This window comes from Catenulispora pinisilvae, assembly GCF_015356865.1.
Lineage (GTDB): Bacteria > Actinomycetota > Actinomycetes > Streptomycetales > Catenulisporaceae > Catenulispora > Catenulispora pinisilvae.
Genome location: NZ_JAAFZA010000024.1, coordinates 1 through 56,085 on the forward strand (window position 1 = coordinate 1; position 56,085 = coordinate 56,085).

Consider the following 56,085-nt stretch of genomic DNA (forward strand, 5'->3'; position numbering starts at 1 on the left):
GCGTCCCGGCGGCGGCCGAGCGGCGCCGGTGGCGCCGGGCGTGGGCCAGCGCCCCCGCGTGCAGTACGGCGGAGGCCGGTGCCTCGAAGGAGAAGGCAGTCTCGCGGAAAGCCGCGGCGATGCCGTCCGGTTGATCGTGGTCGATGTCCTCGAAGTGATCGGTGGACATGGGAGTACACCTCTTTCGTGTCAGGTCTGAGAGTGATCGGGGACCGGGCCGGTCCGGACGCGCCCGGGAAGTGCTCAGAAACGCGCCAGGTCGGCGAAGTCGCCGCCCAGCAGCTCGCGAACCCGCGCCAGCGCACGGGAACAGCGCGAGCGGACGGCCGTGTCGGACAGGTTCAGCCGGGCCGCCGTCTCGGCCACGCTCAGGTCCTCCCAGAACCTGAGCACCAGCACCGCACGGTCGACCGGCGGCAGCGACCGCAACGCCTCCAGCAACGCCACCCGCAGCACGACGTCCTCGCCGCGAGCCGGTTGGTCCGCCACACCGCCGAGCCCGGCGCCGCCGGCCGGGCGCTCGCTATTGCTCCGTTTACGCCGCGCCGACACGAATCGGTTGATCAGGGTGGTCTGCGCGTAACCGACCGGGTTGTCCAGCCCGCCCACCCGCTGCCACCGCCGGTACAGCAACCCGAAGGTCTCCTGAACCAGGTCCTCGGCGGCATGGGTGTCCCCGCCGGTGAGCAGGCAGGCGGAACGGAACAACCGCGGCCCGCTGGCCGCGACGAACGCCTGGAAGTCCAGGGCCGCGCCGTCGGCTTCTGTCGCGCCGCGACTCCCGCGCTGTATGAGCCTCATATCCGATCAACGCCGCGAAGATGGTGAACTGTGGCACGCGATTTTTCGGCCGGGGCCGTACCGAGGTCTGGAAGTCAGACAAACTGGCCGACCGGCCGCGTCACACCCATAGGGATTAACCGGGACACTCGACAGAGTGTCCGCATCCCGATCCCGTCCGAAAAGCGATCAGGCCCGGTTCCCCGAGACTGTCGTCCTCGGAACCGAGCCTTATCGTCGACTACCTACAAGTGCGCGAGGGGGGAGTTGAACCCCCACACCCTTTCGGGCACACGGACCTGAACCGTGCGCGTCTGCCTATTCCGCCACTCGCGCTCGCTCTTGCTGCACAAACATTAGCACGCGGTAGAGGTGCCTCTGGCCAATATCGCGGCGGGCCGGAAGGTAGCGATCGTCACATCCGGGTACCGGTGCCGATCGCCCGTTTCGCCGAGCCGGAATCGATGGGAACCGGTCGGGGGTGTCGCACGTCCTTGTGTCGAGAGGGTGTTCACCTCCCTCCTTCCGTACCTGCTCGCGGCGCCGCTTTCGGGCGGGCCGCTGAGCTGCGTGGGCACGGCCGTGCGGCTGATCTCGCGGCGATGTGGGTACGCAGCGGGGGATGGGGTGGTTACGATCTCATCCGTAACAGGCACACGGACCGGACGTCGCAGGCGGCGGACGGTGCGGGTGACCGTGGGTCCGACGACGACGGCGTCCCGATGTGGGTCGCTGGACGACAGAATGGTCTGCGAGGCCGGTCAACGCTAGGCTGGCGCGCCGGAAGGGGGTGTCCGTGGGAGTCCTACAGCGGTTCGAGCGACGCATCGAAGGGTTGGTCAACGGCGCCTTCGCCAAGGCATTCAAGTCCGAGGTCCAGCCGGTGGAGATCGCCTCCGCGCTACAGCGCGAGTGCGACGACCGGGCGGCCATAGTCAGCCAGGGACGGACCATGGTGCCCAACGACTTCACAGTCGAGTTGGGCGGCGTGGACTACGAGCGGTTGGCGACCTACGCCGGCCCCCTGGGCGCCGAACTCGCCGAACTCGTCCGTGAGTACGGTGCGGAGCAGCGCTATATGTTCGTCGGACCTGTCGAGGTGAAGTTCGCGCGCGCGGCCGATCTCGACACGGGGATGTTCCGGATCCAAAGTCAGGCGTTGGCAGGAGTGGTGCCCGTGTCTCAGATGCAAGGCGAGCCCCAGGGCTACGACCCCTACGGCCAGCCTCCCCCATACCAGGGCGGACCCCAGGGTCCGCAGGGCCCCGGTGGACCCCAGGGCCCGGGCGGACCGCAGGGGCCCGGCGGGCTCCAGCCGGTGCCGCCGCCGAACCCGGTGCCGCAGCCCGCGCCGTGGGGCAGCCCCCCGCCGCCCCCGCAGGGGCAGGGCGGGCCGCAGCCCGGCTGGGGTGCGCCGCCGCCCGGCCAGGGCGGCTATGACCAGCCGGGTCAGGGTGGTTACGACCAGCAGGGCCAAGGCGGGTACGACCAGCAGGGCCAGGGCGGGTACGACCCGTACGGCCAGCCGCCGCCGCAGCAGGCCGGTTGGGGCCCGCCCGGCGGCCAGCAGCAGGGCCAGTACCCGCCGCAGCAGTCGCAGACCCAGTGCTGGGTGGAGATCAACGGCGCCCGGCACATGCTGACCAAGCCGGTCACCACCATGGGCCGGGGTACCGATGTGGACCTGCGGGTGGACGACCCGTCGGTGTCCCGTCGGCACGCCGAGATCCGGATCGGGACTCCGTCCTACGTATCCGACCTGGGCTCGACCAACGGCATCGTGGTGGACAACCAGCACGTGACGCAGGCTCCCCTGCGGGACGGATCGGTGATCCACCTGGGTACCACGACGATCATCTTCCGGCAGCAGGGCTAGGGGCGAGGCGAACCCACTCAAGATGTCCCAGCTGACCCTTACGGTGATCCGGCTCGCCTTCCTGGTGCTGCTCTGGCTGTTCGTGTTCTCCGCGGTCGGGGTCATGCGCTCCGACCTCTACGGTTCCCGGACGAGCAAGCGCCAGCAGGCCAAGGCAGCCAAGGCGGCCGCCGCCTCGACCCAGCAGGTGGCCGCGCGCGGCGCCGCCCGCGCGCCCTACAACCCAGGCGCCCGCCGCAGCGGCCCGCCACAGCCCACCCGGTTGGTGGTGGTCGGCGGCTCGCTGGCCGGCACCACGGTGAACATCACCAGCGGGCAACAGGTCACGATGGGGCGGGCCCACGACTCGACCATCGTGCTGGACGACGACTACGCCTCCAGCCGGCATGCCCGGCTCTACCCGGATGCCTCCGGGCAGTGGATAGTCGAAGACCTGGGCTCCACCAACGGCACCTTCCTCGGGCAGACGAAGCTGAACGCGCCGACCGTGGCACAGATCGGTGTCCCGATCCGCATCGGCAAGACCGTGCTCGAGTTGCGCGCTTAGGGATAAGGAGAGGTGCCAGATGGCTCTTGTGCTCAGGTACGCGATCCGCTCCCATGTCGGGCTGATCCGGGAGGGCAACGAGGACTCCGGTTACGCCGGCCCGCGCCTGCTGGCGATCGCCGACGGCATGGGCGGCGCCGCCGCCGGTGAGCTGGCCAGCGCGGTCGTGATGACGACGGTCTCGCGGCTGGACGCGCCAGGCGGCGAGGTCGGCCTGGAGGCGCTGTCGAGCTCCGGCGAGCTGCCCGCCATGCCGCGGGGCGGTCAACCGGGGCCCGGGGCACCGGCGCCGGGGGACCAGGGCGTGCCGGAGAACGAGCAGACCCTGCACATCTCCCAGCACGACCTGGCCGCCCGCGAGTCCGGCCACCCGCACTCGGCCCCCGACCCGACGCTCGGCGAGCCCGATCTGGCGCTGCTGGGCGGCGCGGTGGTGGCGGCCAACGAGCGGCTGCGGGCGATCGTGGCCGAGCGCCCCGAGCTGGAGGGCATGGGCACCACGCTGACCGCGATGCTGTGGTCCGGCGGCCGGTTCGGCATGGTGCACGTCGGCGACTCCCGGGCCTACCGGCTGCGCGAGGGCCTGCTGGAGCAGATGACCGCCGACCACACCTGGGTGCAGCGGCTGATCGACGAGGGCCGGATCACCGAGGAGGAGGCGGGCCACCACCCGCAGCGCTCCCTGCTGATGCGGGTCCTGGACGGCCGCACCCAGGTCGAGGCGGACATCGGCACCTTCGACGCCTACCCCGGCGATCGCTACCTGCTGTGTTCTGACGGCTTGTCAGGCTTTGTCTCACAAGAAACTCTGGCCGAGACCCTGGCCGCCTACCTGGACCCGCAGCAGGCCGTGGACGCGCTGATCGAGCTGGCGCTGCGGGCCGGCGGCCCGGACAACATCACCTGCATCGTCGCCGACACCATCGACGACGGGACCATCCCGGGGGCCAGCCCGAACGAGGCCACCCAGATGCTGGGCTCGCTGACCCCGGTCGTGGTCGGCGCGGCCAGTGAGGGAGTGGACCAGCTCCCCCAGTTCAGCACCCCGGCGACCGGCGGTCCGGGCCAGGGCGGCGGTCAGCAGGACGACTTCCCGCAGAACCATCCGGCCGGCCGAGCCGCGCGGCTGCGGTCCCGCCGCAACCAGCAGAGCCAGCAGAACCAGCAGCTGGCCGCCGAGCACCCGGGCGGACCGGTGGCCACCGCGTCGCCGCAGTTCGACCCGGCGGCGCAGACCATGGAGACCGAGTCGGTGCCCGGGCAGCGCGCCATGATGCCCGGTGCGCAGACCCCGCAGCCCGGCTCCCCCGGCGGGCCCGGTGGGGCGTTCGGCGGACCGGAGGGGATGCCCGCCGGCCCCGGCGGTGCCGCCGCCGGAAAGCGGAGCAAGAAGGGGCTGCTCATCACCGGGGCCGTGGTCGTGGTGCTGGCCGCCGCCGCGGGTGGCGCCTACGTGTACAGCCAGGGGCAGTACTACGTGACGCCGTCCGCGGACAAGCAGCAGGTGCTGCTCTACCAGGGCATGTCGCAGCTGTCGTTCGCCGCGTCGAAGCAGTCGATGACCGAGGGCCCGCTGTGGATCGCCTCGGTGCCGGAGAGCAAGCGCGCGGACCTGCTCAACACCCAGTCTTTCGGCTCCAAGGGCGCCGCGCTGGCCTTCCTGGAGCAGTACCGGTCGGCCGCCAAGTCCTGTGCGGACTACCGGCACAACCAGCCGCCGGCCGGCCAGCAGGTGCAGTCGCAGGCGGTGACCGGCCGACCGGCCGGTACCACGCTGCCACAGCAGAAGAACCTCACTCCGTCCTCGCCGGCCTCCCGGGACGGTGCCCCGCTGGCCAACGGCCCGAGCTCCAACGCGCCGGTCCCCACGCCGCCGGCCGACATCCCGACCGGCAGCTCCAGCGGCGAGCAGGGTTCACCGCTCCCGCAGAATCCCACGTCGTCGCCGTCGGCCGTGTCACAGCCGACTGACGACCCCCGAAAGGCGTACTGCGCCGGAACAACGGACGGTCCTTAGTAGTGTCGTCGATGTCAGCCGCCCCACCCCGGCCCGAAGAACCACTGGTCCCCAAACGCCGCAACACCGAGCTGCTGCTCAGCTTGTTCGCGGTGGCGATCGCCATGTTCGCGTACGCCAACGTGGGCCTGGCCGACAACGGCAAGCTGCCGGCCGGTATGTGGGGCTACGGCGCGGGCCTGGCGGCGGTCGTGGTGGTCGCCAACCTGCTGATCCGCTACGCCGCGCCCTACGCCGACCCGCTCTTCCTGCCGCTGGCGATCTTCCTCAACGGTATCGGCCTGGTCCTGATCCACCGCCTGGACATCTACGACTCCGAGACCTTCGTCGCGCTGCACAAGGTCGACCCGGTGAAGTACCACACCGCGCCGACCGGCTCCACGACCAACCAGCTGATGTTCACCGCGCTGGGCATCATCGCCCTGGCTGGCGTCCTGCTGATGATCAAGGACCACCGGATCCTTCAGCGCTACGCCTACATCTCGATGGTCGCCGGCCTGTTCCTGGTCGCGGTCCCGGCCGTGCTGCCGGCCTCGATCTCCAGCGCGAACGGCGCCAAGAGCTGGATCCGCTTCCCGGGAGGGGTGTCGATCCAGCCGGCCGAGTTCGGCAAGCTGCTGCTGGTGTCGTTCTTCGCGGCGTTCCTGATGGCCAAGCGCGACGCGCTGCGGGTGGCCTCGCGCCGGGTGTTCGGCCTGAACATCCCGCGCGGCAGGGACATGGGCCCGATCGCGGTCTGCTGGGTCCTGGCGATGCTCATCCTGGTCTTCGAGACCGACCTCGGTGTCTCGCTGATGTTCTTCGGCGCCTTCGTGGTGCTGCTGTACATCGCGACCGAACGGACCTCGTGGCTGGTCTTCGGTGTCACCGCGTTCATCGGCGGCGCCGTGTTCATCGCCGAGACGGTCCCGCACGTCCAGCAGCGCGTGAACAACTGGCTGCACCCGTTCAACGGCGAGATCTGCGCCGCCGCGAACGGGAAGAACTGCCCCTCGGACCAGATCTCGCAGTCCATCTACGGCTTCGCCACCGGCGGCATCTTCGGCAAGGGCCTGGACCAGGGCCGGCCGTGGCTGGTCGGCTTCGCCAAGAACGCGGACTTCATCCTGGTGACGGTCGGTGAAGAGCTCGGCATGGTCGGGCTGTTCGCGCTGATGATGGTCTACACGCTGTTCGTGATGCGCGGCTTCAAGACCGCGCTGCTGATCCGCGACAACTACGGCAAGCTGCTGGCGGCCGGTCTGTCCGTGACCTTCGCCCTGCAGGTGTTCATCACCGCCGGCGGTGTCATGCGGGTCATCCCGCTGACCGGTCTGCCGATGCCGTTCCTGGCCGCCGGTGGTTCGGCGCTGGTGGCGAACTGGGTCGTGGTCGCCTTGCTCATCCGGCTGTCGGACTCCGCGCGGCGTCCGCTGCCGCCGGCCATCCCGCTGTCCGACGACGAGCTGCGGGCGATGCGCCTGGCGGCCGCCCAGCGGATGCCCTCGAACGCGGTGCAGGGGCGGCACGCCCAGCCGGCGGCGCCGCAGGGTCCTGACGGTCCGCCCCGTCCGCATCCGTTGGCTCAGCCCGGGCTCGGGCAGAGCGGATTGGGCCAGACCGGCCTGTCGGATCCAGGCGGGCCAGGGGGTCCCGGCGGGCCCGGCGATCCGACGCCACCCGGCGCCGCCGAGGCCACGCAGGCGATGCCGGTGCGGCCGGCCGGTGCCGCCGGATCGGCCGGTGCCGGGGATCCGACGCAGGCCGTGCCCGCCCAGCCGCGCGGTTACGGAGAGCAGACGATGATGCGCGCAGGGGAAGCGACACAAGCGATCCAGACCACACCCGGGCCGAACTCGGAACCGGAACAGGGTCCGACTGAGTCCTATACCCCGGTATTCGAAGACGAAGAAGACGACGTACGGACGCGGCAGACCCCGGCACCCGGTGCGAACCCGGGTGACGCGCCGGGCCGGCCGAGTCCGTCGGAGCGGAGGTACGGACCGTGAACCAGCCGATCAGGCGGGTGGCCATCTTCTGCTTCCTGCTCATCGCCAGCCTGTTGGTCAGCTCCAACTACCTACAGGTGGTGAACGCCGACAGCTACAAGTCGCGGGTCGGCAACAAGCGGAACGTCTACGACGCCTTCGCCTACCCGCGCGGCCAGATCCTCACCGCGGACGGCACCGTCATCGCCAACTCGGTCCCCTCCGGCGGTCTGTTGTACAAGTACCAGCGCCAGTACCCGCTCAAGTCGCAGTACGGCAACATCACCGGCTACAAGTCGATCGGCTACGGCTCCACCGACATAGAGTCCGTCCTGGACGGCTACCTGAAGGGCACGGACAGCTCCGAGTCCGTGGCCAACTTCATGGACACGCTGACCGGCAAGTCCAAGAAGGGCGGCGACGTCCAGCTGACGCTTGAGAACTCGGTGCAGCAGACGGCGATCACCCAGATGACCAAAAAGATCGGCTCGGTGGTGGCTCTGGACCCGACCACCGGTGCGATCCTGGCGATGTACTCCAACCCGACCTTCGACCCGAACGGGATCTCGTCCAACAACTCCGACATCTCCACTCCCGCGGCCAACGCGCTGGCCAACGACAAGACCAAGCCGAACCTGAACCACGCGATCCAGGAGAACTACCCGCCCGGCTCGATCTTCAAGATCGTCACGGCGACGGCCGCGCTGGAATCCGGCAAGTTCACCGAGACCGGCGCGACCCAGGCCCCGACCGGGCCGCTGACCTGGCCCGGCTCGGCCAACCAGCTGATCAATGAGAACGGCGTCGCCTGCCCGGCCAACGACCTGAAGACCGCGCTCGAGCAGTCCTGCAACTCCGTCTACGGCTGGGTCGCCGACCAGCTCGGCGCGCCGACTATGGCCGAGTACGCGCAGAAGTTCGGGTTCAACAACCCCAGCTTGAAGATCCCGCTGTCGGTGGCGCAGTCCAACTACCCTGCCGCCAACCAGATCGGCAGCGACGCGGTCGCCCTGGCCCAGGACTCGGTCGGGCAGAACGGCACGCAGGCCACCCCGCTGCAGGCGGCGATGATCGCGGCGGCGGTCGCCAACGGCGGCGTCATCATGCAGCCCTATCTGGTGGACAAGGAGACCGCGCCGAACGGTCACGTGACCTACAAGGGCACGGACCACCAGCACGAACTCAGCCAGGCCATGCAGCCGTCCACCGCGGCCACCCTGGACGACATGATGAAGGGCGTCGTCGCCGACGGCACCGCGCAGCCTGACGCGGTCGCCGGCGTGGGGATGGGCGCCAAGACCGGTACCGCCCAGCGTGGCCAGGGCCAGAACCCGCTGGCCTGGTTCATCTGCTACGGCAGCGCCAACGGCAAGCACGTCGCGGTGGCGGTGATGGTCCAGACCGACAATCCCGCCGTCCGCGACAACGTCTCCGGCGCCGGCTATGCCGGCCCGGTGGCCGCGGCGGTGATGAAGGCGGCACTCGGCGTGAGCTGACAGGGCGGGGATCCGCCCCGGGCCGGGCGGGTGTCGGACCGGCGGCCCCGGGTAGCGGGGAGCCGGTCCTCGGAGATCGGCGGCGCGTGGACTGGCGCCGGACCCGGTTCGGGGGATACTGCCGGAAGCAAGTTTTCGACTGAGACGATGTCAGACCGCCGCCTTCGGGCGGTGATCGATGAGCTGGAGCGATGAGATGTCCGGAACCTACCCCGGGGCGGAACAGCCGCGGCGGCTCGGCGGCAGGTACGAGCTGGGCTCCGTGCTGGGCCGAGGCGGGATGGCCGAGGTCTTCATGGCCCGCGACACCCGGCTGGGCCGCACGGTGGCCGTGAAGACCCTGCGCGCGGACCTGTCCCGGGACCCCACGTTCCAGGCGCGGTTCCGCCGCGAGGCCCAGTCGGCGGCCTCCCTGAACCACCCGGCGATCGTGGCGATCTACGACACCGGCGAGGACTTCGAGGCCAGCGTCTCGGTCCCCTACATCGTGATGGAGTACGCCGACGGCTCCACGCTGCGCGACCTGCTGCACTCCGGCCGCCGGCTGCTGCCCGAGCGGGCCCTGGAGATCACCGCCGGCGTGCTGCAGGCCCTGGACTACTCGCACCGCAACGGCATCATCCACCGCGACATCAAGCCGGCGAACATCATGCTGACCCGGGCCGGCACCGTGAAGGTGATGGACTTCGGCATCGCCCGGGCCATGGCCGACAACGGCATGACGATGACGCAGACCGCCGCGGTCATCGGCACCGCGCAGTACCTGTCGCCGGAGCAGGCCAAGGGCGAGACCGTGGACGCCCGCAGCGACCTGTACTCCACCGGCTGCCTGATGTACGAACTGCTCACCGGCCGGCCGCCGTTCGTCGGCGACTCCCCGGTGGCGGTGGCATACCAGCACGTGCGCGAGGAGCCGCAGCCGCCGTCCTCGTACGACCCCGAGGTGAGCCCGGCGATCGACGCGGTGGTGCTCAAGTCGCTGGCCAAGTCCGCCGACCAGCGCTACCAGTCGGCCACCGAGATGCGCGCCGACATCGAGCGGGTGCTGGACGGCCGGCCGACCGACGCGCAGACCGCGGTGCTGGGCGCGGCGAACATGCCGACCCAGCGGCTGGACCCGCGCCAGGTCGGTGCCGCGGCCGCGGTGGGCCAGACCCGGGCCATGCCCGCGGTCGACGCGCAGACCGGCTATCAGCCGCCGGCGACGCCGCGCTACGAGGACGAGGAATACCTGGACGGCGGCCGTCCGCCGGCGGGCCCGCCGCGCCGTCCAGAGTCGCGCCGCCCCCCGGAGCCGGAGAAGAGCGGCAAGACCGGGTACATCATCTTGGCCATCGCCGGCATCGCCGCGGTGATCGCCGCGGTCCTGCTGGCCAAGTCGCTGCTGAAGTCCGGCGGCAACACCAGTTCCAAGGCGGTGCCGGACTTCGGCGTCGGGATCACCAACGTCAACCAGGCGCAGCAGATGCTGGCCAAGCCGGAGTACGCCGGGTACTCACTCACCGGCAACGGCAAGGACTGCCCGCCCGGGACGGACCTGCATCAGGGCGGGACCGGGACGATCATCGCCCAGAGCCCGGCGGCCAACAGCTACCAGAGGCCCGGGACGATCACCTACTGCCTGTCGCTGGGCCCGCAGACGGGCAAGGTGCCGACGAAGGCCATTCTGAACACGTGGAACCAGGACGCTCTGAAGAACTACCTGGCCGGTGCCCATTTCAATCTGGACAATCCGGTGATCTCGCAGGCGTCCAGCGATACCGTTCCGTCCGGCAACATCATCGATGTGATCGACGCGAACAACGGCAACGCGTTCCTCGACGGTACGCAGGTCGCCGACGTCAGCAAGGTCCAGATCGGGTGGATCGTCTCCACCGGCAAGAAGACGATCCCGCTGAACGGGGCCAGCGGCGGCTACGTCGGGCAGCCGTACGGCGGCGTCGTGAGCCAGATCGAGGGGCTGGGCTTCACCAAGGTCACCCCGCAGCAGGACAACTCGGCCGACGGCCAGCAGCCCGGCAACGTGACCAAGCTCAGCGTGGGGGACGGTTCGTTCACCGCCGACACGCCGATCGTGGTGTACTACGCGCCGCCGCTGCCGCCGAGCACTCCGTCCAGCTCCCAGCAGCAGACGTGTGACCCGACGCAGGACCCGAACTGCCAGCCGAGCGGCAACCCGACGTCGACGACGTCGTCCGGGCCGGGCAACCCGAACCCGACCAACAGCATGGCCTGCATCCTCGACCCGGCGCTGTGCCCGAGCTCCCCGACGAGTTCGAAGGGGCACGGAGGTAACTGAGCGATCCGCTCTATAGCGAAGCCCCGCACGGAACCTTCCGTGCGGGGCTTCGTGTTGTCCGCTATAGGGGAAAACGCTATAGCGCAGCCCTCAGTTAGCCGCGCCAATCACCACGGGGGCCAGGCCCGCCGACCGCTCGACCGCTCCGGCGTCGCCGCATACGGTGAGCCAGTTCGCCAGCATCCGGTGCCCGCCTTCGGTGAGGACCGACTCGGGATGGAACTGCACCGCCTCTACCGGCAGTTCGCGGTGCCGGACGCCCATGATGACGCCGGAGTCGGTGCGCGCGGTCACGGACAGGTCCGCCGGCAGCGTCTCCGGCTCTATGGCCAGGGAGTGGTAGCGGGTGGCTGTGAACGGGTCCGGGAGGCCCTGGAAGACACCTTGGCCGTCGTGGGTCACCGTGCTGGTCTTGCCGTGCAGCAGTTCCGGGGCCCGGCCGACCACGGCGCCGTGCGCGACGGCGATCGACTGTAGGCCCAGGCAGACGCCGAAGACCGGGATCCGGTGCTGCTCGGCGTACCCGACCATCTTGATGCAGATGCCGGCTTCCTCGGGTGTCCCGGGGCCGGGCGAGAGCAGGACGCCGTCGTAGTCGTGCGCGGCCTCGACGCCGATCGCGTCGTTGCGCACCACCTCGCACTGCGCGCCGAGCTGGTACAGGTACTGGACGAGGTTGTAGACGAAGCTGTCGTAGTTGTCGACGACGAGGATCCGCGCTGCCATGCCGCGAGCCTACCGGCCGCGGGGAGCCGCTACTGCGAGACGGTGTTGCCGCTGAACGGCATCAGCGGCTCGACCCACGGGAAGATCCAGCCGAACAGGAGCACCACGATCACGGCCGCCACGGCCAGGGCGACGAGCAACTTCACATAGACGGGTCCTGGAAGGTGCCGCCACAGAAACGCGTACATCGCCTGCTCCTCTTCTCTACAGACTTCTCTATAGAGGTCTCTATGAGGTTTTACCAGAGTCTTATTGGAACTTGGGGGCGTTCACGGTCAACGCCGGGGGCTCGCCCTGGGCGCGCGGCCGCTCGGCGATCAGTGTCCCGATGACGATCATCCGCTGGGTGGAGGCCCACCAGGGGTTGCAGGTGGTCAGCGTGATCAGTTTCTGGTCGGGCTTGACACCCGGCTCGTTCGGGACCGGGGCGACGACGCCGAGGTCGGTCGGCTCGACGATGAACGGGTCGCGGTCTTCGCGGTAGGTGTACCAGGTCTGGGCGGTCTCCACGACGATCAGGTCGCCGGCCCGCATCTCGTCGAGGTAGCGGAACGGTTCGCCGTGGGTCTTGCGGTGTCCGGCGACCGCGAAGTTGCCGATCTGGCCGGGCAGCGCCGAGTCCTTGTAGTGGCCGACGCCGCGGCCCAGCAGGTCCAAGGTGGTGCCCTGCAGGACCGGGATCGACTTGTCGCCGAGCCTCGGGATGTGCAGGATCGCGAACGCCGTGCCAGTGCGGCCCTGGCTGTCGGCGGTGTCGAAGGGGTCGGCGGCCGGCTTGGCCGAGCGCGCGGCCGGCGGCTGGGCCCACTGCTTGTGCAGGTCCGAGACCTCGGACTTCATCGCCTCGTCGGCGACCACGTTGGTGTAGAAGAGCTGGTAGGCGCAGAACAGGAAGAGCACGACGCCGAGCGTGATCAGGATCTCCCCGAGCGATCGGATGGTCGTTCGCGTACGTTCAGCCCACATTCCGCCAGTTTGTCGGCATCACGGCGCCACGGACGCGAACGACACGTCCAGCGGCCCGGTGTAGCCCGGGAGCGTCACTCGATCGCGCGCCTTCACGTCCCAGCCGAGGCCGTAGGCGCTGACGTACTCCAGATACGTCTGCACGGCCGGGGCGGCCAGCAGCGACGCCCGCAACTTGGTCGGATCGCCGACCGCGGTGATCACGTAGGGCGGGGAGTAGACGCGGCCTTGCAGCAGCAGGGTGTTCCCGACGCAGCGCACCGCGGAGGTGGGCGCCAGGCGCTGGTCCATCAACTGGATCCCGGTCGCGCCGCCGGCCCACAGCGCGTTCACCACCGCCTGCACGTCCTGCTGGTGGATGATCAGCCAGTCCGGCTGGGCCGCGGGGGCCCCGGCGGCCGGCTGGGCGTTCGGCGGGGCGTCGTTGAGGGTCACGGCCAGGGCCGAGCCGCTGACCGGGGTCAGGGCCACCGGGCCGGACAGCGCGTCCACCTGGTCCTGGACCGCCTTGACCCGGGCGTCGGCGCTCTGGGCGCGGGTCAGCGCGTCCTGGTCCGCGCGCTGGGCCGCGACCTGCTCGGTAAGCTGTTGGTTGTGCGTGTTCTGGGCTCGGATCACGTCGGAGAGCTGGGCTCCCCGGTCTGGACGGATGTCGCCCTGGCCGTTCGCGGTGTCCCGGGCGGTCAGGAACAGCGCTCCGGCGAGGGCGAACACCAGGACCACCCCGGTGTGCCAGACCACCCGGGAGCGGGGTCGGCCGGCCTTCCGCGCGGCGGTGTCCGGACCCGGCTCCGGGTCGGCCGCGGATACGGGTTCGTCCAGCTGATCGCGCCCTGACGCCATGGCGGATACGCTATCGGACGCACACTGTCGCATGCCCGATCGAGGCCGCACAGCAGCCGAGCAATCCAGGAGTGAACCGTGCCCGAGTCGAAGGTCCGCAAGAAGGCCGCGTACACCCCGCCGCCGGACAAGAGGCAGCCGATCAAGCTGGACACCGGGAACCGGGTGGTACTGCCGCTGATGGTCGGGTGTTTCCTGCTCGGCCTGCTGTGGATAGTCATCTACTACCTGTCGAACATGACGTATCCGGTGTCGGCCCTGCACGGCTGGAACATGGCCGTCGGCTTCGGCCTGATCATCGCCGGATTCATCACGTCGATGAAGTGGAAGTAGCGTCCCGGCCCCGCATTAGGTCCTCGGCGTCACCGACTGTGCCCGACCGCTTCCTAACACAACATCCACAGGCTTATCCCCAGTGTGGATAAGTGCCGGAAGCCTGTGGATAACTTGCCGGGATGTCGGTGACGACCCTGGTCAGACCGGGTGAGTACGCCGCGCCGTCAACAGTGCGCGTACGGTTCGCCGGGTCGTTCAGGTGTGCGGTGTGGACGGCCGTCCCGGCTATCGCCAGCGCCAGCACCAGCGCCATGGTGCCGAAGCCGAGCCCGTTGAGCAGCCGCACCTGCTGCTCACGGGGCGCCCCGGCGCGCCCGAGGGCCCGGATCAGCTCCGGGGCGAAGGCGTAGACCGCGCCGATCAGCGCGCCGGCCACCACGCCGCCGACGTGGTCGCGCCAGTCGATGTTGGTGTCCTGCAACGGGATCACGATGTTGATGATCAGCACCACCACGATCATCCCGGGGTCCAGGATCTTGCGCCGCAGCCCGATCACCACCAGGCAGCCGAAGACCGCCGAGATCGCGCCGGAGGCGCCCAGGCTGGCCGGGCTCAGCGGGGTCATGAACCAGTAGGACGTCACCGCCCCGGCCAGCCCGCCGACCAGGTAGACCAGCAGGAACCGGAGCCGGCCGAGCATCGCCTCCAGCATCGGGCCGATGAAGAACAGCGAGATCATGTTCGAGGCGATGTGTATCAGGTTCGCGTGCAGGAACATCGAGGTGAACAGCCGGTACCACTCGCCGTTGGCGACGCCTATCGGCTGGCCGTCCACCCAGGTGCCCTTGGCGATCAGCTCCAGCCGCATGTCCAGGGTGTTCACCTGGGCCACCTGGCCGTCGCCCACGCCGATCTGCGAGCTGCCGATGATGTGCTGCAGGCCGAACATCACGAAGTTCAGCGCGATCAGGCTGTAGGTGACCACCGGCACCACCCGGGGCCGCAGCACCGCCCCGAACGGGGACCGGGCCTTGGGCACCTGCTGGTTGCCGCCGCGCACGCAGTCCGGGCACTGGAACCCGACCGAGGCCGGCACCATGCACTCCGGGCAGATCCGGCGCTCACAGCGGGTACAGCGGATCTGCGCCTCCCGCCCCGGATGCCGGTAGCAGGCTTGGAGGTCGGGCGCTGGCGCGGAGGGGCTGCCTGGGCTGCCTGGCGGCATCGTCACGGTGATCCTTCTGCCACGGGTTCCGGTATCGATCGGCCGGTTCGAATGTAGAGGAAACGAACACGCGGGGCACGGAGTTTCCTCCGGCCCCGCGCGGCAGGCTCAGCCTTCGCGACGCTCGATCGTGACCGACTCGATGACCACCGGCTCCAGCGGGCGGTCCTGAGCCCCGGTGGGGACGGCCGCGATCTGGTCCACGATCTTGCGGCTGCCCTCATCCACGACCTCACCGAAGATCGTGTGCTTGCCGTTCAGGTGGGTCGGCCGGCGCGGGGTCGGCACGGTGATGAAGAACTGCGAGCCGTTGGTCCCCCGGCCGTTGCGGATGCCCGCGTTGGCCATGGCCAGCAGGTAGTCGCGGTCGTTGAAGTTCTGGTCCGGGTGCGGCTCGTCGTCGAAGACGTAGCCCGGGCCGCCGAAGCCCTGGCCCAGCGGGTCACCGCCCTGGATCATGAACTGCGGGATGATCCGGTGGAAGACGGTGCCGTCGTACAGCGGCTTGGTCGACTTCTCGTTGGTCTCCGGGTGCGTCCACTCCCGGGTCCCCTCCGCCAGACCCACGAAATTGGCCACGGTCTTCGGCGCGTAGTCCGGAAGCAACCGCACGACGATATCGCCGTGGTTGGTCTTGATGGTGGCGTACAGGTTCTCGGCCACAGTCTGTTGCCTTTCGGTTTCTCTCGTATGGACGCTCTCCATCCTTGCACGGAAGCACGCTCGCTCTCCGGGTAGCCCCAATGGCCCTGAGTGAGATTGTCCGAAGGGTGGGCCGGGCAGGCACGACTTCGAGCCGCTTGCCAGGTCGACCCTGCTTCCGGCGGCGCTGCCCGGCGGGGCCGCCGGCAGCGGTGAACAGGTGAAGTAAGGGAGAGGCGAGGATGAGGATGCCGTTCAGCCACGAAGAGCCGCAGAGCCGTCTGGAGCGCGTGCGCTGTGCCGTGCGCGACCGGACCTCTGGCGCCGCCAACTCGGTCTCCGGCGTGGCCGGGACCGCCCAGTCCGCGGCGGCCAACGCCGCCGGCGTCGCACAGGACACCGCTCAGCAGGTCGCCGGGCGGGCCACGGTGGTCGCGCACCAGGTGGCCGACCGCGCGTCGATCGCCGCCGCGGTGCTGGCCGAGCGCGCCCGCCCGGTGGCCTCCGAGGCCGCATCCCGCGGCGGCGCGGCCTGGCAGGTCGTGCTGCACGGCGCGCCCCAGCCCTCGCCGATGTCCCGGGTGGCCGCGGTCATGCCGGTCGCGGTGACCGCCGCCCGCCGTGGCCGGGCACCACTGGGCCTGATGGCCATCGGCGCCCTGGGCGCGGTCGGCCTGCTGTGGTGGCGACGCTCCCGCACCGGCGCCGACAGCGTCTGGATCCTCGACTCGGACAGCGACGTCGAGCCGGTCGGCCGCTGGCAGGAGGGCGACCGCCGCGGTGCGACCGACGACAGCGCCATGGACCCCGGCCGCCGCGAGTCCCCGGCCAACCGCTGGCCCTGAGTCCCCGGCCAGCCGCCGGCCCTGAGCCGCCGATCCTGAGCCGCCGACCGGCGCGGACCCGACCACCCACCCGAAAGGCGTTCCGCCCATGATCGCCGTCGCGCTGGGCCTGATCGGCCTCGTGGTCATGATCGCTACCGGCGTGGCCGCCTCCAGCACCGCCGACGACCACCTGACCTTCCTGGGAGTCGGCGTTCAGACCACCACGGCCCAGGTCTTCCTGACCGGCGCGATATTCGGCTGGGTCTTCGTGATCGCCCTATGGCTGCTGCGGGTCGGCATGCACCGCTCCGGCGAGCGCTGTGCCCAACTCGCGGCCCGCCGCAGCCGCCGTGCCTCCGACTGGCTGGGCTTCACCGAGAGCGACACCGACGACGACGGCTGGGCCGGCTGGAACGACTGGGGCGTGCTGGGGCGGCGCTCGGGCAGCGAGGGGCGCGCGGCGATGCCGGGCGGGATTCGCTTGCGCACCTTGCCGCCGCTCGGCGCCGACGGTGACACCGGCGGCGACGACATCCGACCCGAGCGGGTCGTCGGCCGGACCGGCTCGACTCGTCACGGTCGCGGCACCCCATGGCGTCCCGGCGGCGGCGCTGACAAGACAAACCGGACCGTCGCAAGCGCATCGGACCAGCCGTACCCGCTGCGCGACAGCCACCCGCCGCGCCCAGTCACAGGGCGCCCCGGTATCGGCATGGACAGCGGCACTCAACGCCGCGAGATCGGCGGCGGCCCCAGCGCGATGCCGGGCGAGAACCGCGGACCCGAAGGCGAGCACGGCCCCGGCGAGGGCGGTCAGCAGACTGGCTAGGAGCGCGGCGTAGATCGTGGCCGAGCCGCGGTCACGGGCTCGGGTCGGCATGGGAGTCCTCGCTTTCGGTGAGCGGCCTCTGGGCCATTTGCGAGCGCCAGCTATCAGTGCCTGGACCGAGACGCGGATCTGGTCATGGGCTCGGGTCGGCATGGGAATCCTGGCTTTTCGGCGAGTGGCCTGCCGGGTTCTTGCGAGCACCAGCTATTGGGTGCCTGGACCGGGATGCGGATCTGGTCATGGGCTCGGGTCGGTGCCGGGGTCCTCGCTTTCTGTCGTGGCCTCATCTGCCTCGTAGGCCTCGGCGTGCACGGTGAAGGCGTGCAGCAGCGGCACCGCGGCCACTGGCGCTGAGACCGAGACGTGGATCAGGCCGTTCTCGGTGGTGATGTGCACCGAGCTGTCGGGGGCGGCGCGGGTGACGGCGGCTTGGACTTCTGCGGGCGACTCGCCGCGGGCCGTGGCTCGGGCCGCGAGGCGGGCGGCGTCGACGCAGCGGATCTGGGTCGCCATGCCGGCCAGGACGCCGGCGAGCGCCAGGGTGAGGAGCAGCAGGCTGGGGATGGCCAGGGCCGCCTCGACTGTCGCGTAGCCGGCGTCGGGGGGTCTTCGGCCGGGCATCAGAAGGCCGTGTTCATGGCTTTGCGCAGGACGGCGGTGAGGCCGTCCTGGACCATCGGGCTGGTGATCACCTTGTACAGGATCACGGCGAAGGCGCAGGCGGCGAGGGTGCCGAGGGTGTACTCGACGGTGGACATGCCGTCGTCGCGCCTGAGGCGTCGCAGGGTGTGTCGCATGGTTCTGTCTTTCTGTCGTGCTGCCGGTCGGTCAGAGCAGGTGGTGGGCCAGGCCCAGGGCGATGGGGATGACTCCGATCAGGACGAAGGCGGGCAGGAAGCAGCCGGCCAGTGGTGCGACGCCGCGCACTCCGGCTCGGCGGGCGGCCGCCGTGCTCGCGGCATGGCGTTCCTTGCGGAGATCTGTCGCGCAGGCGCGGATCGTGGCGACCGGTGGGGCGCCGGACAAGCCGGCCCGGCCGATGGCTTCGGCGACCGGGCGCAGTCCGGGCTCGCCGGCCACCACGCGCCAGGTGGTGATCGGGTTGCCGCCGAGCCGGAGCAGGTGCGCGACCTCCTGGAAGCGGTCGGCCAGCTCGGCCGCCGCGTGCTCGCCGAGGGTGGTGAGCCGGCCGGCAGGGCGCAGGCAGTAGGCCACGACCTCGGCGGCGCGCAACGGATCGGCGCCGGAGGCGAGGCATGCGGCCAGCAGGTCAGCGGCTACCGGGCAGATGCGGGCCGTCGCCTGGCCTTGCTGCGTCCTTCGGCGGGCCGCGCTCCAGGGGTTGTGTCTCAGCCGTTTGAGAAACCCGGACCAGGGCCGGGTGTGCGCCGGATCCGTCGCGCCCTCTGGTGCGGCCAGGAAGGCCAGGCGTCGGGCCGGGCGGTTCTGCTGGCGCTGTGGCCAGCACAGCACTGACAAGCCCGCCGACACGCCGGCCGCGATCCCGGTGAACGCGACGCCCAGGACGTTCACGACAGCGCCTCCGCCGAGCGCGCGATGCGGTCCATCCACAGCACGCCGCCGAGCACGAGCGCGATGCCCAGTACCAGACACGTCTCGCCGACCCCGGTGTGCAGCAGCATGGGGACCGGCGAGAGCCCCATCCCGGAGCCGATGACCAGCCCGACCACCGGCAGCAGCGCCAGTAACCGGGCCGAGGTGCGGATCCCGGCGAGCTCGGCGTCCAGCTCCCGGCGTTGGGCCCGTTCGGCCCGCAGCCCGTCGGCCAGCTCCCCGATCGCCGCGGTCATCCCGGCGCCGCCCTCGGCGACCTGCCAGCACGCGGCCAGCGCGGCCAGGGCCTCGCGGCCCGGGGTCGCGGCGGCCGAGCGCAGCACGGTGACCACGTCGTCGCCGGTGCTGAGCGGTCCGGCGAGATACACCGCCAGGTCCGGGCATGCGCCGCCGGCCGCGTCCCGCAACGCCTCGCGCGCCTCGCGTCCGGCGTGCAGTTCGGAGCGGATGGTGACGCAGAGTTCGATGATCTCGGTCCGTCGGCGCTCGACGGCCAGCCGCGCGGTGTGCGCCGTCCATGCCCGATGGGCCCGCCACGCACCGAACGGGACCAGGAACGCCAGAACCGTCGAGCGGGCCAACAGGGAACTGAGGATGCCCAACGCGATGGCCGAAAGCGCCGTCGGCCACGCCCCCGACAGCCGCAACCGCCACCTCGGCCCCTTGGGCTGGCCCAGTACCGCGGTCTCCAGACGGCGGCGCGCGCCGGGGCCGGGAAACGCCAGCACCGCTGAAGCCGCCAGCAGCCCGGCCAACGCGGAGTTCATCGGTGGCCCCCTCTGCGTTCCGGTGAAGGGCCGTAGTCGGCGACGAACGGTTCGTCCGGACCGGCTTCGCCGCCCGGCGCGCTCTTCAGCACCGGCAACAGCCGATCGGCCGCGGCCAAGGCCTCCTGCCAACTGTCGAGTTGTTCCAGCCCGACATCAGGGTCTTGATTCTCCGGTTCCGGTGAGGGTTCGTCGGGGGTCTCACGGATCTCCAAGCCCAGTAGCCGACTCAGGCGTTCGGCTCCGGCGCCGTACGTCGCCGTGCCCGCGGCGTCGAAGTCCACGGCGGGGAGCACCCGCGTCTGCGCGAACCCGCGGTCGATGACGCCGATCGAAGCCAGGCGCCGTTTTCCCTTCTCTCGCACCAGATGCACGACCGCCTGCACCGCCGAGGCCAGCTGCGCGTGCAGCGCACTGCGCGACAAACCGGCCGGTGCGGCGAGGGCTTCGACCCGGGCCACGACGTCCTGGACTCCGTTGGCGTGCAAGGTGGCCGCGCAGCCGTCGTGCCCGGTGTTCATCGCGGCCAGCAGTTCCAGCACCTCGGGCCCGCGCACCTCGCCGACCACGACCCGGTCCGGCCGCATCCGCAATGCCTGCCGTACCAACGTCCGCAGGTTCACCGCGCCGCGGTTCTCCTGATTGGCGATCCGGCATTGCAGCCGCGCCACGTGCGGATGGTCGACGACCACCTCGGCGCACTCCTCGGTCACCACGATGCGCTCGTCGGCCGGCACCAGGCCGAGTAGCGCGCCGAGCAGGGTGGTCTTACCGCTGCCGGTGCCGCCGGTGACCAGATAGGACAGCCGGGCGGTGGCGATGGCCTGGAGGAGGCGCGCGCCGTGTTCGGTGGTCAGTCCCCCGGCGGTCAGCCGTTCCATGGTGAAGGCCCGGCGCGGCGGGACCCGCAACGAGATCAGCGTTCCGCGCACGGCCACCGGAGGCAGTACCGCGTGCAGCCGGGCGCCGTCGGGCAGGACGCCGTCGACACAGGGTGCCGCGTCGTCGAGCCGGCGCCCGGCGTGGGCGGCCAGCCGCTGCGCGAGCCGCCGTACCGCGGCCTCGTCGGGGAAGCGCACGTCGGCGCGGCTCAAGGTTCCGGCCCGCTCGATCCACACCGAGTCCGGCGCGTTGACCAGGACGTCGGTGACCTCCGGGTCGGCCAGGAACCGGTCCAGCACACCGGCGCCGGTGAGCTCGGAGCGGACCTGGTAGGCGGCCGAGCGCAGATCGCGGCCGTCCAGCATGCATCCCTCGGCCCGCAGCGCGGCGAGGATGGCTTGCATGTCGACCCGTACCGGCGGGGTGGCCAGCCGGGTGCGGACCCGGTCCACGAGCGCCGCGTTCAGCCGCAACCGCTCGGCTCCGGGTAACGGCCCCGATGACATGGGCGAGGGCGATGACATGGGCGGCGATGACATGGAAGGCGGCGGGATGCTCATGCCGCCGCCCGGGACTCGGAGCCGCGCCGTCCGGACGGCAGGCCGAACAGGTCGTCCAGGAAGGACCGGCAGAAGGCGGAAACGCTGCCCCGGGCGCTGGAGCCCGGCGGCTCGCCGTGCTCGGCGGCGGCCGACAGCCGGCGGTCCGCGCCGATCACCCCGGCCAGCGGCAGTCCGCCCATCACATCCGTTATGTCCAGCGGCTCCAGACCGCCGGGCGCGGGCAGCCGGACCACCACCCGCAGGTCCGCGGTGACCAGTCGGACCGCCGCGGCCAACTGCGAGGCCGCGGCCGAGGCCCGCACCTCGGCCGGCACCACCATGAGCGTCACGTTCGCCAGCGCCAGCGCCTCGGTCGCGGCCTCGTCCAGGGCTCGCGGCAGATCCACCACGACCAGATCGCCGGCCTGGGCCAACGCGGTCAGCACCGCGCGCACCGGCTCGGCGGCGACCGCGGGCAGCGGGATGTCGGTGCGGGTGTGCGGCCATGTGAGGACCGGCAGGCCGCGATGCGGCCGGGCGGCGACCGTCGCCCGGGCGTCCACTCGGCCGGAAACCGCAGAGCCGCTACCGGCTTGCCGAGATCCCTCTGAATCAGAGTTTTCCAGCGCGATCACGCTCGCCCGGGAAAGGGATTCCGCTGATGAACCGTCAGCATTGATCCGGCGTCCGGCGCGGTGCGGTCCGGCGGTTTCCTTCCGGCTCGGCGAACCGCCGCCGGACCACAGATCGTCGTCGATGTCCGGGACTGCCCCGTCATACCCGGCTCCGGCGCCGAACAAGGGATTCCCGGATCCGCCGGAAATGTCGGCGCCATGGACGGTCGGGTCCGAGGACAGCCACGGGTCCGCCTTCGCCGGATCCGCCGGCGTCCCGCTGTCGTACCAGGGGTCCTCGGCGACCCCCGGCCGGGCCCCGAGCCAGCCGGGACCGTCGTCCTCGCCGGGCCGGGCCCGCGGCCAGGCCAGCACCGGCAACCGATCCGCACCCTCCTCGGTGAACCCCAGGCCGGCGGCCAGCCCGTGCCGGGAGTGGGCGGCGTAGGTCGGCAGCGCCTCACGCAGGGAACGGCCGCACAGCCTGCCGTCGCGCCACTGGGCCAGCTCCGACCAGCGCGGCCCGGGCTCGGTCTCCAGGCCGAAGAGCAGGTCGATGCCGCCGCCGGCCGGGTCCAGGTCGACCAGGGTGGAGCGCAGGCCGCGCCGGGTGCCGGCCAGGGCCAGCGCGGCGGCCAGGGTCGAGCCGCCGGCGCCGCCGCGCCCGGACAGCACGGCGACCACCGCCCCGGGCTCCCCGCGCGGGCTGTCGGCCTCGGCGAGCATGCCGGCCAGCCAGCGCTCGCAGTCCGGCAGGATCAGCACGTGCGCGGCGCCCACGGCGCTGCCGCGCTGCCAGACCGAGGCGTCGTCCAGATCGCGGCCGATCAGCGCGACCTCCGGTCTGCGGGGCAGCCCGGCCCGGGCCACCTCGCCGGTCTGGTCCGCGCCGATCAGCACCAGCGGCGCGACGGCCCAGCGGCGGCGCGCGGCGCTGGGCCCGGGCACGATCTCGATCCGCACCCCGGCCTCGGCGGCGATCCGCAACAGCGCCTCGGCCAGCGCCGGGTCGGCGGTCACGGCCAGCGGCGCCGGGGCCGCGGCGGGTCCCTGACCTGGGCGTGCGCCGGGATCCGGGCGGCGGGTCCGGCCCGGTCGGCCGGACCCGGGATGCTGCGTGGGCTCTGGCATGACGGCTCCCTCGGGGCGATGTCCACTGTGGATCGGGGCCCGCCTTCGGTCGGCGGGCCACCGGCCCACGGTCGCCGAGGAATCGCAGAGTGCGCCAGAGCGGCCGGAAGCACTTGTGGATAAACCCGGGTTCGGGAAAACCGCTATCCCCCGTTTGGCGCAGCGGCCACGCGGTTATTGGATGCGGAGTCTTAGTTCGTGGGCGAACTTGTGGATTTCTCAGCGAAGCGCAAACCGGGGTCCGGATATCCGGACATCGGTCGTCGGAACTGTGCCTGAGATCTGTGTCTGAGATCTGTGCCCGAGATCTGTGTCCGGCGGGGCTTAAGTGAAGAACGCATGTGGGGATTCGAGTGGGCATCGAGTGGCGTCGCGGGGCCTGTGGGTGACGCGCCCGCGCGGGGCCCCGACCGGTGCGGCGACCCGGTTGTCATCACGACCTGCGGACCCGCTGGCCGGACCGCCGCCACCCGGGAGCGGGTGGGGCGCGGCTGTGACATCGCAGGCAACGGGGCGGCGCCGTTAGAGGAAAAGTGAAGACCCCCGCCGGGGGGGAGAGCGGGGGTCTTCTCCACGACCAGGCTCGGGGGGGAGGAGCCGGGCCGTGGTAGCACGGTCGCGAACGATCCGTGACTTCCATGGTGTACCCGAGGCTCGCAGAATGCAAACCCCGCCCTCATCCATTACGCCGAATGACTGAAGAGGGCGCCTCGACCGGGCGCAACTGCGCTTCAAAGCCGTCACAGAGGGCGCATCTGAAGCCGCGTCGGCGTAGACGCTACCAACGACGCTATCCTCGATTGTGTGGATGAGCATGCGGACGCACGTGCGGATGGCGCGGGCCGTCCGGCGGCCTTCTTCGACCTGGACAAGACGATCATCGCCAAGTCCTCCACCCTCGCCTTCGGCCGGTCGTTCTACAACGGCGGCCTGATCAACCGGCGCACTGTGCTGCGGACGGCGTATGCGCAGTTCGTCTATCTGGCCGGCGGTGCGGACCACGACCAGATGGAGCGGATGCGGCAGTTCCTGTCCGCGATGGCCAGCGGCTGGGACGTCGAACAGGTCAAGGAGATCGTCGGCGAGACCTTGCACGACCTGATCGATCCGCTGATCTACTCCGAGGCCGCGGCGCTGATCGCCGAGCACAAGGCCGCCGGGCGGGACGTGGTGATCGTCTCCACCTCCGGGTCCGAGGTCGTGGAGCCGATCGCCGAGATGCTGGGCGCGGACCTGGCGATCGGTACTCGGATGGCGGTCGGCGAGGACGGCAAGTACAGCGGCGAGATCGAGTTCTACGCCTACGCCGAGAACAAGGCCAAGGCGATCATGGAACTGGCCGCCGAGCGCGGCTACGACCTGAAGCGGTCCTTCGCCTACAGCGACTCGGCGACTGACATCCCGATGCTGGAGTCGGTGGGCCACCCCTACGCCGTCAACCCCGACCGGGCCCTGCGCAAGGAAGCCACCGCCCGCGAGTGGCCGATCCTGGTCTTCGACAAGCCGGTGGCGCTGCGCTCCCGGGTCGGCGAGCTGGCCGCCAAGCCCGCGGTGTCCGGGACGGCTCTCGGCCTCGCTCTGGCCACCGCGGGGACCATCTGGTGGCTGGGCACCCGAGGCCGCCGCCGGCGGCGCTACGACTTCGACTGAGCCCTCAGCGAGGCGTCGGGGGACGTCCAGACCCGGTGTCCCGATGCGGAACCGGGTCCGGCTGGCGGTCGGGCACCGAGCGCACCACGACCAGCCGGTCGGTGAGCTGGACGGTGCCGATCGCCACATCGTCGTAGCGCATGGTCCGCGACCCGCGGATGACCGCGAGCACCGGCTCCTTGACCGCTCTGGGCTCCTTGCCGACGTCGCGCGAGTCCGCGGGCCGTTCCAGCAGCTCCAGGCCGTCGCCGTAGGACAGCAGGTCCTGGACGACCTGGCTGACCTTGGGGCTGATGGTGGCGACGCCGAGCAGCTGCCCGGCGGTGTCGGAGGTGGTGACCACCGAGGTGGCGCCGCTCTCGCGCAGCAGCGGGGCGTTCTCCGCCTCGCGGACCGAGGCCACGATGGTGGCCCGCCGGGTGAGCCGGCGCACGGTCAGCGTGGCCAGTACCGCGGTGTCGTCCCGCGCCGCGCTGATCACCACGTGCCGGGCCTTGGTGATCTCCGCGCGCTCCAGCACCTCGCTGCGGCTGCCGTCGCCGACCACGCCGACCAGGCCGCGCCGGTTGGCCTCGGCGATCCGGGCCGGATCGGTGTCGACCACCACGATCGACTCCGGGGAATGGCCGTTCTTCAGCAGCGTCTGCACCGCGGAGCTGCCCTTGGTGCCGTAGCCCACCACGACCGTGTGATCCCGCACCTTCGACCTCCACCTGTCCTGCCGCCATACGTTGCGGGTCCGCTCGGTGAGCACTTCCAGTGTCGTGCCGACCAACACCAGCAGGAACATCACACGCAGCGGCGTCACGACGAGGGTGTTGATCAACCGGGCCGAGTCGCTGACCGGCACCACGTCGCCGTAGCCGGTGGTGGAAAGGGTCACCGTGGCGTAGTAGAAGGCTGTGAGCCAGCCGATCGGCTTCCCGGAGGAATCCCGGTAGCCGTCCCGCCCGAGGTAGACGATCACCGCCGAGAGCACCAGGATCGCCAGCGCGAGCAGCACCCGCTTGAGCACCGCCCACAGCGGGCCCGGGACCGCGCGCGGCAGCACGATCGCCGGGCGGAACGGCGCGGCGTACGTGGTGTGCTCGCTCAGACTGTCAGCACCTCCACCCGCTGCCCGGCGCCGAGGGCGACCACCCCTCCTCCCGGCGGTACGACGGCCAGTCCGTCGGCCAGCGCGAGTCCGCGCAGCATCGCCGGGCCGGTGAACCGCAGGGGGAGCACGGAGGCGTCGGTGACGGAGACGGGCACGAGTCGAGTGTCTGTCGGGTGGGTGCCGACGGCATCTCCGAGCGGCAGGAAGTGTGACGTGTCCGGCAGCCCGGACAGCTGGCGCAGCAGCGGCCGCACCACCGTGACGAAGCCGGCCACGGCGGCCAGCGGGTTGCCGGGCAGTCCGGCGACGAAACGACGGTGCTGCCTGGTACCGCCGTACTGCGCGAGCAGCATCGGATGCCCGGGCCGGACCGTGACCCCGTCGACGACCAGCCGCGCGCCCAGGTCGGCCAGCACCCGGTGCACGTGGTCCACCGGGCCGCGCGCCGTCCCGCCGGTGGTGATCACCAGGTCGGCCGGGGAGGAAGCGATGGCGGCGAGCAGGTCGCGAGGGTCGTCGGCGACCCGGCTCACCGTCACCTCGACCCCGAGGGCTTCGAGCCAGGCGGTGAACATCGGGCCGAGCGCGTCCCGGATCCGGGCGCCATCGGGCAGGCCGGACCCGGCCAGCTCGTCGCCGATGACGACGAGTGCGACCCGTGGGCGTTCGTGGACCGGCAGGTCGTCGTAGCCGGCGGCGGCGGCCAGGCCCAGGACCGCGGGGGTGACGCGGGCCCCGGCTGACAGCAGCGTCTCGCCGCGGCGCGACTCCTGGCCCTGCGGCCGGATGTCGGTCCCTATCGGGAGTCCCAACTCGGTGCCGCGCGGGGTCCGCATCGCGGTGGCGCCGTTGGCGACCGCCGCATAAGAGCGCTGCGGTGCGGCGACCGCCGCCGCGCGGTCGTGGGCCTCGGAGTTCTCGGCCACGTGCAGCCAGCCGTGCGCGTCGACGAACCCGCGTTCGCGGCGCAGAACCGCCTCCGCCCCGGAGGGCACCCGCGCCCCGGTGGCGATCTCGACCGCCTCGCCGTCGCCGAGCCGGCTGGGCTCCTGGCCGGCCAGCACCCGGCCGGTGACCTTCCAAGCCGCCGGACCGGCGACCGCCCAGCCGTCCATCGCGGAGGTCGCGAACGGCGGCAGGTCGACCAGCGCGGACAGCGATTCGGCCAGCACCATGCCGCGGGCCTGGCCCATCGGCACGCGGGTGGCGGGCAGGGGGATCGCCGCGGTGCCGGCGATCTTGCGGGCCTCGGCCCAGGACGTGCTCACCGGCCGCCGGATCCCGTTGAGTCGCCGGCCGGGCTGTCGGCCGCGGCACCGGTCGCGCCACCGACGGCGGCGCCGGCGGAGGCGTCGCGGGTGGCGGCCGGGCTCCCGGCCACCGAGCCGCCGACCGTGGCGCCGGCCGGGCCGCCGCGCCCGGCCCCGGCCGGCGTGCCGGTCGCCGGATCCCAGGCCTGAGCCAGGGCGCTGAGCTTGGCGATCGGCCCGTCCAGGGCGCCGCGCCCGCCGTCCGTGGAGCTGCGCAACCCGATCGCGTATCCGGCCAGGAACGTGGTCAGCGGCGCCGCCGGTCGCAGAACGTTGTGGGCGGCGACCCCGGCCAGAGCGAGGATCGCGTCCAGGTCGGCGTCGGTGAGTTCGTGCCCGGTCAGCCCGAGTTCGGCCGCGGCGGCGGCGCACCAGTCGGCGAGCTGCTTCTTGTCGTCCATGTCCTCCATCTTCGCCTTTGTCGCGAGTCGTGTCGCGACCAGTGCGCGGGCCGCGTGAACGGCGTCCCACGTGTCGCAGTCCGTAGTCGCGCCCCGGGTGTCCGGGATCCGGGTCACTTCCAGCGCATTGAGGACCGAGAACAGCCGTGCGCCCCGGAGCTCTGGAAGGGCCTCCAATGCTGCCGCCAGTTTGTTACGTCGATATAGCGCGGCCAGCAGTTGGTCCTTGCCCCGGGCATCGGTGTAGAGCACTGCGTCGGCGGTCAACGAGCGCCGCAGGACCGTGACGGCCTCCGCGTCGAGGAACGGCAGGTCGGCGGCGAAGACCGCGACCAGGTCGGCCGAACCGACGGTGAGCCCGGCGGTCAGCGCCGGGACCGGCCCTCCGCCGGGCGGGTACTCGCGGGTGAACACGACCGCACGACTCACCTGCCGGGGCGGACCCACGACCGCCACCGACGCCGCGCCCCGGCAAGCGGCCAGCACCCGGTCGAGCAGGCTGACCCCGCCGACCTCCAGCGCGGGTTTGTCCGCTCCGCCCAGCCGGCGCGCGCCGCCGCCGGCCAGGACGATCACGTCGAAGGGTTCGCCGACTCCGCTCGGACGCTCCATGACAGCCACCATAACCGGGTGTGGCCATCCAGTAGAACGTGTTCTAATCTGACGAGTGCTCAGATCGCGCTCGGGCCACCGCGAGCCTCCGGTCGGGGCGTTCAGCACTCGCCTGTCCAGCCGATCACGCCGACCGCGGGAGACGCCACCGCATGCGCCCACCGGAACACCTGGCCTACACGCCGGCCCAACGAGCCCTGCGCGCCGAACTGCGGGACTACTTCGCCGCGCTGGTCACCGAGGACGTCCGCCGCGATCTGCGGCTGCCCGACACCGCCACCGACACCGCCCGCACCCTGCACCGCAAGCTCGGTGCCGACGGCTGGCTCGGCGTCGGATGGCCGAAAGAGTACGGCGGCCGCGGCCTGACGCCGGTGGAGCAGTTCATCTTCTTCGACGAGGCGGCGCGCACCGGCTGTCCGATGCCCTTGGTGGCGCTCAACACTGTGGGGCCGACGCTTATGCGTTTCGGCACGCAGGAACAGAAGGACCTGATCCTGCCGCGGATCCTCGCCGGGGAGATCGACGTCGCGGCCGGCTACTCCGAACCCGGCGCCGGGACCGATCTGGCCAGCCTGACGACACGCGCGGTCCGCACCGAGGACGGCAGCGCCTATGTGGTCAACGGCCAGAAGATCTTCACCACGCACGGAGACTCTGCCGAGTATGTGTGGCTCGCCTGCCGGACCGACCCGGAAGCCCCGAAGCACAAGGGCATCTCGATCCTGCTGGTCGACACCAGCGACCCCGGCTTCGAGGCGACGAAGATCCACACGATCGCCTCGCACTACACGACCGCCACGTACTACCGCGACGTCCGGGTCCCGGTGACGATGCGGATCGGCGCCGAGAACCAGGGCTGGAAGCTGATCACCACCCAGCTGAACCACGAACGGGTGGCGTTGGCGGCGGTGGCCCAGGGCGTGATCCGGTCCTTCACGAAGGTGCAGAGGTGGGCCATGGAGACGCCTGCCGCGGACGGGAAGCGGGTCATTGATCTTCCCTGGGTGAAGACCACGCTGGCCCGCGCGCATGTCCGGATCAGTGGCCTGCGACTGCTCAATGGCCAGATGGTCGCGGCGCTACAGAAAGACCAGACCGGGGGACACCTGTCCCCCGCGGATGCGTCCGCCGCAAAGGTGCATGGTACGGAAACGCATATAGAGGCGTTGGCGGAGTTGATCCAGGTACTCGGCGCGGCGGGAATCCTGAAAGCCGGCTCCCCCGGCGCACTCCTCACGGGCGACCTCGAATTCCTTTACCGCTACGCGGTGACCAACACCTTCGGCGGCGGGGCCAATGAGATCCAGCGGGAGATCATCGCGATGACCGGGCTGGCGATGCCCAGGGTGCGGAGGTAGGGAGAACTGTGGAGACCGATCCGCTGTACGAGACAGTGTCCGCGCACACCGCCGACCCGCCTTCCGAACCGGTGTCGGCCTGGGACCCGGTGAACCAGCCGATGATCCGGCACTGGTGCGACGCGATGGGCGACGAACTGCCGATCTACACCGACGTGGCGGCGGCCCGTGCGGCCGGTCACCCCGACGTGGTCGCGCCCCCGGCGTCGTTGCAGGCCTGGACGATGCCCGGGCTGCGGATGCGCGGGGCCGAGGACGGGTCCACCCGGGCTCAGGCCACGCTGGTCGAGGCCGGCTACCTGGCGGTGGTGGCAACCGACTGTCAGCAGACGTACCACCGGTACCTCACCGTCGGGGACCACCTGTACGCCACCACGCGGCTGGACTCGGTATCGCCGCGGAAGAAGACGGCGCTCGGCGAGGGCTACTTCCTCACCTCGATCACCGAGTACCGCGACCAGCACGGCGAGGTGGTCGGCGAGATGTTGTTCCGGACGCTGTGGTTCAAACCCGCGCGGGCGCAAGACACAGGAGCCCTGGCATGACGCGTCCCCAGCCGGTCATCGGCCGCGACAACGCCTACTACTGGGAGGGCGTAGCCAAAGGCGCCGTGCTCATCCAGAAATGCACAGCCTGTGGATCGCTGCGGCATCCTCCGTCTCCCATGTGTCCCGAGTGCCAGTCTCTGGACTGGACGACGGTGAAGGCGACCGGGCACGCCACGTTGCACAGCTACACCATCTGCCATCACCCTCTGCCTCCCTGGGAAGAGGGCCCCTATGCGGTCGTCCTTATAGACCTGGAGATCGAGGACAGCGACAGGCGACCGCGCATCGTCTGCGGGGCGAAGGGCATCGCCAACGAGGACCTGCGCATCGAGATGCCGTTGAGCCTCGTCTTCGAGAACGGACTCGTCTTTGCCGGTCCCGCTCGAGAAGGCGGGGCGTCGTGACTGTCGTGGATCACTCTGTAGACGATGCGCTGGAAGCGGTGGGAGAGCTCTGTAGAGAGGTCTTCGGCGACCTCGATGTGGAGGCCTCGCGGAGTCCGTCCTACAGCAACGAAGCGGTGTCCGACGAGCACGATCGCCGGCTGTGGGGGATTCTGGCCGACACCGGCCTGCTCGCCGCTGTCCTCCCGGAGAGCGTCGGAGGCGGCGGCACCGGCGTGCCGGGCATGGTGCGCCTGCTCACCGACGCCGGCGCCGCGCTGGCCCGGCTGCCGCTCGTGGAGACGTTCGTCGCGGCCTCGGTCATCGGTGAGAAGAACCTGCCGGCGGTGCTGTCCGGCGAACTCGTCATCACCGCTGCGCTGGCCGAGCATCCGTCCACGATCGCCGTACCGTTGCGGCTGACCGGCCACCGGCTCAACGGCATCACGCAGTTGGTGCCGTACCCGCTCAGCGCCGACCTGGTGCTCGTCCCGGCCCGTCGCGAGGACGGCAAGGAAGTGCTGGCGCTGGTCTCGCTGTCGACGGCGCGCATCGGGGACCAGGTGACCACGACCGGCGAGCCGCTGGGCGTTCTGGAGTTCATCGACGCCGAGGTCATGGAGGTCTGCGAAGCGGTCGACGAGGCCCGCGCACTCGCCGCGCTGTTCTCCTCGGCGATGCTCTGCGGGATCGCGGCGCGGGCCCTGGCCATGACCGCCGAGTACGTCAGCAGCCGGGTGCAGTTCGGCTACCCGCTGGCCACGTTCCAAGCCGTGGCGTTGCGTGCCGCGGACCGCTATATCGATTCCCGCGCTATGCAGGCGGCGTTGTGGGAAGCGGTACGTGCGGTCACAGAGAACGACATCTGCTCCCCCGGCGCCCGCTACGCCGTGGTCACGGCGAAGATCTGGGCGGCCGACGGCGCGCGCCGGGTCGTCGGCTCCGCGCAGCACCTGCACGGGGGTTTCGGTGTGGACGTCACCTATCCCCTGCACAGGTACCACGCGTGGGCCCGCTACTGGGAACTCTATGGGGGTTCCGCGGAAGCCTGGTCCGGCGACCTCGGCGAGCTGATCGCCGCCCACCCGCTAGAGGAGGACGACGCATGAGCGAGACCGCGCTGCCCAAAGTCGGGGAGACGTTGCCGGAGCTGGTCCTCCCCATCACCCCGACGCGGATCGTCGCCGGGGCCATCGCCTCCCGCGACTACCAGGACGTGCACCACGACGTCCCGGCGGCCCGGGAGAAGGGCTCCCCCGACATCTTCATGAACATCCTCACCACGAACGGCCTCGTCGGTCGCTTCGTGACCGACTGGGCCGGTGCCGAGGCCCGGATCCTGACGATCGCGATCCGGCTCGGGGTGCCGAACTATCCCGGCGACACGATGACCCTCACCGGCGCGGTGGCGAAGGTCGGGGAGGACGGCACCGTGGAGGTCGCGATCCGGGGTGCCAACCAGCTCGGCAACCACGTGACCGGGACCGTGACCCTGAAAGGGATCGGCAAGTGAAGGCTTCTCTGTCCGGCGCGACCGCGATCGTCGGCATAGGCGCCACGGAGTTCTCCAAGGACTCCGGCCGCAGCGAACTCCAGCTGTGTCTGGAAGCGTGCAAGGCGGCGCTGGACGACGCCGGCATCGCGCCGCGCGATGTCGACGGCCTGGTGACCTTCTCGATGGATTCCAGCCCCTCGATCATGGTCGGCCGCGGTCTGGGCGTCGCCGAACTGCGCTACTTCTCGCTGGTCGACTACGGAGGCGGCGCGGCCTGCGCGACCGTCGCGCACGCGGCGGCGGCGATCGCCGCGGGCCTGGCCGACGTCGTGGTCTGCTACCGCGCCTTCAACGAGCGTTCCGGCCGCCGCTTCGGAAGCGGGGACGCCGCGATCCAGGCACGTGGCGAATCCCCCATGGCACAGCACTTCGGCTACTACTCGCCCTACGGGCTCATCACGCCGGCGGCCTGGGTCGCGATGGCCGCACGCCGGTACATGCACAAGTACGGCGCCACCTCCGAGGACTTCGGTCGTGTCGCGGTGGCGGCGCGGGCCCACGCCGCCACCAACCCCGCGGCGTGGTTCCACGGGCGCCCGATCACCCTGGCCGACCACCAGAGCTCGAAGCTGATCACCGATCCGCTGCGGCTGCTGGACTGCTGTCAGGAGTCGGACGGCGGGGTCGCGTTGGTTGTCGTCTCTGCAGAGCGCGCGCGTGACCTTCCTGGGAAGGAAGTCCTTATAACGGGCGCAGCGCAAGGCTCCGCGCATGACCAACAGATGATGACCAGCTACTACCGTGACGACATCACCGGCCTCCCGGAGATGGGGACCGTCGCCCGGCAGGTTTGGAGCCAGTCCGGGCTGGGACCGGACGACATCCAGACCGCCGTCATCTACGACCACTTCACCCCGTTCGTCCTGACCCAGCTGGAGGAGTTCGGCTTCTGCGGCCGCGGTGAGGCGCCCGACTTCATCCGCGACGGCGCCGTCCACCTCGGTGGCCGACTGCCGTTGAACACTCACGGCGGCCAACTCGGCGAGGCCTACATCCACGGCATGAACGGCATCGCCGAGGCGGTGCGCCAGGTCCGGGGGACGGCCGTCAACCAGGTCCCGGACGTGCACAACGTGCTGGTCACGGCCGGTACCGGGGTGCCGACCTCGGGGCTGGTGCTCAGCGCGGCCTGACCGCGGCCGCCGCCCTGGGCCCACCGGCCCGGGCGGTACCCGCGCCACCAGCCGTAACCCGGAGTTCCGTTGGGCGTCGGAACGATCAGTTAATCTCGGAGCCATGCCCCGTCTCGCGCTCTTCGACCTGGACGACACCCTGATCTCCTCCAAGGACGCCTTCGTCGCCTGGGTCGAGGAGGTGGTCGCGACCCAAGACGCCGGGGGCGACGCGCGGTGGTTCGTCGACAACGAGCACATCTTCTGGACCGGGACGCCGGAGGACGCCTTCCGGGGTCTGGTCGAGCACTTCGGGCTGGCCGCCGAGCCGGCCGAGCTGCTGGCCGACTACCGGGAGCGGATGGTCGGGCTGCTGAAGCCCTATGACGGCGTTCTCGACGGCCTGGAAGCCCTGCGCGACGCGGGCTGGCGCATCGGCATCGTCACCAACGGGTTCGGCCACTTCCAGAACGCCAAGATCGACGCGGTGGGGCTGCGCGCCTACGTGGACGTGGTGTGCGTCTCGGACGTCGAGGGCAGCTGGAAGCCGGATTCGAAGATCTTCCAGCTGGCCTCCGAACGGGCCGGGGCGCCGCTGGAGGGCGGCTGGATGGTCGGCGACTCCCTGGTCTCGGACATCGCCGGCGGTAACGGCGTCGGCATGCACACCGCGTGGCTCCCGCACGGCCGGGTGCTGGCCCCCGACGACCCGCAGCCCGAGCACATCCTCAAGAACACCGCCGAGGCCTTCGAGCTGATCCTCAGCCGACCCTGAACGGTCTGCGGAGCGAGGCTGCGGAGCGCTAGGGCGGGGCGGGCGAATCCGGCTTGACCTTGACGTAACGGAAGCTTCTACCTTCGAGGAAGTGGCCGGACCGACCGGCCGCACAGCGATGGGAACCGCCATGAGCTGGTCGATCGCGCAGGTGGCGCGGATGTCCGGGGTGACTGCCCGAACTCTGCGTCACTACGACGACGTCGGGCTCCTCAAGCCCGACCACGTCGGTGCCAACGGCTACCGCTATTACGAGGAATCACAGCTGCTGCGTCTCCAGCAGATCCTCGTGTTGCGCGAGCTGGGACTCGGCCTGGCCGACATCGCCTCGGCGATCGACTCCGAGCCGGACACGCTGGTGGCGCTGCGCCGCCAGTACGCCCGGCTGCTCGTCGAACGCGACCGGTTGTCGCGAGTGGCCGAGACGGTGCGGCGGACCATCGCCGAGCTGGAAGGGAAGCCTCAGATGTCCGTGCACATCAACCGGCCGGAGAACCTTTTCGAGGGGTTCGACAACTCGCAGTACGACGACGAAGCGCGCGAGCGCTGGCCCGAGGACTTCGAGCGGGCCCAGGCCAAGCACGCGACCATGACCGAGGAGGACATCGAGCGCTGGCAGCGGGAGGCCACCGCGGCGGCGATCCGGATGGCGGAGTTCATGGCGGCCGGCACCCCGGTTGACGACCCGGTCGTGCTAGACGAGGTCGATGGGCACTACCGGGGGATCTGCATCTGGTGGACGCCCAATCGCACCGCCTACAAGTGCCTGGGCCAGATGTACGTCGACGACGAGCGGTTCAAGGCGAACTTCTTGAAGATCGCCGAAGGACTCGCCGAGTACCAGGCGGAGGCGATGGCCGCCTATGCGGACGCGCGCCTGTCCGACTAGTAGGAGAGCGCTAGTAGAGGACCTCTATAGCGAATCCCGATGAGCGTCCCCTCCGCGGTCAGCGCGGAAGGGACGCCGCCTCATTCTCGCCCGAGCATCAGTTCCGCGTCCTCCGACTCCTCGGCGGTGCACAGCTGGTCATAGAAGCGGTCCCTTCTCCGCAACAGCACCACCGCGACCAGCGCGGACACCAGGGACCCGAACAGCACCCCGGCCTTGGCCAGGTTCAGCAGGGCCAGGTTGTCGGTGAAGGCGAGTTCGGAGATCAGCAGCGAGACCGTGAACCCGACGCCGGTGAGGGCGGACACCGCCGCGATGTCCCGCCATCGCAGTTCGTCGGACAGCTCGGCGCGGGTGAAGCGCGCCGTCAGATACGCGCCGCCGAACACCCCGACCGACTTGCCGATGAACAAGCCCGCCGCGATCGCCAGCGGGATCCGGTCGCTGACCAGTTTGCCGAGCGTGTCGCCACCGATGTACACCCCGGCGGACATGATGGCGAAGACCGGGACGCAGAAGCCGGCGGAGAACGGCTGGAGCAGCCACTGCACCTTCTCGGCGGGTGACTGGGGCTCCTCGGCCTGCGGCGCGTCATCCTGCGCGCCGTCCGTGTAGGCGTCGTCGTGGACCCGGCCGCGCAGCATCAGGCCGATGGCCACGCCGGCCACCGTGGCGTGGATGCCGCTGGCGTGCACCGCGATCCAGATGGCCAGCCCCAACGGCACGTTGAGCCACAAGCTGGCGATCCGCATCCGCTGCACCACGTAGAAGGCGGCGATCAGGACCGCCGCGATCGCCAGCGCGACGACATCGATCTTGGCGGTGTACGCGATCGCGATGATGATGATCGCGCCGAGGTCGTCGACCACGGCCAGGGTCAGCAGGAAGGCCCGCAGCGCCGACGGCAGGTTCTGCCCGACCACGGCCAGCACCGCCAGCGCGAAGGCGATGTCGGTGGCGGTCGGCACGGCCCAGCCGTCCCCGGCGTCCGCGTGCCCGGCGCTGACCACGAGGTAGACCGCGATCGGCACCACCATGCCGCACAGCGCGGAGACGACGGGCAGTACCGCCGCGCGCGCGTTCGACAGCTCGCCGGCCTGCAACTCGTGCTTGAGCTCGATCCCGGCCACCAGGAAGAAGAACGCGAGCAGGAAGTCCGCGGACCAGCTCGCCAGCGACAGGTCGAGGTGCCACAGGTGCGGCCCGACGACGGTGTCCTTCACGGTGTCGTAGGAGTGGCGCCACGGGGAGTTGGCCCACAACAGACCGAGGATCGCGAAGACGATGAGCAGCGCGCCGCCGACGGTCTCGGTCCGCAGGACGGCCGCCACGTGTCTGCGCTCCATCCGCTTCAGGCGCGCGAAGGCGCGCAGCGGGGCGGAGGGGTGGTCCGGGGGCGTCATCAGGGCGTCCTCGTGGCTCGGCGGTCGGCGGCGGACGGGCGGTGATCTCTAGACCACTACCCATGCCGACCAGACTTCCCGGCGCACCTGAGCTGTTCAGGTTACCGGAGCATGAGGAACTAGTGTGCGACTATCCGGATCTTGAGAAGGCGCCAGAGCGGCGCGCGTCGTACAACGCGACCGCCGGACGCCCGAACCCTGAGGTCCGTGCGCCCGGCGGTCGGTGAAGCCGATCGGGCCCCGATCAGTCCTCGCTGGCGTGCGGCAGCTTCGCCTTGATCAGGTCCATGACCGCGGAGTCCGCCAGGGTCGTGGTGTCGCCGACCGCGCGGTCCTCGGCCACGTCCTTCAGCAGGCGCCGCATGATCTTGCCGGAGCGGGTCTTCGGCAGTTCGGCCACGATCTGGATCTGCTTGGGCTTGGCGATCGGGCCGATCTCCTTGGAGACGTGGGCCTTCAGTGCCGCGTCCAGCCCCGTGTCCTCCTGCTCGCCGGCGCGCAGGATGACGAAGGCGACGATGCGCTGGCCGGTGGTCTCGTCCTTGGCGCCGACCACCGCGGCCTCGGCGACCGCCGGGTAGGACACCAGTGCGGATTCCACCTCGGTGGTCGAGATGTTGTGGCCGGAGACCAGCATGATGTCGTCGACCCGGCCGAGCAGCCACAGGTCGCCGTCGTCGTCCTTCTTCGCGCCGTCGCCAGCGAAGTAGTAGCCCTGCTCGGCGAACCGGGCCCAGTAGGTGTCGACGAACCGCTGCTGGTCGCCCCAGATGCCGCGGGCCATGGACGGCCAGGGCTTGTCCAGGACCAGCAGGCCGCCGTGGCCGTTCTCGACGATGGTGCCGTCCTTGTCGACGACGTTCGCCGAGATGCCCGGCAGCGGCCGCATGGCCGAGCCCGGCTTGGCCTCGGTGACGCCGGGCAGCGGGGAGATCATGATGGCCCCGGTCTCGGTCTGCCACCAGGTGTCCACCACCGGGGTGCGGTCGCCGCCGATGTTCTTCCGGTACCAGATCCAGGCCTCGGGGTTGATCGGCTCGCCGACCGAGCCCAGCAGGCGCAGCGAGGAGAGGTCGAACTTGGCCGGGATGTCGTCGCCCCACTTGGCGAACATGCGGATCGCGGTGGGCGCGGTGTAGAGCAGGCTGACCTTGTACTTCTGGACGATCTCCCAGAACCGGCCCTGGTGCGGGGTGTCCGGCGTGCCCTCGTACATGACCTCGGTCGCGCCGTTGGAGAGCGGCCCGTAGACGATGTAGGAGTGGCCGGTGACCCAGCCGACGTCGGCGGTGCACCAGTAGACGTCGGTCTCCGGCTTCAGGTCGAATACCGCGTGGTGGGTGTACGAGGCCTGCGTCAGGTATCCGCCGGTGGTGTGCAGGATGCCCTTCGGCTTACCGGTGGTGCCGGACGTGTAGAGGATGAACAGCGGGTTCTCGCTGTCGAAGGCCTCCGGGGTGTGCTCGGTGCTCGCGGCGCCGACGGCGTCGTGCCACCAGACGTCCTTGGCGCCCCAGGCGACGTCCGCGCCGGTGCGCTTGACGACGAGCACATTCTCAATGGTCTCGGCGCCGGTCACGGCCTCGTCGGCGTTCGCCTTCAGGTTCACCGTGCCGCCGCGGCGGTGGTAGCCGTCGGCGGTGATCAGCAGCTTGGCCCCGGCGTCCTCGATGCGCGCGCGCAGCGCGTCGGGGGAGAAGGCGGCGAACACCACGGAGTGCACCGCGCCGATGCGCGCGCAGGCCAGCATCGCGACCGCGGTCTCCGGGATCATCGGCATGTAGATCGCGACCCGGTCGCCCTGCCGCACCCCGAGTTCGGTGAGTGCGTTGGCGGCCTTGGAGACCTCGTCCTTGAGCTCGGCGTAGGTGATGGCGCGGGAGTCGCCCGGCTCGCCTTCGAAGTGGATCGCCACCCGGTCGCCGTTGCCGGCCTCGACGTGCCGGTCCACGCAGTTGTAGGCGATGTTCAGCTTCCCGCCGACGAACCACTTGGCGACCGGCTTGCCCGACCAGTCCAACACCTCGCTCCACTCGGTGTCCCAGGACAGGCGCGAGGCCTGCTTCGCCCAGAACGCCTCGCGGTCGGCCTCGGCCTCGGCGTACGCGTCGGCCTTCACGTTCGCGTCGGCGGCGAAGGCCGCGGCCGGCGCGAACCGGCGGTCCTCACGTAGCAGATTGGAAAGGGCCTCGTTCGACACCGTCTCTCCTCGTTCGATCCTTTATGGCAGCGGTCACACTGTATCCAGGCAGTAGCACACCAAGGGAGGGCCGGGATTACAAGGGCTTCGACCTCATTGGTATAGACCTTTTACCTGAACACACCAGTACGCCGCCCACCAGGACCCGATTCGGTGGACGGCGTGCTCAGGGTGCCGCGCGGTGATTGTTTTGGTGGATTCAGATCCTTTTTAGTGGATACGGATCAACGCCCGATGGACGGGCGGTCACCGCCTCAGCGCGGCCAGGTCGGCAGCACCTGCTTTCCGTGGGTCTCGTTGGCCACGCCCGCGCAGGACCCGTAGAAGGCCGCCAGCGCGGTCACCAGGCCCAACCAGCCGCCGACCTTGGTCAGGCCGTCGGGGTCGGTGCTGTTCTGGAACTGGCCCAGCGCCAGGAACAACCAGGTGACGGTCAGGCCGGCGGTGGTCAGCAGGGTCGTCCCGCTGGTCTTGAGGGCCGCCAGGGTGAGGTAGACCCCGATGATGGTCCAGCCGAGGAAGTACACGCCCATCGACTTGTAGTCGGCCGCGGTTCCGGTGTGCGCCCAGTAGGTGGTCAGCCAGAACGCGCCCAGGACGCCGAAGAGCGTCGCGCTGAACGTGTTGCCACGCCGGTACTCCCACATGGACATGAGGACGGAGACCAGGCCGCCGAAGACGACGGCGGTGGCCGCGGTGAGGCTGGTGATCCCGGCCTCCTTGATCAGGCCGGTGTTGTGGACGGACAGCAGCCCGAGCGACATGGCCAGGCCCGACAGACCCAGCGGCGCCGGATCGCCGAACCGGGCTCCAGTGGTGGTGGTCTCGGTCACGACTTCGTCTCCCCTTCGTCGGGTGTCGTCTGGGCGGATCTTCGTTGTCCCGCCCTGATGTCACCGTAGGTAGCCGTCCGTAAATCGGGACAGAGGGGATAAGGGGTCGATCTCCGGACGGTCCGCCCGAGGCGTTCAACGGGCGACTAACGGAAGCCCAGCGGTCGGGGTGGCGCGATCAGCGGTGGCTGAGCCGTTCGCGCACCTCACGGGTGTGGCGACGGGCCACGGGGATCGGCGTCCCGCCGACGATGACGGTCAGGTGGCCGCTCTCCCAGCGGGCCTCGGAGACGGCCTCGACGCGGACCAGGAAACGGCGGTGGGTGCGGGCGAAACCGGCGGCGGACCAGTGTTCTTCCAGGACCGCCAAGGGGATGCGGACGAGGTGGTTGCTTGTGGCCGTGTACAAGCGCACGTAGTCGCCCTGGGCTTCGGCGTAGGAGACGTCTTGGCGCGGGATGAAGCGGGTGACGCCGGCCAGCTCTACCGGGATGACGTCGTAGGGCCCCGATTCGGGGGCCCTACGGGGTGTGGATGCCGGGGCCATCCGGCGGATGGCCTCCGCGAGGCGTTCGGCGCGGACCGGCTTCAGGAGGTAGTCCGAGGCGTGCAGATCGAACGCCTCTATAGCGAACTCCTCATGGGCGGTCACGAAGATGATCTGCGGGGGTGTGGCGAACTGGTTGAGGAGCGCCGCTATCTCCAGACCGTCCAGCCCGGGCAGGCGGATGTCGAGGAACAGTGCGTCCACCAGTGAGTTCTTCAGGATCCGCAACGCTTCTTGTCCGTCGTTGGCGGTCCGCACCGAGGAGACGCGGGGGTCGAGGGACAGGAGGTAGGCGAGTTCGGCGACGGCCGGGGGCTCGTCGTCGACGACCAGTACCCGCAGGCCGGCCGGCGTCGCGATGGTCATGCGGTCTGCCGTCTCTCCTTCTTCGGGATCCGGATCACCACCGTGGTACCCGCTCCGGGCCGGGAGTCGATCGCCAAGCCGTAGAGGGTTCCGTAAACCGCCCGCAGGCGTTCGTGGACGTTGGACAGGCCGACCGAGGTGCGGGTGCCGGGCTCGGCCGGGGCGAGGGCTTCGCGCAGGACGTCCGGGGTGATCCCGACGCCGTCGTCCTCGACCGTGATCCGGTAGTCGTGCCGGGTCGGCTCGGCGGTGATGGTGACGTGGCCGGGGCCGGGCTTGCCTTCCAAACCGTGCCGTACCGCGTTCTCCACTATGGGCTGAACGCATAAGAAGGGAACCTCTACAGGCAGCACCTCAGGGGCGATCCGTAGGGTCACCTGGAGTCGCTCACCGAAGCGCGCACGCTCCAGGAGCAGGTAGCGGTCCACACAGCGCAGTTCCTCGGCGAGCGTCGTGAACTCACCGTGCGCGCGGAACGAGTAGCGGGTGAAGTCCGCGAACTCCAGGAGTAGCTCCCTGGCACGTTCCGGGTCAGTGCGTGTGAAGGACGCGATGGCGGTGAGCGAGTTGTAGACGAAGTGCGGTGAGATCTGGGCCCGCAACGCCCTGAGTTCGGTCTCCATCAGCCGGGTCCGCGACCGGTCGAGTTCCGCGAGTTCGATCTGTGTGGCGACCCAGTAGGCGACCTCGCTGACAGCGCGTACCAGGGCTACGGATGTGTTGGACGTATAGACGGACAGCGTCCCGATCGCCGTGCTGTCTCCGTCTTCACGGATCCCCCCGATGCGGCTCGGCGGGATGATCGGGGCGACGACCGCGTGCCGGATCCCGCAGGAGTCGCTGCCGCAGTGCACTTCCTCTGGGCCGAGTACACGGATGTCCCCGGACAGGAGGGCGCCTGTAGAGAGCTCGTAGGAGTACTGAGAATGCCGGTGCTGCCCGGCACCGTCCCAGGTGAGGGTCCGCTCGGTGTCGTTGAAGGCCAGGGCCGCGGTGCCGAGCAGCGGCCGCAGGTGTCGGGCGGCGCGGCGGGTGGAGTCCGGCGTCAGGCCGGCGCGGAGCGGGGGTCCGGCGAGGGCGACGGCGTGCATGGCGGCGTATGCGGCGCGCTCGGCCGAGGTGCCCGCCAAGCGGTGCCGTTGGATCGCGCGAGACACCGCGACCGCCGGGGCGACCAAGGCGGCCACGATGCCGACGGTGGCGTTGTTGGATGCCACGAGTCCCAGTCTGATGCGGGCAGGGTACGAAGTCGAGGGTATCCGGGTCTTGACATCGCTGGCCGGGACCGGGATCGGTCGCGTACGCCGAACGGTCGTGCTATTTTCGTCCTATGAGCAAGGGTGAAGAGACCCGCAAGCAGGTGCTGGAGGCGGCGGTCGAGGTCGCGGCGTCCAGCGGGCTGGCCTCGCTCACCATCGGCTCGCTCGCCGAACGGACCGGGATGTCCAAGAGCGGCCTGTTCGCGCACTTCAAGTCCAAGGAGACGCTTCAGGTACAGGTCCTGGAGTTCGCCGGCGAGGCGTTCATCCAGGACGTCGTCCGGCCGGCGGTGTCCGCCCCGCGTGGCGAGAAGCGCGTCCTGACACTGTTCGAGAGCTGGCTGGCGACGGCCCGTGACGGCACCGCGGAGTGCCTGTTCGTCTCGGCCGCCTGGGAGTACGACGACCAGCCGGGGGCGGTGCGGGACCGCCTGGTCCGCATGCACCTGGACTTCCGAGACTCGGTGGCGCAGATGTTCCGGACCGGGATCGCCGAGGGCTTCTTCGCCGCCGACGCCGATCCGGAGCAGTTCGCCCACGACCTGCACGGGATCATGCTCATCTACTTCCAGGCGCACCGGCTGCTCGGCGACGCCAGGGCCGAGGAGCGGGCGCGCCGCGCGTTCTCCAGACTGATCGAATCCAACCGCTAGAGGGGGTCCTCATATGGCCACGTCTTCGTCGTCGCGTAAAAAAAGCACGATCGTTCGTGCTAAAAAGGCACTCGCGTTCGGCGCCTTGCGTACCACGTTCCAGGTGTTGGAAGTCGTCGCCCCGGGGCTCGGCGCGCGCTGGGCCGAGCGGATCTGGCTCACGGTGCCGAGACGGCCCTGGCTACCGAAGACCCCGGTCGCGGTGTCGGCCGGGGAGCCGTTCACCGTGGCGGTGCGGAGCAGCACAGTGCGCGGCACCGTATGGGGAACAGAGGGCCCGGTCGTCTATCTGGTGCACGGATGGGGTGGCGTAGCCCGACAACTCGATGCCTTTGTGGAGCCCTTGCTGGCCGCCGGCTACCGGGTCGTGTCGTTCGACGCGCCGGGCCATGGGACGTCGACGGAGAGCCTTGCCGGTCCCGGACGCTCCACCCTCCCGGAGTTCTCAGAGAGCTTGTCCGCCGTCATGGACCGCTTCGGGGAAGCGCAAGCAGTAATAGCGCACTCCTTCGGTGCCGCGGCGGTGGTCCTGGCGGTCCTCGACGGTCTGCCAGTGGGGAGGTTGGCTGCCGTGGCGCCGATGAGCGACCCGATCGGGTTCTCTTATGAGTTCGCGAAGATGCTGGGCTTTAAGGAACGGATACGTACGCGGTTCCTCAGGCTTCTGGAGAACCGCGTGGGAACGCCTATGGACAGGTTCGACATCCCGCTGCGGATGCGTTCCGAGGACCTGAGCGGACTGCCGCCGCTGTTGATCGTCCACGACCTCGGCGACCGCGAGGTCGCGGTGGCGCACGGCGACCGGCTGGCGGCCCTGTGGCCCGGGGCTGAGTTCGACCCGTGGACCAGCCTCGGCCACTTCCGGATCCTGACGGACCCCGACGTGGTGCGGAAGGTGACGGCGTTCAGCTCTGTGCCGCGAACGCTTCCGGTCCCATGATGAAGTCCGGGTCGACCTGCGCGCCGAGGTCCACGCCGGTCGCACGGTCGCCCCAGGCCTGAGCGTTCTTCAGATGGAAGTGGATCGCCTGCCGGGTGAACTTGGCCCAGTCCTGCGGGACCGCGTCCACTTCCAGCTGGAGCCGGGCCAGGGCGGTCCGGTTGGCCGGCTCCAGGGTGTCGAAGCCCTTGTCCCGGCCCTGTTCCTGGGCCCGGACGTAGTTTGAGGCACCGAGGCAGGCGACGAGGTCGGCGCCGGTGTGCTCGCGCAGGTAGGCCAGGTCCTCCGGGCCGGTCACCTTGTTGCCGACCACGCGGATCGTGACGTCGTACTCCTTGGCGTACTCGCGGTACTGCTGGTAGACGGACACCGACTTGCGGGTCGGCTCCACCACCAGGCAGGTCAGGTCGAAGCGGGTGAACAGGCCGGAGGCGAAGGCGTCCGCGCCGGCCGTCATGTCCATCACCAGGTACTCGTCGGGGCCGTCGACCAGGTGGTTCAGATAGAGCTCGGCCGCGCCGATCTTGGAGTGGTAGCAGGAGACGCCGAGGTCCTTCTCCTCGAAGCCGCCGGTCACCATCAGCCGGACGTTCTCCAGATCGCCGGCCAGCCGCGTCGCGCACAGGCTGTGGACGGCGTTCTCCTCCTCCAGCCGCAGCAGGCGCGATCCGCGTCCCGGCGGGGTGGTCTTCACCATGGACTCCGGGCCGGAGATCCGCGGGTTGTCGCCGCGCAGGTAGTCCTTGATCCCGCTGAGGTGGGTGGACATCGGGGTGAGCGCGGCGGCCTGATCCTCCGAAAGGCCCAGCGCCACCCCGAGGTGCTGGTTGATGTCGGCGTCCACGGCGACCACCGGGCGCCCGCCGGCGGCCAGGTGCCGGACCAGGAGGGCCGAGACCGTGGTCTTGCCGCTGCCGCCTTTGCCGACCAGGGCGATGCGCATGCCGGGACCTCCTCGCACGGGACATGGGAGCAAGCGGCGGGCCTCCCGGAGGAGGTCCGCGCCTGATGACAACCGTTTTCAATAAAACGGGTACGCGCCGAGTCTCGACGGCGCCGGTGCCGGCCGTCAACCATGAGTCCTCCGATCGGGTGGCGCCCGCGCTACCGGCCGGTAGGTAGAGTCCCGGGCATGGACACCAGCTCCCCGATCCAGCGCCTGGCCGCCGCGGCCAACGCCGCCGAGGCCGCGGACACCGCCCGCGAGGCCGTGGACCGCGTGCGCCGCCACAAGGTCCTGCGCAGCCAGTCGGCCCGGGTCACGGCCGAATCCCAGCTGCGCGGCGCCCGGGCGTCGGCCGCCCTCGGCTCGCTGAGCGAGACCGGCACCGACTGGCCGCTGGAGGAGGTCCGCCGCCGCACCGACCTCGGCGACGAGGACGGCTCCGGCCGCCTGCGCGGCGCCCTGCGGATCTCCGGCGAGCTCGGCAGCCTGGCCCCGGTGTGGAAGCGCTCCCCGATTCAGGCTCTGTCCCGCATGCACCTGCTGGCCGCCGCCGGCCATGTCGACCCGGACCGCGTCGGGCGCCCGAGCGGCGCCGAAGCGGCGGCCACCTTGAGCACCCTCGCGAACGAACTCCGCGACCCGGCCGCCGCCGAGGTGCCGGCCGTGGTCGTCGCGGCGGCGGTCCACGCCGAACTGCTGGTGGCCGAGCCCTTCGGCTGGGGCGACGGCCTCCTGGCCCGCGCCGCGTCCCGGCTGGTCCTCGCCGACCGCGGCCTGGACCCGCAGTCGCTGGCCGTGGTCGAGGCCGGCCACGTGGACCTCGGCGTGGACGCCTACCTGGACGCCGCCCGCGGCTACGCGACCGGCACCGACGAAGGCCTCGCCGCCTGGCTCGCGCACTACGCCGAGGCGGTCGCCCTCGGTGCCCGCGAGTCGCTCGCGGTGTGCGAGGCGATCATGCGGGGCTGAGGCGCCGCCGCTCCCCCTCAGCTCCGCGCCAGCGTCGCCCCGCCGTTCACATCCAGCACCACACCCGTCGTGAACCCGTTCCCAGCCAGGAACAACACCGCATCGGCGATGTCCTGCGGCTGCCCGACGCGCCCGACCGGGGTCGCGGCGGCGGTCTGCGCCATGAACCCGTCGCGCTGCCCGCCCAGCGGGTGCCACCACGCGGTGTCGATGACGCCGGGGGAGACCGAGTTCACGCGGACCGGCGCCAGCTCCGAGGCCAGCGGGCGGACCGCGGCGTCCAGCGCGCCGTTGGCCGCCGCCAGGGCGGTGGTGCCGGGGAAGGCGGCGCGGGAGCTGCCGGCGCCGATGAAGGTCACCGAGGCGTCCGCGGCGAGGTGCGGCAGGGCCGCCTTCAGGACCCTGAGTTGGGCGAAGACCTTGCCGTCGAAGCCCTCGTAAAGTGCCTCGTCGGTGAGCTCGGCCAGGGTGCCCATCCCCACCATGCCGCCGCTGACCGCGAGCACCAGGTGGTCGATCTCCTTGTCGGCGGCCGCGAACAGCGCGTCCACGTCCTCCTGGCGGCGCGCGTCGGACTGGAAGACGCGGACCGGGTGGCCGATGCGTTCGGCGGCCGCGTCCAGACGCTCCTTGGTTCGGCCGGTGATCAGCACGTCGGCGCCGGCGGCCGCGAACGCGCCGGCGATCGCCTCGCCGATGCCGTGGCTGGCCCCGATGACGTACACGGTCTTGCCGGTGAACTTCCCCTGGGTGGACATACCCGTCCCCTCCGTCGGATGACTCTTTGTCGAAACGATCCGTCTCGACAATTATTACCGAGACGACGCGTCTAGACAACTCCGCTAGGCTGCCGGTCATGGAGCGACCGCACACCGGAAGGCGCCGCAACGAGGCGGCCCGCGAAGCGATCATCGACGCCGCGATCGCGCTGCTTCAGCAGGTCGGCTACGAGGGCTTCACGATCGAGCGGCTGGCCCGCGACGCGGAGGTCGGCAAGCAGACGATCTACCGCTGGTGGCCGTCGAAGGCCGCGGTGATCGCCGAGGCGGTCGGGACGCGGGCCCGGCACACCATCCCGCTGCCCGACACCGGTGCGCTGGGCGCCGACCTGCGGCAGTTCTTCGAGACCACGTTCGAGCAGTCCGAGGACCCGGACGTGATGAGCGAGCTGAAGAGCATGATGGCCGCCTCCATCGAGAACCCCGAGGCGGCCCGGCCCTTCTACGACTTCCTGGCCGGGCGGCGCGCCACCTTGCGGCTCCTGTTCGAACGCGGGGCCGACCGCGCCGAGGTCTCCCCCGAGGCCGATCTGGATTTCCTCACCGACCTGGCTTACGGCCTGCTCTGGTATCGCGGATTGATCGGACATCGGCCGCTTGATGACGAGGCGGCGCGCAAACTCGCCGGCGCACTGGTCGCCGCCGCCGCGAATCCGCAGTAACTGCCGCGAATGCCCGGTAGTCATCAGGAAACAATGGCGATCAGGAAATGGTCAGCGGTGCCGCTGCGCAGCGGCACCGCTGTTATAAAAGACACCGAGAACGAGTTAACAAGCGTCAGTTCTCCGTAGTCGCCTTCCAGGTCCTCGCTGTATCTCTGCCGTCTGCCTGGCTGGCTGGCCCCTTAAGGGGTCGGTCTTTGCGTGGGTTCCCGAATCGGTGTCGAGGTCGGGCGGCCTTGTGCCAAACCATTCCTTCTCATTGAGTCGGGTGGTCGCCGGGCCTTGCTTTCTTTCTACGACCGATCAAGACCGGTGCCAAGGGCTACTGACCGGTTTTTACTTGTTGTCGACCGAATGGGGGAGCAAAGGCGCCTCAATCTGCACAGGGGTCCCAATCGTGCACAGGGGTATCCGCTGAAGCCGCCTGCGCGCCTGGATCCGACCCCCGCCGACAGCTCTCGCTAGGGTGAAGACATGCGTGCCATCACGATCGCGGAACCGGGCGGACCGGAGCAGTTGGCGTGGACCGAGGTCCCCGATCCGGTCGTGGCGGCCGGTGAAGTGCTGATCCAGGTCACGGCCACGGCGGTGAACCGGGCCGACACCTTGCAGCGGATGGGCCACTATCAGGTGCCGCCGGGAGCCTCGCCCTATCTCGGGCTGGAGTGCTCAGGCCGGATCGTCGAGGTCGGGGCCGGGGTCTCCGGGTTCGTGCCCGGCGACCAGGTCGTCGCGCTGCTGGCCGGCGGCGGCTACGCCGAGCTGGTCGCGGTGCCCGCCGGGCAGGTCGCGCCGCTGCCGAAGGGCATGACCGCGCCGGACGCCGCCGGGCTGATGGAGACGCTGTCCACCGTCTGGTCGAACGTCTTCATGCTCGCCGGGCTCACCGCCGGGCAGACCCTGCTGGTCCACGGCGGTTCCAGCGGCATCGGGACCACCGCGATCCAGCTCGCGCACGAGTTCGGCGCCCGGGTGATCGTCACGGCCGGCAGCGCGGCCAAACTCCAGGCCTGCCGCGACCTCGGCGCCGACGTCGCGGTGAACTACCGCGAAGAGGATTTCGTGGAACGGGTACGGGAGGTCACCGACGGCCGCGGCGCGGACGTGATCCTCGACAACATGGGCGCCGCCTACCTCGACCGCAACGTCGACGCGCTGGCGCCGCACGGCCGGCTGATGATCATCGGGCTGCAGGGCGGCGTCAAGGGCGAGGTCAACCTGAACAACCTGCTGCGCAAGTGGGGGACGATCAGCGCAACCACGGTGCGCGCCCGGTCGTCTGAAGAGAAAGCGCAGATCGTCGCGGCGGCGCGGGACGCGGTGTGGCCGCTCATCGAACAGGGCAGGTTCCGGGTCATCGTCGACCGGGTGCTGCCCGTCGACCAGGCGGCCGAGGCCCACCGGGTCATCGAGGACAGCGGGCACATCGGCAAGGTCGTGCTCGACGTGGCGACGGTACGCGGCAGCTGAGCCGGCAAGCCTTCGGCGAAGCCGCTCACACATCTAGGGACGGATACATGACGGGTTTGAACGGCGACATCTTCGGAGCGATGAACATGAGCCTGAACACCGACCCCGAGCACGAGGACGACCTGGCCGGCCGGGTGATCGTGGTGCCGGCCGAGATGGCCGGCGGGGCTCACGGGGACGAGGAGTCCGGCGAGAACCCGATGAACGTCGCCGAGATGGTCGAGCAGCCGGCGAAGGTGATGCGGATCGGCTCGATGATCAAGCAGCTGCTGGAGGAGGTGCGGGCGGCGCCTCTGGACGAGGCCTCCCGGGCCCGGCTGCGGGAGATCCACCGCTCCTCGATCGCCGAGCTGGAGAAGGGCCTGGCCCCGGAGCTGGTCGCCGAGCTGGAGCGGCTGTCGCTGCCGTTCGCCGAGGACGAGGTGCCCAGCGAACCCGAGCTGCGGATCGCCCAGGCGCAGCTGGTCGGCTGGCTGGAGGGGCTGTTCCACGGCATCCAGACCGCGCTGTTCGCGCAGCAGATGGCCGCGCGGGCGCAGCTGGAGCAGATCCGGCGGGCGCTGCCGCCCGGTTCGGTGCCGCCCGGAATGCCCGCGGACGGCGATCAGCAGCCGGGGCGGATCAGCGGCGCGGGACCGTACCTGTAACCGCGCCTGCGCCCTCCAAGAACGCGTCCCGGACCTTGTCGTAGTTCTCCGTCCACCACGGCACCAGTGCCGCGGTGGCGGGGAACAGCGAGTCCGCGCGGTGGTCGGCATGGTGGTAGTGCCATGTCAGGATCCAGAAGTCGGTCAGCCGCTCCCACCAGACGCGGCGCACGGAGTCAGCGAGTTCCCGTTCGGAGAACCGCGGCCGGGCCGCCGCATAGCCCGCGATGAACGCGCGCACCAGATCCAGGTCGAGCTGACCTGTGTACTCCCCCGTGAAGAACACTAATGCGGTACTCACTACCTCGTCCCCACAAGGTGCGACCGCTGTCTTCTCCCAGTCGACGATCGCCGTCACCCGGCTGCCGGGCTTCCGCGCCGACCACATGACGTTCCCCGCGTGGAAGTCGCCGTGGATGTAGCCGGTGGCCGCGCAGGCACCGGGCGCGGGGCGCAGGTGCGCGACTTCGGACAGGAGCGCTAATCGCTCCCGTAATCGGTGCGCGGAGAGCTGGTCCATGTCGTCCTGCTCAGGACGCCGCTCGATCAGCGCCAGGAACCGGTCCGCCTCCGCGGCGGCGTGTCGTTCGGACTTGGTCGCGACGAACAGCGGCTGCGGAACCGGGGGGAGGACCCGCTCCAGGCCGCTGTGGACCTCGGCCAGCAGGGCACCTAAACGGTGCGCGTCAACATCCTGCATATGCCGGCCATGACGGTGTACTCCGTCGTTCCAGGGGAACACCGCAAAAGGGCGTCCTCGCACATATGCGACTGTACTGCCACGTAAATCCCTGAGCGGGGCGACTGCGGGGAGACCCGCCGCCTGTAATCGGATCACGGCTTCGTGTTGCCACCGCAGGGTCTGCGCCGCTGAGCGCGTGCGTCCGTACGCGTCGGGAAGGCCGGAACCGATTCCCCGCCAGGGCAGATAGTGCTTCAAGAAGTAGCGCCGGTCTGTGCAGATAATCTGGTATGACCGGTTGAGGAGTCCGCTGTCGACGGCGTGGAAAGCGGTCGGCGCCGGCAGTCCGAACCGCAGAAACAGCGCCTGGAGCGGCCCTGATGTCCCGGGCATGCGCGCACTCTACATTGCGGATCATCCTTAACCTGCGCTTTATGTGTGCTGACTAGCCTCGAATGAACCAGTGGACATCCGGTGTGCCGTCCCAGTCCGGACGGCGCGCACGCGCAGCGCTCCGGCGTGGGGCGGGGAGGCGGACGGGCTATGGCGGCCAGCGCGGCGAGAGGTCACCGTCGCGCGCGCAAACGCAGCAGGTGGAACGCGCTGCGGGGTCTCGCGCTCTTCGTCCTGAGCACCGCGCTGGTCGCGGGCTCCGGGGTGGCGTTCGGCTACGCCACCCACCACTTCGGCAAGCATCAGAGCGCTGACGCCGCCGCCCCGGTCGCTCCCCCGACCGACCCGCTGACCGATTCCACCACCGACGACTCCATAGCCTCGGCGCCCGGGACGATCACCTGGCACGCGGTGCCGAAGGCCACCGGGCCGGGCACGGTCACGACGCTGAACGTGCCGTCGGCGGACACCGACATGACGACCCGGCCGGTCCTGGTCTACCGCCCCGCGGTTCCGGCCGGGGTCATCCTGCCGGTGGTGTACTGGCTCCACGGGGATCCCGGTGAGCCGGACCGCATGATGGAGGCCGTCAAGGACGTCCTGGACCAGGCGTTCACCACCGGCGGCCAGGCGCCGTTCATCGTGGCCGCGCCGACCGGCGGCGGTACCGCGCACGACGACACCGAATGGGCCGACGCCGCCGACGGCAAGGACATGGTCGAGACCTACCTGATCAAGAACGTGCTCCCGGCGGTCGAGGGCAAGACGCCGCTGCCGGCGAGCATGCGCGCGATCGCGGGCTTCTCGATGGGCGGCTATGGCGCGGCCAACCTGGCCCTGCGGCACCCCGACCTGTTCGGCCAGTTCGTCTCGATGGCCGGATACTTCCACGTCGACGACCCGGCCGGGATGTTCGGGTCGGACGCCAAGCTGCAGGCCGCCAACACCCCGGACGACATGGTCCAGAAGGCTGCCGGCAAGCGGGTGATGCTGCTGGAGGACGAGGACGACCCCGATCCGCTGATCAACGGTGAGGCGGCCGAGTTCGCACAGCGGCTGCACGACTGCGCCTGCGGCGTCGACCTGGACTGGCATCTGGAGCCCGGCGGGCACACCTACGACTTCGTCACCGGGTCCTTCCCGAAGGTGATCACCTTCCTGGACCAGGGCTTCACGGCCGACCCGGCCGCCGCCACGTCGGGGCCGACCTCGGCGTCCGCGTCGGCGCCGGCATCGGTGTCAGCCTCGACGTCGAGCGACTGACGCGCCGGTGTTTCACGGGAAACATCGCTCCGGCGCGCCCGCCGCCGCGGCGCTCAGTTCTGCGACTTGGGCTTGGCCGAGGCGTCCTCGTCCAGGCCGAGCAGCTGGCGCTCCTCCTTGCTGAGCCGTTCGGTGCCGGTGCGCTCGGCCGACGCCGCCGTGGATCCCGCGGTCGAGGAAGCGGCCGGAGCCGGGGCGGCCGGCGGCGGGTTCCTGTCCACCGGCGCGGTCGTGGTGATCGCCGGCGCCTTGGCCGTGGCGGGGGTCCCCTGATCGGCCGCCGTGGCCTGGGCCCGCTCGGCCTTCGGGGCCCGCCGCGGCCGGCCGGCCATCAGCAGCGACCCGATGATCATCAGGAGCCCGCCGCCGAACGCGTAGCCCAGGCCGGTGCCCAGGCCCCGGCTGTTCGTGCCGGTGATGGTCAGCTCGCCGGCCGCCTGGCCCTGCCGGATCATCCACAGGATGGTGAAGCCGAACGCGACCACGCCGGCGAAGCCCGCCAGCGCCCGCGAGCGCAGCAGCACGCCGGCCACCGCCAGCACCGCCATGACCAGGAAGACCAGGAAGACCGAGTCCATGACCCCGGACCCGGACAGGGAGATCCCGGACCCGAAGACCTCGTAGAACTTGTAGGTGCTGCCGTGCCGGTTGTTGTACCAGGCCTGCCAGGGGCTGACGAGAGTGGCCGCCGCGCCGATCAGCACCAGGAGGCCGCCGAGGACGTTCCGCATGTTTCAGGCTCCTTCCACTGCCCCCCTCGGGCCGACGCTAAGCCGTCGATCGGTACTGTGCATGTCGACGGCGGGTCTGGACGGCCGTCCGGGCGGTGTCGCGCGTTGCGCCTTCTGTTAGGCATCCGCGCAGGTCATCCGCGACTAACGCATCAAAGTTGAGCGCCATCCGCGCAACCTTTTGACTTCGGGTCGCCGCACCGTGCATTATTGAGCGAACTCGACTCAACCTGCCGCGGGCCTTCCCCACTCCATGGGCACGCGTCAGCAACGAAACGTCTTTCGCGGAGGATTCCCCATGGCACGTCCGGTCGGCATCGACCTCGGGACGACGAACTCCGTCGTCTGCGTCCTGGAAGGTGGCGAGCCCACCGTCATCACCAACGCCGAGGGCTCCCGGACGACCCCGTCCGTGGTGGCCTTCGCCAAGAACGGCGAGGTGTTGGTCGGCGAGGTCGCCAAGCGCCAGGCCGTCACCAACGTGGAGCGCACCATCCGGTCGGTCAAGCGCCACATGGGCACCGACTGGAAGATCGCGGTCGACGACAAGTCGTTCACCCCGCAGCAGATCTCGGCGTTCATCCTGCAGAAGCTGAAGCGCGACGCCGAGTCCTACCTGTCCGAGAAGGTCACCGACGCGGTCATCACCGTCCCGGCCTACTTCTCCGACTCCGAGCGGCAGGCCACCAAGGAGGCCGGCGAGATCGCGGGCCTGAACGTCCTGCGCATCGTCAACGAGCCCACCGCCGCGGCCCTGGCCTACGGCCTGGACAAGGGCGAGGGCGACCAGACCATCCTGGTCTTCGACCTCGGCGGCGGCACCTTCGACGTCTCGCTGCTGGAAGTCGGCAAGGACGACGACGGCTTCTCCACCATCGAGGTGAAGGCCACCAACGGCGACAACCACCTCGGTGGCGACGACTGGGACAACAAGGTCGTCGAGTGGCTGGTGACCCAGTTCAAGAACGCGCACGGCGTGGACCTGTCCAAGGACAAGATGGCCATGCAGCGGCTGCGCGAGGCCGGTGAGAAGGCCAAGATCGAGCTGTCCAGCTCCACCGAGACCTCGATCAACCTGCCCTACATCACCGCCAGCGCCGAGGGCCCGCTGCACCTGGACGAGAAGCTGACCCGCTCGCAGTTCCAGCAGCTCACCTCGGACCTGCTGGACCGCTGCAAGACCCCGTTCCACCAGGTGATCAAGGACGCCGGCGTCCCGCTGAGCGCGATCGAGCACGTGGTGCTGGTCGGCGGTTCCACCCGGATGCCGGCCGTGGCCGACCTGGTCCGCGAGCTGACCGGCGGCAAGGAGCCGAACAAGGGCGTCAACCCGGACGAGGTGGTGGCGGTCGGCGCCGCGCTGCAGGCCGGTGTGCTCAAGGGCGAGGTCAAGGACGTCCTGCTGCTCGACGTCACCCCGCTGTCCCTGGGTATCGAGACCAAGGGCGGCATCATGACCAAGCTGATCGAGAAGAACACCACGATCCCGACCAAGCGCTCGGAGACCTTCACCACCGCCGAGGACAACCAGCCCTCGGTGCAGATCCAGGTCTACCAGGGCGAGCGCGAGATCGCGGCCTACAACAAGCGGCTGGGCATGTTCGAGCTGACCGGCCTGCCGCCGGCGCCGCGCGGGCTGCCGCAGATCGAGGTCACCTTCGACATCGACGCCAACGGCATCGTCAACGTCTCGGCCAAGGACCTGGGCACCGGCAAGGTGCAGTCGATGGTCATCACCGGCGGCTCGGCGCTGCCGAAGGACGAGATCGACCGGATGATGCGCGAGGCCGAGCAGTACGCCGACGATGACCACAAGCGCCGCGAGGACGCCGAGGTCCGCAACCAGGCCGAGTCGCTGGTCTACTCGACCGAGAAGTTCCTCAAGGACAACGAGGACAAGGTCCCGGCCGACGTGAAGTCCGAGGTCGAGGCCGCGATCGGTGAGACCAAGGAAGCCCTCAAGAGCGAGGAGTCGGCGAACATCCGCTCGGCTTCGGAGAAGCTGGCGACCACCAGCCAGAAGCTCGGCGCCGCGCTGTACCAGCAGGCCCAGGCCTCCGGCGAGGGCGCCGGCGCTCCCGGCGAGGAGCCGACCGGCGCTCCCGGCGGCGGCGCCGCCGAGGACGACGTGGTGGATGCCGAGATCGTCGACGAGGGCAAGGGCGGCCAGGCCTGAGTCAGGCCGGCACCTCAGATTCCCGCTGATCGGCGAAGCTGACAGATAAAGAAGTACGACGGCTAGACGGCGCTGTGCGGGGCAGGACCATCAGCGGATGATGGACCGCCCCGTACGGCGCCACCCCCAGCGACACTGAAGCCTTCCCGGACCATGGGGAAGCGGCGGGTTCAGGAGGACCATTCGTGAGCGACGAGTACGCGGCCGAGCGGGAAGGCGAGGGTGAGCGCGCCAACCTCGCGGTGACCGAGTTGCTGGCCAAACTCGCCGAGCGGACCAATGAGCTGCAGGGCGTGCAGACGGAGTTGGCCGAACGCACCAACGACCTGCAGCGGCTGCAGGCCGAGTTCAGCAACTACAAGAAGCGCGTGGAGCGCGACCGCCAGGTGGTCAAGGAGACCGCGGTGGCCGGGGCGCTGTCCGAGCTGCTGCCGGTGCTGGACGACATCGGCCGGGCCCGCGAGCACGGCGAGTTGGAAGGCGGCTTCCGGCAGGTCGGCGAGGCGTTCGAGGCCGTGGTGGCCAAGCTGGGCCTGGCCCGGTTCGGCGCGGCCGGCGAGGTCTTCGACCCAAACCTGCACGAGGCGCTGCTGAGCACCACGTCCCCGGACGTGGACGAGGTGACCGTGGCGGTGCTGTTCCGTCCCGGCTACCGGATCGGCGAGCGCGTGGTCCGCGCGGCCCAGGTGCAGGTCGCCGAGCCCGGACCGGCCCCGGAGGCCGAACCGGCGCCCGAGCCGGCCGCCAAGCCCAAGCCGGCCGCTGCTGATGTCCCCACCCCGGCCGCCAAGGGCGCGGCGGGGAAGAAGGCAGAGGCCAAACCCGCTGTGGAAGTCGACGACGACGACGATTCGGGGCTGTGAGCCCCCGCGGCCGCCGGCGTAGACGACACGTGAACGACATGGCACAACCCGGACGGGAGGCGTGGGTTTAGGTGGCCGTCAACAAGGACTACTACAAGATCCTCGGAGTCCCCAAGGACGCACCGGTCGCCGACATCAAGAAGGCCTACCGGAAACTGGCGCGCCAGTATCATCCGGACGCCAACAAGGGCGACGCGGCGTCTGAGGAGAAGTTCAAGGAGATCTCCGAGGCCTACGACGTCTTGTCCGATGACAAGCGGCGCAAGGAGTACGACGACTCGCGCTCGGTCTTCGGCAACGGCGGCTTCCGGCCGCCGGGCGGCGCCGGCGCCGGCGGGTTCAACTTCGACCTCGGAGACCTGCTCGGCGGGCTGTTCAACCGCACCGGCGGGCCGACCACGGGCGGCACCAGCACCACCGGGCGCACCACCCAGGCCCGGCGCGGCTCGGACGTGGAGTCGGAGGTGACGCTGAAGTTCAGCGACTCCATCGACGGCGCCACGGTCTCGCTCCGGTTGACCTCGGACACCCCCTGCTCGGCCTGTTCGGGCACCGGGGCCAAGGCCGGGACCACCCCGCGGGTGTGCCCGACCTGTTCGGGCACCGGCCAGGTGAGCCGGAACCAGGGCGGCTTCGCCTTCTCCGAACCCTGCCGGGACTGCAAGGGCCGCGGCCTGCTGGTCGACGACCCCTGCCCGGTGTGCCACGGCTCCGGCCGGGCCGCCAGTTCCCGGACGATCCAGGCCCGTATCCCGGCGGGCGTCCGCGACGGCCAGCGCATCCGGCTCAAGGGCAAGGGTGCCTCCGGCGAGCGCGGCGGCCCGGCCGGCGACCTCTATGTGGTGGTCCATGTGAGCCCGCACGCGGTCTTCGGACGCGAGGACGACAACCTGACCGTGACCGTGCCCGTCACCTACCCCGAGGCGGTGCTGGGCGCGGACATCCAGGTCCCGACCCTGGGCGGCATGCCGGTGACGGTGAAGCTGCCGGCCAACTCGCAGAACGGCCGGGTACTGCGGGTCCGCGGCCGGGGTGTGGCCCGCAAGGACGGCACCAAGGGCGATCTGCTGGTCCGCTTCGAGATCGCGGTCCCGGCCGAGATCGGCGACGACGCCCGGGCGGCGTTGCAGAAGTACCAGGAGGCGACCGGCAACCACCACCCGCGGGCGGAGTTGCTGGACGCGGCTAAGGGAGAGTGAGGGACTGATGGCTTCGAAGAACCCGTTCCTGCCCTTGACCGAGGAGACGCCGGTCTACGTCATCTCCGTCGCGGCCCAGCTGGCCGGGATGCACCCGCAGACCCTGCGCCAGTACGACCGGCTGGGCATCGTCTGCCCGGAGCGCACCGGAGGCGGCGGCCGCCGCTACTCGGCCCGGGACGTCGACACGCTGCGCGAAGTGCAGCGGCTGTCCCAGGACGAGGGCGTGAACCTGGCCGGGATCAAGCGGATCCGCGAACTCGAGGAGCAGGTCGCGGCCCTGTCCCGGCGGATCGCCGAACTCGAGGCCGTGACCCTCTACCCGACCCAGAGCGCGGTTCCGATCGCGATGCCGGCCGTGCCGCCGCAGCCGACCGCACCGCTGCCCCCGGCCCCGCCCGGGTACCGCGGCGACCTGCTGCCCGCGCTGCCGGCGACGTTCACCACGGCGCTGGCGGTGTGGAAGCCGCAGGGCAAGTGAGCGCTGCGCGCCACTGAACGTCCGGCGCCACGCAACGCGCTGATAACTGAATTTCGGGGGGCTGATCTGTATTGATCTGCTTTAAAGGCGTGGAGGACTCA

The 56,085-nt window shown here is 70.3% G+C and carries 53 protein-coding genes, 1 tRNA gene and 1 pseudogene; 28 read left to right on the forward strand and 27 right to left on the reverse strand.

What is annotated here, in order from left to right:
• Positions 1-243: 243 nt before the first annotated feature.
• Positions 244-801, reverse strand: a complete 558-nt coding sequence (locus tag IZR01_RS09225) for a SigE family RNA polymerase sigma factor (protein WP_194923611.1) — start codon at positions 799-801, stop codon at positions 244-246.
• Between the two features lie 231 nt (positions 802-1,032).
• Positions 1,033-1,116 (reverse strand) — tRNA-Leu (locus IZR01_RS09230).
• 460 nt (positions 1,117-1,576) lie between these two features.
• Between IZR01_RS09230 and IZR01_RS09235 the strand changes: the two genes are divergently transcribed.
• The 6 genes and pseudogenes from IZR01_RS09235 to pknB all read left to right on the forward strand — a co-directional run bounded on the left by IZR01_RS09235 (position 1,577) and on the right by pknB (position 10,982).
• Complete coding sequence (locus tag IZR01_RS09235; RefSeq protein WP_194894084.1) at positions 1,577-2,656, forward strand: FHA domain-containing protein; 1,080 nt, start codon at positions 1,577-1,579, stop codon at positions 2,654-2,656.
• Positions 2,657-2,678: 22 nt separating this feature from the next.
• Positions 2,679-3,203, forward strand: coding sequence for an FHA domain-containing protein FhaB/FipA (locus IZR01_RS09240; RefSeq protein ID WP_194894085.1), 525 nt, complete (start codon positions 2,679-2,681; stop codon positions 3,201-3,203).
• Between the two features lie 19 nt (positions 3,204-3,222).
• A complete protein-coding gene (locus tag IZR01_RS53065) occupies positions 3,223-5,220 on the forward strand; it encodes a PP2C family protein-serine/threonine phosphatase (RefSeq protein WP_323746302.1) in 1,998 nt (665 codons plus the stop codon).
• An 11-nt stretch (positions 5,221-5,231) separates the two neighbouring features.
• A pseudogene (locus IZR01_RS09255) lies at positions 5,232-6,668 on the forward strand (FtsW/RodA/SpoVE family cell cycle protein); the annotation flags it as partial.
• 536 nt (positions 6,669-7,204) lie between these two features.
• A complete protein-coding gene (locus tag IZR01_RS09260) occupies positions 7,205-8,683 on the forward strand; it encodes a penicillin-binding transpeptidase domain-containing protein (protein WP_194923612.1) in 1,479 nt (492 codons plus the stop codon).
• 196 nt (positions 8,684-8,879) lie between these two features.
• Positions 8,880-10,982, forward strand: coding sequence for a Stk1 family PASTA domain-containing Ser/Thr kinase (gene pknB, locus IZR01_RS50220; RefSeq protein WP_228559093.1), 2,103 nt, complete (start codon positions 8,880-8,882; stop codon positions 10,980-10,982).
• A gap of 90 nt (positions 10,983-11,072) precedes the next feature.
• On the opposite strand, the gene IZR01_RS09270 is transcribed toward pknB, so the two are convergent.
• The 4 genes from IZR01_RS09270 to IZR01_RS09285 all read right to left on the reverse strand — a co-directional run bounded on the left by IZR01_RS09270 (position 11,073) and on the right by IZR01_RS09285 (position 13,517).
• Positions 11,073-11,708: an aminodeoxychorismate/anthranilate synthase component II gene (locus IZR01_RS09270; RefSeq protein ID WP_194894088.1), complete on the reverse strand. Its 636-nt coding sequence runs from the start codon at positions 11,706-11,708 to the stop codon at positions 11,073-11,075.
• 29 nt (positions 11,709-11,737) lie between these two features.
• Positions 11,738-11,896 (reverse strand): hypothetical protein, encoded by a 159-nt coding sequence (locus IZR01_RS09275; RefSeq protein WP_194923613.1) that lies wholly within the window; start codon positions 11,894-11,896, stop codon positions 11,738-11,740.
• A gap of 61 nt (positions 11,897-11,957) precedes the next feature.
• On the reverse strand, positions 11,958-12,674 hold the full coding sequence (locus IZR01_RS09280) for a class E sortase (protein WP_194894090.1): 717 nt from the start codon (positions 12,672-12,674) through the stop codon (positions 11,958-11,960).
• A gap of 18 nt (positions 12,675-12,692) precedes the next feature.
• Complete coding sequence (locus tag IZR01_RS09285) at positions 12,693-13,517, reverse strand: DUF881 domain-containing protein (protein ID WP_194894091.1); 825 nt, start codon at positions 13,515-13,517, stop codon at positions 12,693-12,695.
• Between the two features lie 78 nt (positions 13,518-13,595).
• Between IZR01_RS09285 and crgA the strand changes: the two genes are divergently transcribed.
• Positions 13,596-13,850, forward strand: coding sequence for a cell division protein CrgA (crgA, locus tag IZR01_RS09290; protein WP_194894092.1), 255 nt, complete (start codon positions 13,596-13,598; stop codon positions 13,848-13,850).
• Between the two features lie 73 nt (positions 13,851-13,923).
• Here the strand turns inward: crgA and IZR01_RS09295 are convergent, their stop codons facing one another.
• Positions 13,924-15,018: a rhomboid family intramembrane serine protease gene (locus IZR01_RS09295; RefSeq protein ID WP_228559099.1), complete on the reverse strand. Its 1,095-nt coding sequence runs from the start codon at positions 15,016-15,018 to the stop codon at positions 13,924-13,926.
• Positions 15,019-15,126: 108 nt separating this feature from the next.
• Entirely contained in the window at positions 15,127-15,681 is a 555-nt protein-coding gene (locus IZR01_RS09300) for a peptidylprolyl isomerase (protein ID WP_369125376.1), read from the reverse strand.
• A 221-nt stretch (positions 15,682-15,902) separates the two neighbouring features.
• On the opposite strand from IZR01_RS09300, the gene IZR01_RS09305 reads away from it, so the two are divergent.
• Positions 15,903-16,505, forward strand: coding sequence for a hypothetical protein (locus IZR01_RS09305; protein WP_194894095.1), 603 nt, complete (start codon positions 15,903-15,905; stop codon positions 16,503-16,505).
• Between the two features lie 259 nt (positions 16,506-16,764).
• On the opposite strand, the gene IZR01_RS54120 is transcribed toward IZR01_RS09305, so the two are convergent.
• The 7 genes from IZR01_RS54120 to ssd all read right to left on the reverse strand — a co-directional run bounded on the left by IZR01_RS54120 (position 16,765) and on the right by ssd (position 22,827).
• Positions 16,765-17,469, reverse strand: a complete 705-nt coding sequence (locus IZR01_RS54120) for an Rv3654c family TadE-like protein (protein ID WP_369125477.1) — start codon at positions 17,467-17,469, stop codon at positions 16,765-16,767.
• A gap of 84 nt (positions 17,470-17,553) precedes the next feature.
• Positions 17,554-17,937: a TadE family type IV pilus minor pilin gene (locus IZR01_RS53070; protein WP_194892646.1), complete on the reverse strand. Its 384-nt coding sequence runs from the start codon at positions 17,935-17,937 to the stop codon at positions 17,554-17,556.
• Entirely contained in the window at positions 17,937-18,113 is a 177-nt protein-coding gene (locus IZR01_RS09320; protein WP_194892647.1) for a DUF4244 domain-containing protein, read from the reverse strand. The genes IZR01_RS53070 and IZR01_RS09320 overlap by 1 nt, the downstream gene beginning before the upstream one ends.
• Positions 18,114-18,144: 31 nt before the next feature.
• Positions 18,145-18,849 carry a type II secretion system F family protein gene (locus IZR01_RS09325; RefSeq protein ID WP_194892648.1) on the reverse strand — a complete coding sequence of 235 codons (705 nt, stop codon included), beginning with the start codon at positions 18,847-18,849 and terminating at the stop codon, positions 18,145-18,147.
• On the reverse strand, positions 18,846-19,658 hold the full coding sequence (locus tag IZR01_RS09330) for a type II secretion system F family protein (protein WP_194892649.1): 813 nt from the start codon (positions 19,656-19,658) through the stop codon (positions 18,846-18,848). Before IZR01_RS09330 ends, IZR01_RS09325 begins: the two co-directional genes overlap by 4 nt.
• A complete protein-coding gene (locus IZR01_RS09335) occupies positions 19,655-21,013 on the reverse strand; it encodes a TadA family conjugal transfer-associated ATPase (RefSeq protein WP_228559095.1) in 1,359 nt (452 codons plus the stop codon). Before IZR01_RS09335 ends, IZR01_RS09330 begins: the two co-directional genes overlap by 4 nt.
• A gap of 83 nt (positions 21,014-21,096) precedes the next feature.
• The gene (gene ssd, locus IZR01_RS09340) at positions 21,097-22,827 is read right to left on the reverse strand and encodes a septum site-determining protein Ssd (RefSeq protein ID WP_194892651.1); all 1,731 of its coding nucleotides are present in this window, start codon (positions 22,825-22,827) and stop codon (positions 21,097-21,099) included.
• 804 nt (positions 22,828-23,631) lie between these two features.
• Between ssd and IZR01_RS09345 the strand changes: the two genes are divergently transcribed.
• Positions 23,632-24,477 (forward strand): HAD-IB family hydrolase, encoded by an 846-nt coding sequence (locus tag IZR01_RS09345; protein WP_194892652.1) that lies wholly within the window; start codon positions 23,632-23,634, stop codon positions 24,475-24,477.
• A 4-nt stretch (positions 24,478-24,481) separates the two neighbouring features.
• On the opposite strand, the gene IZR01_RS09350 is transcribed toward IZR01_RS09345, so the two are convergent.
• The 3 genes from IZR01_RS09350 to IZR01_RS50235 are packed head-to-tail and all read right to left on the reverse strand — an operon-like array spanning position 24,482 to position 27,899.
• Positions 24,482-25,528, reverse strand: coding sequence for a potassium channel family protein (locus tag IZR01_RS09350; RefSeq protein WP_194892653.1), 1,047 nt, complete (start codon positions 25,526-25,528; stop codon positions 24,482-24,484).
• Positions 25,529-25,569: 41 nt separating this feature from the next.
• The gene (locus tag IZR01_RS53075) at positions 25,570-26,844 is read right to left on the reverse strand and encodes a molybdopterin molybdotransferase MoeA (protein WP_323746959.1); all 1,275 of its coding nucleotides are present in this window, start codon (positions 26,842-26,844) and stop codon (positions 25,570-25,572) included.
• Positions 26,841-27,899, reverse strand: coding sequence for an NTP transferase domain-containing protein (locus IZR01_RS50235; protein WP_228554125.1), 1,059 nt, complete (start codon positions 27,897-27,899; stop codon positions 26,841-26,843). Before IZR01_RS50235 ends, IZR01_RS53075 begins: the two co-directional genes overlap by 4 nt.
• 152 nt (positions 27,900-28,051) lie before the next feature.
• Between IZR01_RS50235 and IZR01_RS09360 the strand changes: the two genes are divergently transcribed.
• The 8 genes from IZR01_RS09360 to IZR01_RS09395 all read left to right on the forward strand — a co-directional run bounded on the left by IZR01_RS09360 (position 28,052) and on the right by IZR01_RS09395 (position 34,522).
• Positions 28,052-29,260: an acyl-CoA dehydrogenase family protein gene (locus IZR01_RS09360; protein WP_194892655.1), complete on the forward strand. Its 1,209-nt coding sequence runs from the start codon at positions 28,052-28,054 to the stop codon at positions 29,258-29,260.
• An 8-nt stretch (positions 29,261-29,268) separates the two neighbouring features.
• A complete protein-coding gene (locus IZR01_RS09365) occupies positions 29,269-29,805 on the forward strand; it encodes an FAS1-like dehydratase domain-containing protein (RefSeq protein ID WP_194892656.1) in 537 nt (178 codons plus the stop codon).
• Positions 29,802-30,212: a Zn-ribbon domain-containing OB-fold protein gene (locus tag IZR01_RS09370; RefSeq protein ID WP_194892657.1), complete on the forward strand. Its 411-nt coding sequence runs from the start codon at positions 29,802-29,804 to the stop codon at positions 30,210-30,212. Before IZR01_RS09365 ends, IZR01_RS09370 begins: the two co-directional genes overlap by 4 nt.
• A complete protein-coding gene (locus IZR01_RS53080) occupies positions 30,209-31,300 on the forward strand; it encodes an acyl-CoA dehydrogenase family protein (RefSeq protein WP_194923618.1) in 1,092 nt (363 codons plus the stop codon). Before IZR01_RS09370 ends, IZR01_RS53080 begins: the two co-directional genes overlap by 4 nt.
• Positions 31,297-31,704, forward strand: a complete 408-nt coding sequence (locus IZR01_RS09380; protein WP_228559096.1) for a MaoC family dehydratase — start codon at positions 31,297-31,299, stop codon at positions 31,702-31,704. Before IZR01_RS53080 ends, IZR01_RS09380 begins: the two co-directional genes overlap by 4 nt.
• Positions 31,701-32,879 carry a lipid-transfer protein gene (locus IZR01_RS09385; RefSeq protein ID WP_194923619.1) on the forward strand — a complete coding sequence of 393 codons (1,179 nt, stop codon included), beginning with the start codon at positions 31,701-31,703 and terminating at the stop codon, positions 32,877-32,879. The genes IZR01_RS09380 and IZR01_RS09385 overlap by 4 nt, the downstream gene beginning before the upstream one ends.
• A gap of 103 nt (positions 32,880-32,982) precedes the next feature.
• Positions 32,983-33,633 carry an HAD family hydrolase gene (locus tag IZR01_RS09390; RefSeq protein ID WP_194892660.1) on the forward strand — a complete coding sequence of 217 codons (651 nt, stop codon included), beginning with the start codon at positions 32,983-32,985 and terminating at the stop codon, positions 33,631-33,633.
• Between the two features lie 130 nt (positions 33,634-33,763).
• Complete coding sequence (locus IZR01_RS09395) at positions 33,764-34,522, forward strand: MerR family transcriptional regulator (protein WP_194923620.1); 759 nt, start codon at positions 33,764-33,766, stop codon at positions 34,520-34,522.
• 80 nt (positions 34,523-34,602) lie between these two features.
• Here IZR01_RS09395 and nhaA read toward each other — a convergent pair whose 3' ends face one another.
• The 5 genes from nhaA to IZR01_RS09420 form a co-directional block, all read right to left on the reverse strand.
• Entirely contained in the window at positions 34,603-35,925 is a 1,323-nt protein-coding gene (nhaA, locus tag IZR01_RS09400) for a Na+/H+ antiporter NhaA (protein WP_194923621.1), read from the reverse strand.
• A 244-nt stretch (positions 35,926-36,169) separates the two neighbouring features.
• A complete protein-coding gene (gene acs, locus IZR01_RS09405; protein ID WP_194923622.1) occupies positions 36,170-38,125 on the reverse strand; it encodes an acetate--CoA ligase in 1,956 nt (651 codons plus the stop codon).
• Positions 38,126-38,379: 254 nt separating this feature from the next.
• Positions 38,380-38,958: an acetate uptake transporter gene (locus IZR01_RS09410; RefSeq protein WP_194892664.1), complete on the reverse strand. Its 579-nt coding sequence runs from the start codon at positions 38,956-38,958 to the stop codon at positions 38,380-38,382.
• A 178-nt stretch (positions 38,959-39,136) separates the two neighbouring features.
• Positions 39,137-39,871: a LytR/AlgR family response regulator transcription factor gene (locus IZR01_RS09415; RefSeq protein ID WP_194892665.1), complete on the reverse strand. Its 735-nt coding sequence runs from the start codon at positions 39,869-39,871 to the stop codon at positions 39,137-39,139.
• On the reverse strand, positions 39,868-41,088 hold the full coding sequence (locus IZR01_RS09420) for a sensor histidine kinase (protein WP_194892666.1): 1,221 nt from the start codon (positions 41,086-41,088) through the stop codon (positions 39,868-39,870). The genes IZR01_RS09415 and IZR01_RS09420 overlap by 4 nt, the downstream gene beginning before the upstream one ends.
• A gap of 113 nt (positions 41,089-41,201) precedes the next feature.
• On the opposite strand from IZR01_RS09420, the gene IZR01_RS09425 reads away from it, so the two are divergent.
• Positions 41,202-41,783 carry a TetR/AcrR family transcriptional regulator gene (locus tag IZR01_RS09425; protein WP_194892667.1) on the forward strand — a complete coding sequence of 194 codons (582 nt, stop codon included), beginning with the start codon at positions 41,202-41,204 and terminating at the stop codon, positions 41,781-41,783.
• Between the two features lie 85 nt (positions 41,784-41,868).
• A complete protein-coding gene (locus IZR01_RS09430) occupies positions 41,869-42,723 on the forward strand; it encodes an alpha/beta fold hydrolase (protein WP_194892668.1) in 855 nt (284 codons plus the stop codon).
• Here the strand turns inward: IZR01_RS09430 and IZR01_RS09435 are convergent.
• Entirely contained in the window at positions 42,689-43,666 is a 978-nt protein-coding gene (locus IZR01_RS09435; protein ID WP_194892669.1) for an ATP-binding protein, read from the reverse strand. The two genes, IZR01_RS09430 and IZR01_RS09435, sit on opposite strands and share 35 nt — an antisense overlap.
• A 189-nt stretch (positions 43,667-43,855) precedes the next feature.
• On the opposite strand from IZR01_RS09435, the gene IZR01_RS09440 reads away from it, so the two are divergent.
• Positions 43,856-44,638, forward strand: a complete 783-nt coding sequence (locus tag IZR01_RS09440; protein WP_194892670.1) for a Fic family protein — start codon at positions 43,856-43,858, stop codon at positions 44,636-44,638.
• A gap of 17 nt (positions 44,639-44,655) precedes the next feature.
• Here IZR01_RS09440 and IZR01_RS09445 read toward each other — a convergent pair whose 3' ends face one another.
• Complete coding sequence (locus IZR01_RS09445; RefSeq protein ID WP_194923623.1) at positions 44,656-45,396, reverse strand: SDR family oxidoreductase; 741 nt, start codon at positions 45,394-45,396, stop codon at positions 44,656-44,658.
• 98 nt (positions 45,397-45,494) lie between these two features.
• Here IZR01_RS09445 and IZR01_RS09450 point away from each other — a divergent pair, with 98 nt between their 5' ends.
• From IZR01_RS09450 to IZR01_RS09460, 3 genes are all read left to right on the forward strand, one after another.
• Complete coding sequence (locus tag IZR01_RS09450) at positions 45,495-46,079, forward strand: TetR/AcrR family transcriptional regulator (protein WP_194923624.1); 585 nt, start codon at positions 45,495-45,497, stop codon at positions 46,077-46,079.
• Between the two features lie 474 nt (positions 46,080-46,553).
• Positions 46,554-47,549 carry an NAD(P)H-quinone oxidoreductase gene (locus IZR01_RS09455; protein ID WP_194923625.1) on the forward strand — a complete coding sequence of 332 codons (996 nt, stop codon included), beginning with the start codon at positions 46,554-46,556 and terminating at the stop codon, positions 47,547-47,549.
• A gap of 155 nt (positions 47,550-47,704) precedes the next feature.
• Entirely contained in the window at positions 47,705-48,196 is a 492-nt protein-coding gene (locus IZR01_RS09460) for a bacterial proteasome activator family protein (RefSeq protein WP_369125357.1), read from the forward strand.
• Here the strand turns inward: IZR01_RS09460 and IZR01_RS09465 are convergent.
• Complete coding sequence (locus IZR01_RS09465; protein WP_194923626.1) at positions 48,171-49,271, reverse strand: phosphotransferase enzyme family protein; 1,101 nt, start codon at positions 49,269-49,271, stop codon at positions 48,171-48,173. The genes IZR01_RS09460 and IZR01_RS09465 overlap by 26 nt on opposite strands.
• A 150-nt stretch (positions 49,272-49,421) precedes the next feature.
• Here IZR01_RS09465 and IZR01_RS09470 point away from each other — a divergent pair, with 150 nt between their 5' ends.
• Positions 49,422-50,534 (forward strand): alpha/beta hydrolase, encoded by a 1,113-nt coding sequence (locus tag IZR01_RS09470; RefSeq protein WP_194923627.1) that lies wholly within the window; start codon positions 49,422-49,424, stop codon positions 50,532-50,534.
• Positions 50,535-50,587: 53 nt separating this feature from the next.
• Here IZR01_RS09470 and IZR01_RS09475 read toward each other — a convergent pair whose 3' ends face one another.
• Positions 50,588-51,265, reverse strand: a complete 678-nt coding sequence (locus IZR01_RS09475; RefSeq protein ID WP_194892676.1) for a hypothetical protein — start codon at positions 51,263-51,265, stop codon at positions 50,588-50,590.
• A gap of 298 nt (positions 51,266-51,563) precedes the next feature.
• Between IZR01_RS09475 and dnaK the strand changes: the two genes are divergently transcribed.
• The 4 genes from dnaK to IZR01_RS53085 all read left to right on the forward strand — a co-directional run bounded on the left by dnaK (position 51,564) and on the right by IZR01_RS53085 (position 55,984).
• Complete coding sequence (dnaK, locus tag IZR01_RS09480) at positions 51,564-53,441, forward strand: molecular chaperone DnaK (RefSeq protein ID WP_194892677.1); 1,878 nt, start codon at positions 51,564-51,566, stop codon at positions 53,439-53,441.
• Positions 53,442-53,626: 185 nt separating this feature from the next.
• Entirely contained in the window at positions 53,627-54,304 is a 678-nt protein-coding gene (gene grpE, locus IZR01_RS09485; protein WP_194892678.1) for a nucleotide exchange factor GrpE, read from the forward strand.
• 71 nt (positions 54,305-54,375) lie between these two features.
• On the forward strand, positions 54,376-55,503 hold the full coding sequence (gene dnaJ, locus IZR01_RS09490) for a molecular chaperone DnaJ (protein WP_194892679.1): 1,128 nt from the start codon (positions 54,376-54,378) through the stop codon (positions 55,501-55,503).
• Positions 55,504-55,510: 7 nt separating this feature from the next.
• Entirely contained in the window at positions 55,511-55,984 is a 474-nt protein-coding gene (locus tag IZR01_RS53085) for a heat shock protein transcriptional repressor HspR (RefSeq protein WP_194892680.1), read from the forward strand.
• The last annotated feature ends 101 nt before the right edge of the window (positions 55,985-56,085 follow it).

Excerpts from the sequence above, each read along its gene's own strand:
- IZR01_RS09225 (WP_194923611.1), bottom strand. The coding sequence starts at position 801 with ATGAGGCTCATACAGCGCGGGAGTCGCGGCGCGACAGAAGCCGACGGC.
- IZR01_RS09240 (WP_194894085.1), top strand. The coding sequence starts at position 2,679 with ATGTCCCAGCTGACCCTTACGGTGATCCGGCTCGCCTTCCTGGTGCTG.
- IZR01_RS53065 (WP_323746302.1), top strand. The coding sequence starts at position 3,223 with ATGGCTCTTGTGCTCAGGTACGCGATCCGCTCCCATGTCGGGCTGATC.
- pknB (WP_228559093.1), top strand. The coding sequence starts at position 8,880 with ATGTCCGGAACCTACCCCGGGGCGGAACAGCCGCGGCGGCTCGGCGGC.
- IZR01_RS09270 (WP_194894088.1), bottom strand. The coding sequence starts at position 11,708 with ATGGCAGCGCGGATCCTCGTCGTCGACAACTACGACAGCTTCGTCTAC.
- IZR01_RS09275 (WP_194923613.1), bottom strand. The coding sequence starts at position 11,896 with ATGTACGCGTTTCTGTGGCGGCACCTTCCAGGACCCGTCTATGTGAAG.
- IZR01_RS09280 (WP_194894090.1), bottom strand. The coding sequence starts at position 12,674 with ATGTGGGCTGAACGTACGCGAACGACCATCCGATCGCTCGGGGAGATC.
- IZR01_RS09285 (WP_194894091.1), bottom strand. The coding sequence starts at position 13,517 with ATGGCGTCAGGGCGCGATCAGCTGGACGAACCCGTATCCGCGGCCGAC.
- IZR01_RS09295 (WP_228559099.1), bottom strand. The coding sequence starts at position 15,018 with ATGCCGCCAGGCAGCCCAGGCAGCCCCTCCGCGCCAGCGCCCGACCTC.
- IZR01_RS09305 (WP_194894095.1), top strand. The coding sequence starts at position 15,903 with ATGAGGATGCCGTTCAGCCACGAAGAGCCGCAGAGCCGTCTGGAGCGC.
- IZR01_RS54120 (WP_369125477.1), bottom strand. The coding sequence starts at position 17,469 with ATGCCGACCCGAGCCCATGACCAGATCCGCGTCTCGGTCCAGGCACTG.
- IZR01_RS53070 (WP_194892646.1), bottom strand. The coding sequence starts at position 17,937 with ATGCCCGGCCGAAGACCCCCCGACGCCGGCTACGCGACAGTCGAGGCG.
- IZR01_RS09320 (WP_194892647.1), bottom strand. The coding sequence starts at position 18,113 with ATGCGACACACCCTGCGACGCCTCAGGCGCGACGACGGCATGTCCACC.
- IZR01_RS09330 (WP_194892649.1), bottom strand. The coding sequence starts at position 19,658 with ATGAACTCCGCGTTGGCCGGGCTGCTGGCGGCTTCAGCGGTGCTGGCG.
- ssd (WP_194892651.1), bottom strand. The coding sequence starts at position 22,827 with ATGCCAGAGCCCACGCAGCATCCCGGGTCCGGCCGACCGGGCCGGACC.
- IZR01_RS50235 (WP_228554125.1), bottom strand. The coding sequence starts at position 27,899 with ATGGAGCGTCCGAGCGGAGTCGGCGAACCCTTCGACGTGATCGTCCTG.
- IZR01_RS09360 (WP_194892655.1), top strand. The coding sequence starts at position 28,052 with ATGCGCCCACCGGAACACCTGGCCTACACGCCGGCCCAACGAGCCCTG.
- IZR01_RS09370 (WP_194892657.1), top strand. The coding sequence starts at position 29,802 with ATGACGCGTCCCCAGCCGGTCATCGGCCGCGACAACGCCTACTACTGG.
- IZR01_RS09380 (WP_228559096.1), top strand. The coding sequence starts at position 31,297 with ATGAGCGAGACCGCGCTGCCCAAAGTCGGGGAGACGTTGCCGGAGCTG.
- IZR01_RS09390 (WP_194892660.1), top strand. The coding sequence starts at position 32,983 with ATGCCCCGTCTCGCGCTCTTCGACCTGGACGACACCCTGATCTCCTCC.
- IZR01_RS09395 (WP_194923620.1), top strand. The coding sequence starts at position 33,764 with ATGAGCTGGTCGATCGCGCAGGTGGCGCGGATGTCCGGGGTGACTGCC.
- nhaA (WP_194923621.1), bottom strand. The coding sequence starts at position 35,925 with ATGACGCCCCCGGACCACCCCTCCGCCCCGCTGCGCGCCTTCGCGCGC.
- IZR01_RS09415 (WP_194892665.1), bottom strand. The coding sequence starts at position 39,871 with ATGACCATCGCGACGCCGGCCGGCCTGCGGGTACTGGTCGTCGACGAC.
- IZR01_RS09425 (WP_194892667.1), top strand. The coding sequence starts at position 41,202 with ATGAGCAAGGGTGAAGAGACCCGCAAGCAGGTGCTGGAGGCGGCGGTC.
- IZR01_RS09435 (WP_194892669.1), bottom strand. The coding sequence starts at position 43,666 with ATGCGCATCGCCCTGGTCGGCAAAGGCGGCAGCGGCAAGACCACGGTC.
- IZR01_RS09440 (WP_194892670.1), top strand. The coding sequence starts at position 43,856 with ATGGACACCAGCTCCCCGATCCAGCGCCTGGCCGCCGCGGCCAACGCC.
- IZR01_RS09445 (WP_194923623.1), bottom strand. The coding sequence starts at position 45,396 with ATGTCCACCCAGGGGAAGTTCACCGGCAAGACCGTGTACGTCATCGGG.
- IZR01_RS09450 (WP_194923624.1), top strand. The coding sequence starts at position 45,495 with ATGGAGCGACCGCACACCGGAAGGCGCCGCAACGAGGCGGCCCGCGAA.
- IZR01_RS09455 (WP_194923625.1), top strand. The coding sequence starts at position 46,554 with ATGCGTGCCATCACGATCGCGGAACCGGGCGGACCGGAGCAGTTGGCG.
- IZR01_RS09460 (WP_369125357.1), top strand. The coding sequence starts at position 47,705 with ATGGCCGGCGGGGCTCACGGGGACGAGGAGTCCGGCGAGAACCCGATG.
- IZR01_RS09465 (WP_194923626.1), bottom strand. The coding sequence starts at position 49,271 with ATGCCCGGGACATCAGGGCCGCTCCAGGCGCTGTTTCTGCGGTTCGGA.
- IZR01_RS09470 (WP_194923627.1), top strand. The coding sequence starts at position 49,422 with ATGGCGGCCAGCGCGGCGAGAGGTCACCGTCGCGCGCGCAAACGCAGC.
- IZR01_RS09475 (WP_194892676.1), bottom strand. The coding sequence starts at position 51,265 with ATGCGGAACGTCCTCGGCGGCCTCCTGGTGCTGATCGGCGCGGCGGCC.
- dnaK (WP_194892677.1), top strand. The coding sequence starts at position 51,564 with ATGGCACGTCCGGTCGGCATCGACCTCGGGACGACGAACTCCGTCGTC.
- IZR01_RS53085 (WP_194892680.1), top strand. The coding sequence starts at position 55,511 with ATGGCTTCGAAGAACCCGTTCCTGCCCTTGACCGAGGAGACGCCGGTC.